This window comes from Xanthomonas sp. NCPPB 3442, from assembly GCF_056725145.1.
Window position 1 is genome coordinate 172,544 of record NZ_CM161514.1, and the last position, 57,671, is coordinate 230,214.

Genomic DNA, 57,671 nt, shown 5'->3' on the forward strand with positions numbered 1-57,671 from the left:
CCACCGCTGCGGTGTTCGGCTGGTTGCTGGCCTATCTGCAGGTGCCTGCGGCAGCGGTGAAGTTCCTGCAGGCCATTGCCGACAGCAAGAACATGGTGCTGTTGATGATCGTGGTGATGCTGCTGTTGCTGGGCATGTTCATGGACTTGGCGCCGAAGATCCTGATCTGCACGCCGATCTTCCTGCCGGTGGTGAAGGCCTACGGCATCGACCCGATTCACTTCGGCCTGGTGATGGTGCTGGCCGGCGGTATCGGCCTGATCACGCCGCCGATCGGCTCGGTGTTGTTCATCGGTACTTCCATCGGGCAGATCACCATCGCGCAAAGCATGCGCACCATCTGGCCGTTCTGGCTGGCGGCGTTGTGCGTGCTGTTGATCGTGGCGTTTTTCCCTGAGTTGTCGCTGTGGCTGCCGCGCGCCCTGCGCGCCTGAGCCGGGGCGATTGCGTGATTGCGTAACGGCAGACGGGCGGTCGGTACGGCTTGTTCGCGTGGTAACGAGCGCCTGCCATCCACATGCAGGCGCGTCAGGCGTCGCTGCCGGCGGGAGGCTGTGCCGCATCTGGTTAACCGGTGGCATTGCGCGCCATCGTGGTAAAGCCCGGCATCCGGGACTAGGAGAGAGCATGCGTGTGCGTCCCATTTCATCCCGATGGCGTTGGCTGATGGCCGGCGGCTTGCTGCTGTGCGCCGGCCTGAGCACTGCGGCGGACTGGAAGCGCGGTATCGAGCACCAGCGCATCGCCGACCAGGGCGATGGCAGCTTTCTCAATCCGGTGCTGGCCGGCGACCATCCCGACCCGTCGGTGCTCAAGGATGGCGATGATTACTACCTCACGCTGTCGTCGTTCGATGCCTACCCGGGCCTGCCGATCTGGCACTCGCGCGATCTGGTCAACTGGCAGCCGCTGGGCCACGCCATCACCCAGAACGTGGGCGCGATCTGGGCGCCGGATCTGATCAAGCACGGCAAGCGCTACTACATCTACTTCCCGGCGCGGCGCGGCGACCAGGGCGAGCGCAGCAATTTTGTGGTCTGGGCCGACGACATCAAAGGCCCGTGGAGCGCGCCGATCGACATCGGCCTGGGCAAATACATCGACCCCGGCCATGCAGTGGGCGAGGACGGCAAGCGTTACCTGTTCCTGAGCGGCGGCGATTACGTGCAGCTGTCCGATGACGGCCTGAAGGTGGTCGGCACCCCCAAGCACGTCTACGACGGCTGGAAATATCCGGAAAGCTGGGACGTGGAAGGCTACGCCCAGGAAGGCCCCAAGATCACCCGCCACAACGGCTGGTACTACATGACCACCGCCGTGGGCGGAACCGCCGGCCCGCCGACCGGGCACATGGTGATCACTGCGCGTTCGCGCTCGATCCACGGCCCCTGGCAGAACGCGCCCAACAACCCGATCACCCGCACCAGGAGCGCGCAGGAGCCGTGGTGGTCGCGCGGCCATGCCACCCTGGTGGAGGGCACCGACAAGCGCTGGTGGATGCTCTACCACGGCTACGAAAACGGCTACTGGACGCTAGGCCGGCAGGCGCTGCTGGACCCGATCGAATGGACGCCCGATGGCTGGTTCGTCGCCAAGGGTGGGGACCTGGGCACGCCGCTGAAAAAGCCCAGTGGGCAGGCCCTGCCGCACGGGTTGGCGTTGTCGGACGATTTCCGCGCCAGCACGCTCGGCCCGCAGTGGGCGTTCTTCAATCCGGCCGCCGACGAGGCCAAGCGCCTGCAGGTGGGCAATGGCGTGTTGCGGCTGCAGGGCAAGGGCAGCGCGCCGCGCGACGCTTCGCCGCTGACGGTGATCGCCACCGACCCGGCCTACCAGTTCGAAGTGCAGATGACCGTGTCACCGGGCGGACAGGGCGGGGCGTTGCTGTTCTACAGCGACAAGCTCTATGCCGGCGTCGGCAGCAATGGGCAACAGTTCGTCATGCATCGCTACGGCGAGGAACGCCCGGCCACGCTGGCGCCCAGCACCAACGGCGGCACGCTATGGCTGCGCGTCACCAACAACCGCCACATCGTCACCATTCACAGCAGCACCGATGGCAAGGCCTGGACCAAGTACCCGGTGCAGATGGAAGTGTCCGGTTACCACCACAACGTGGCCGGCAAGTTCCTGGCCCTGAAGCCGGCGCTGTATGCCGCAGGCCCCGGCCAGGTGGAATTCCGCAATTTCCGCTACCGCGCCCTGGACTGACCGTTCTGCATCGGCGGGCATGTCGTGGCGCTGCCTGCTGTGGCGGGCCCGTCACGGCGGACCCGGTGCAGCGGCAGGCTTCGCTCAGGTCTGCCGGCCGTCGGGCCGGTAGAATCCAATCAACTTTACTGGTTGACCGCTATGCCCGCCCGCAAGATGCCTGAAGAGGGAATGCCTGGCCTGCCGAAGGGTCGGGTCGCAACGATCAACGATATCGCGCGGATGTCGGGCGTGTCCAAGAAGACCGTCTCGCGGATCATCAACAATTCGCCGCTGGTACGGCAGGACACGCGCGAGAAGGTCGAGGCGCTGATGCGCGAGGTCGGCTATGCGCCGGACCCGCTCGCGCGCGGGCTGGCGTTCCGCCGTTCGTTCCTGATCGGCATGGTCTACGACAACCCCACCGCGCAATACATCGTGGACATGCAGTACGGCGCGCTGGACGCGCTGCGCGGTTCCAGCTTCGAACTGGTGGTGCACCCCTGCGACAGCCGCAGTCCCGGCTATATCGAAGGCGTGCGCCGCTTTGCGCAGGCGCAGAAGCTGCACGGCGTGATCCTGGTGCCACGCGCTTCCGAAGACCAGGCGCTGGCCGACATGCTGGCCGAGATCGGTTGCCGCTACACCCGCATCGCCTCGATCGCGCTGGACACCACCTCGCAGACGGTGGTCACCCACGACCGCGACGGGGCAGCGGAGGCGGCCGATTACCTGCTTTCGCTGGGCCACCGCGACATCGCCCTGGTCACCGGCCCCAGCGCCTACCGCTCCTCGATCGAGCGCACCTCCGGCTTTGCCGACGCGCTGACCCGGCGCGGCATCGAACTGCCGCCCGAGCGCATCGTCGAAGCCGGTTACACCTTCGAATCGGGCGTGGCGGCGGCCGAAAAGCTGCTGCTGGGCAAGAAGCGCCCCACCGCCATCTTCACCGGTAACGACGAAATGGCCGCCGGTATCTACAAGGTCGCCCTGCGCGCCGGCATCAGTATCCCGCGCCAGCTCTCGGTGATCGGCTACGACGACAGCTCGCTGGCCTCGCGGCTGTGGCCGCCGTTGACCTCGGTGCGCCGCCACACCCGCGACACCGGCCGCACCGCCGCGGCGATGCTGATCCAGCCCGACAACGCGCCGCAGCTGCCCATCGCCAGCGTGCGGCCGCACCTGATCGTGCGCGACTCCTGCCAGCCGCCGGAAGATTGAGCTACTTGGTCCTGGCGGAAGAGGAACAAAGCCCCTCTCCCGCCTGCGGGAGAGGGGTTGGGGTGAGGGTAAGGCGGCAGGCAGCCAATTTAGAAAGCTCAGGCTTGCGCCGGAAGGCAATAGGCCACCACCCACAAAGCAAGCTGTGCTCTTCAACACAGCGCGCAGCCTCGTACCCTCATCCGCCCCTGCGGGGCACCTTCTCACGATGGGAGAAGGGAGTTGGTAGTCCGTGCGTCCACCGACACCGTCTTTCGTGCACTGCGCAATGACACCGGTTAACCAGAGTCGGTAGACTAGCCCCGTGCAAGCCCACGTTCCCCCTTGCTTGCCTTGGAGAAGTGCCATGTCCCTGTACTGCAAAACGCACTACGCCACCCATCCCGACGCCATCAAGGGCGCCAGCAACGACGCGCTGCGCGAGCTGTATCTGCTTGATGGGCTGTTCGTGGACGACGCGGTGACGCTCAAGTACACCCACTACGAGCGCTTCGTGCTCGGTGGCGCCGCGCCGCTGGGCAAGACGCTGGAACTGCCCAGGCAGACCGAGCCCGCCTCGGCCGCGGGGCATCCGTTCCTGGAGCGTCGCGAGCTGGGCGTTCTCAATGTCGGCGCAGGCACCGGCACGGTGACCGTGGACGGCACCGCCTACACGCTGGGGCCCAAGGACGGCCTGTACGTGGCGATGGGCAGCACCGATGTCAGTTTTGCCTCCGCAGACGCGGCCAACCCGGCCAAGTTCTATCTCGCCTCCACGCCGGCGCATGCGCGCTTTGAGACCAAGCAGCTCTCGATCAAGGATGCGGTGGCACTGGAGCGCGGTGCGCTGGAAACCAGCAACGAGCGCACCATCTACCAGTACATCGTGCCGGCCACCTGCCAGTCCTCGCAGCTGTTGCTCGGCCTGACCGTGCTCAAGCCCGGCAGCGTCTGGAACACCATGCCGCCGCATCTGCACGACCGCCGCAGCGAGGTGTATTTCTATTTCGACCTGGGCGCCAACGACCGCGTCTACCACTTCATGGGCGAACCCGATGCGCAGCGCCACATCGTGATCCAGAACAACGAAGCGGTGGTGTCGCCGCCGTGGTCCATCCACATGGGTGCCGGCACCAGCAATTACGCCTTCATCTGGGCAATGGGCGGCGAAAACCTGGATTACACCGACATGCACGTGCTGGACATCTGCCAGCTCAAGTAAGGCCTGCATCGACGTGCCGGCACCCACCAGGCCAGACATGACGCCGCCTTGTGCGAGGCGAGCGCCAACAACGCTGGCGCGACCCAGTTGGGCGCCGGCGTTGCAGCAGTTCGTACAACCCGGCCGCGCGCTACGCGGCTTACTCATCACACCACGGCACATCCAGCAGGAGCGATAAGGTAATGAGCAATCCGTTCAGTCTCGAAGGCAAGGTCGCACTGGTCACCGGTGCCAATACCGGCCTGGGCCAGGGCATCGCATTGGCCTTGGCCGAGGCAGGTGCCGACATCGCTGCCGCCGGCATCCAGGCGCCCACCGAGACCGAAGCCAAGGTCAAGGCGTTGGGCCGCCGCTTCATCGCCATCGAAGCCAACCTGATCAGCATCGAGCCGGTGCAGCGCATCATCGAGGAGACCATCGCCGGCCTCGGCGGGCTGGATATTCTGGTCAACAACGCCGGCCTGATCCGTCGCACCGATGCGGTGGATTTCAGCGAGCAGGACTGGGACGACGTGCTCAACGTCAACCTGAAATCGGCCTTCTTCATGGCGCAGGCCGCAGGCCGTCACTTCATCGCGCAGGGCCGCGGCAAGATCATCAACATCGCCTCGATGCTGTCGTTCCAGGGCGGTATCCGCGTGCCGTCCTACACTGCCAGCAAGTCCGGCATCGCCGGCATCACCCGCCTGCTTGCCAACGAATGGGCCAGCAAGGGCGTGACCACCAATGCCATCGCACCGGGCTATATGGCCACCGACAACACCGCGCAGCTGCGTGCCGACGAAGACCGCAACAAGGCCATCCTGGACCGCATTCCGGCCGCGCGCTGGGGCGTGCCGGCCGACCTGGGCGGCACCGCGGTGTTCCTGGCCAGCAGCGCGTCGGACTACGTCAACGGCGCCATCATTCCGGTCGACGGTGGTTGGCTGGCGCGCTAAGCGCTCGCCTCTGTACGGCTCTCCTTCTCCCATTGGGAGAAGGTGCCCGAAGGGCGGATGAGGGTCGGGGTGCATGCACATGACCAGACGCGTCCCGCAGCTCCGACACGTTCTTCAGAACCTGATCGCTCACCGACAATGCACCTGAAAGCGAATCAAGACCGCACCCAGGCGCGCACACCAACCGACTCCACAGTCGACACAACTTCCCCAAACCAATCGGAACATCCCCATGAAAATCGCACTCATGAATGAGTTTAGCCAGGCCGCCAAGAACCCGGTGATCCTGCAGCAGCTCAACGAGGTCGCCAGCGAGCAGGGCCACAGCGTGTTCAACGTCGGCATGGACGGCGACAACGACCACCGCCTGACCTACATCCACCTGGGCATCGTCGCCAGCCTGCTGCTGAACTCCAAGGCGGTGGACTTCGTGGTTGCCGGTTGCGGCACCGGCCAGGGCGCGATGATGTCGCTCAACGCGCATCCGGGCGTGTTCTGCGGCTACTGCATCGAGCCGACCGACGCCTACCTGTTTGCCCAGGTCAACAACGGCAACGCGCTGTCGCTGGCGTTTGCCAAGGGCTACGGCTGGGGCGCGGAAATCAACGTGCGCTACATCTTCGAAAAGGCCTTCAGCGGCGAGCGTGGCATGGGTTACCCGGCCGAGCGTCGCGAATCGCAGCAGGCCAACGCCGGCATCCTGACCCAGCTCAAGCAGGCCACCGCCAAGTCGTACCTGGACGGCCTGCGCGCCATCGACCCGGAACTGATCAAGCAGGCCATCGGCGGCGAGCGCTTCCAGCAGTGCTTCTTCGACAACGCCCAGGATGCTGAAATCCGCAACTTCGTTGCCGGCCTGCTGGGCAAGACCGAAGCTGCTGCAGCAGCTGCGTAATTAGTCGGTGCGTTTTAGCCCCTCTCCCGCCGGGAGAGGGGTTGGGGTGAGGATAAGGCGGAAGACAGCTGGCTTGAACGGGGGAGGCTTGAAGGGCTTGAGAAGACAGGACGGCCGTCCTGCATTTCCTTGCCGCCGCATCCTCATCCGCCCTTCGGGCACCTTCTCCCGATGGGAGAAGGAAACAGCGTCGCGTCCTTAGCATTGTTCCCGGAGCCCATCATGCGTCTGCTGCTGTTCGCATTGCTGCTGCTCTTTGCATGCATCGCCCACGCCGCACCACAGCGCATTTTTATCGCTGGCGATTCCACTGCTGCCCAATACGGCGCCGAGCGCGCGCCGCAAGCCGGTTGGGGCCAGCTGCTGCAGGACTGGTTCGACCCGGCGCAATGGCAGGTGCGCAATCACGCCAAGGGCGGCCGCAGCACGCGCAGTTTCATCGCCGAAGGGCGGCTGGATGCCATCGCAAAAGAACTGCAGCGCGGCGATGTCTTGCTGATCCAGTTCGGCCATAACGATGCCAAACGCGAAGACCCCACGCGCTACACCGATCCCACGACCGACTACGTGCAGTTCCTGCGCCGCTATGTCGCCACTGCGCGCGACAAAGGCGCGACGCCCATCCTGATTACGCCGGCCGCCCGGCTGTTGTACGACTTCGGCGCGTTGCTCGACACCCACGGTCGCTACACCTTGGCGATGCAGCAACTCGCCGCGCAGGAACACGTTGGCTTGATCGATCTCAACGCCAGTTCCAGCGACTGGATTCGCGCACTCGGCGAGCAGGCGGCCAAACCGTATTTCCTGTTCGTGCCCGAACAGGGCAAGGCCGACGGTACCCACTTCAGCCGCGCCGGCGCGACCGCCATCGCCTGCCTGGTGGTGCACGGTTGGTTGCAGCTGCAGCCGGCGCTCAAGGCGCAGCTGCAGCGCGACGCCGATTGCGGTGCTGCGCCCGACACCAGCGCGCAACGCGCCGCGCAGGCGCATCCCTCGCTGGTGGTGCACGAGCGCGATCTCGCCCGCGAACAGCCCGGCCCGCATGGCGGCGCCGGCCCGACCACGGCGTATCCGTTCTTCGCAGATGCACCGGCGCTGAAATTCGTGCTGCGCAAACGCGTGCTGCACAAGGGCGCCGGCATCGGCCTGCATCTGCACGACAAGGATGAGATTTATTACATCGTCAGTGGGCGCGGTTTATATGCGCTGGACGGAAAGCAATACAACGTCGCCGCTGGCGATGCGTTGTTGACGCGGCCGGGCAGCACGCACGCCTTGCAGCAAACCGGCGAAGAACCGCTGGTGCTGTTGCTGGCGTACACCGCATCCAAGTAGCCCTCGCGCCCCAGACAGCGCAGCTGCAACGAAGCGCTGCGTTTTTCAAATGGGCTGAGTTGTCATCAGGCACGGCCAGCCTGCGAGTCGCCTGCTTCCACGTGCAGATGGCTGCAGCGGATCAGCGGCAGGAGCCAGCGACGGCAGACAGCCGATCACGCCGGCGCACAAACCATGTCAGGGGTGGTCGCGGCCGACATCCAGCGATGCAAGCTTTCCAGCACCGTCAGGCCTTATCCACCCCGTAGTGCGTCAGCCCCAGGCGCGCCAGTTCGGCCGAGCGGCGGTAGTAGACCTCTTCCCACCCGTCCACGCGTTGGCGGTCGGTGTCGCTCATGGCATCGAGAATGTCTTCGATGCTGAGCAGATTCGGATCTTCTTCCAGGCGCTCGAACACCGCGCCCAGGCCCTCGATGGCTTGACGCGCTTGCGCCGCGCCCATGGCGGCCAGCCCCCGCAAAGCATCGCTGCGGGTCGCCGCATCCCAGCGGTCGAAATAGCGGGCGTAGCCGCTCTCGTTCATGTCCGCATCCAGCCGCGCCAGCGCGATCAGTTGGCGTTCGCCCGGCGACAGCGCATCCATGCGCCCGCGCAACTGGGCGAGCTTGGCCTGGGCGCGGGCAGCGCGGCGGCGCCACAGCAACTCGGGCATGTTGAGCAGGCCCTCCGCGGTGGGAGGCGCCACCGCGGGCCAGTTCACCCCGAAGCCGTCCTCGGTGATCTGCCATTGCGCGCGTTGCGGCGGCGATGCCTTGAGCAGGAGCCGATGCGCCTGGATGGGCTCGTCGATGCGGATGCCGTTGGCCAGGGTGAACAGCAGGCGGGTGTCGTCCAGCTCCAAGCGCCGGATGCGCAGATGCGTCAGGTCCATTGAGCGAAGGCGATGTAGGGAGGTTTGACCTTAGTGCGCGTCGGCGGTGGTGTCGAGTCGATGCAGGTCACATCGCGGCATCGTGACCGCGCCGCACCGCCGCGCAGCGGTTGGTCGGCGTGACCTCGGCAGCGACCTCACACGTCGCCGTCGCGGCTCCAACCCTCACCGCTGCCGCGTTGGATCACCCGATCGCCCGGCAGCACATCACCCGCCGGCACCTGCGGTTGCTGGGCAAGCTCGGCATAGATCGGGGTGAAGTCCGGCGCGGTGGCCTCCATCAGCTGCGCAAAGCTGTCGATGACGAAATAGGTCTTCTGGAAGCTGTCGATGCGGTAGCGCGTGCGCATGATGCGCTGCAGGTCGAACCCGATGCGGTTGGGTGCGGGCGAGTCCAGCGAATACAGCGATTCGCCCTTGGACGACACGATGCCGGCACCGTAGATGCGCAGGCCCTGTGGCGTGTCGATCAGACCGAATTCCACCGTGTACCAGTACAGCCGGGTGAGGTTCTGCAGCGCGTCCGGGCCGATGCCGTGCGCCTTGACCCCGCCGCGGCCATAGGCCTGCATGAAGTCGGCAAACAGCGGGTTCATCAACAACGGCACGTGGCCGAACAGGTCATGGAACAGATCGGGTTCGGCGATGTAATCGATCTGATCGGGCCGGCGGATCCACCACGTCACCGGAAAGCGTTTGTCGGCCAGATGATCGAAAAAGTCCAGTTCCGGCAGCAGGCCCTGCACGCCGACCAGGGTCCAGCCGGTGGCCGCCTGCAGCACGCGATTGAGCGCATCGAAGCGCGGGATGTGCGTTTCGCCCATGCCCATCGCGTCCTGCGCCTGCAGGAACTCGTCGCAGGCGCGGCCCACCAGCAGCTCGCGCTGGCGCCGATACAAGGTGCCCCAGGTGGCGTGGTCGTCGGCGCTGTAGCTGTCCCACGGCTGCTCCACCACCGCGGTGGTGTAGACCGGCACATAGCCTTTGTCGGTGAGCTGGTTTTCGACGCGTTGCGGGGCGGTATTCATGCAGCGGCTCTTCCCGGTGATCAGCCGTCACCTTAGCCGGATGTGCGCGCAACGGGATTGCGAATCTTGCGCGGTGCAAGCGGATCGGCGCAAGATTCGTGCGTCATCGTCTGCTGCTGCGCAACATATGGATCAACCCATCGCCCTGGACCGCACCGATTTGCGTCTGCTCGCCCTGCTGCAGACGCAGGGGCGCAGCAGTAATGCGGAGCTGGCCGTGCAGGTCAATCTGTCGGCGTCGGCGTGCCTGCGCCGCACCCAGCGGCTGGAGGCGGCCGGCATCATCGCCGGCTATGGCGCGCGCCTGGACGCGCGCGCGCTGGGGCTGGGCTTGCAGGCGTTCGTGCGCGTGCAGCTGGAGCAGCACGGGCAGGCCGACATCGAACATTTCGCCGAGGGCGTGCGCGGCTGGGACGAGGTGGTGGCGTGCTGGGCGCTGACCGGCGACATGGATTACCTGCTGCAGGTACAGGTCCGCGACCTGGAACACTTCTCGCGGTTTCTGCTCGATCGCCTGCTCAATGCCACCGGCGTGTCGGATGTGAATTCCAGCTTCGTGCTGCGCACGGTGAAGGCGCCGGAAGGTCTGCCGCTGTCGCATCTGGCCTGAGGTGCAAACCAGCCGCGTGCCAGTAGGGCAGGGCGCCGCCCGCATGCCGCAGCCGGCAAGACGCACCGGCGTCGCGCCGGTTTCCAGGCGGACGCAAGAAACGTGCTGCTTGCCACATAAACGATAACGATTTACATTTACCTCACATCCTGGCCGCGTCCGGCCATGTCGTTCGTGTCGCATCGCCAGCCCACGCAGGGTCAGCCAGCCGGTTCGAGTGGACGCCTGCGTGTGCCTGTGCCTTTCCCTGTTGCGTGACGCGCTGCGTCCGCAGCGATCGACGAGAACGCCCCATGTCTGCTGCCATCGCTCCCCTTGGCTTGTTGCCTGCCGCGCTGCTGTGCGCGCTGTCGACCTTGGCTCCCGCCACCCATGCCGCCGAATCCGCCGACGCGACCAACGCCACGACGCTCGACCAGGTCAGCGTCAACGGCACGGTGAGCCGCGCGCAGCCGGCCACCACCACACGCCTGCCGCTGACCTTGCAGGAAACGCCGCAATCGGTGAGCGTGATCGGGCTGCAGCGGCTGGAAGAGCAATCGCTGTTCAGCATCGACGATGTGATGCGCAACGTCACCGGCGTCAACGTGTCGTTCTACGACACCCAGCGCCCGCTGTATTTCGCGCGCGGTTTCCAGATCACCGACTTCCAGGTCGATGGCCTGCCCACCTACAGCGGTGCGACCAACCAGGAATACGACACGGTCTTCTACGACCGCATCGAGGTGATCCGCGGTGCCAATGGCCTGCTCACCGGTGCGGGCATTCCCTCGGCCACGGTCAACCTGTTGCGCAAGCGCCCGGGCAAGGACTTCGATGCCGCGTTTGCAGTCAGTGCCGGCACCTGGGATTTCCGCCGCATGCAGGCCGACGTCAACGCGCCGCTGACCGAAGACGGACGCTTTCGCAGCCGCGTGGTGGCCGCCTGGCAGGATCGCGATTACTACTACGACCGCTACCACGACAGCAAGATGTCGGGCATGGCGGTGCTGGAAGGCGATTTGACCGACAGCAGCACGCTTACCGTGGGCTACCAGCGCCAGGACAACACCCCGGTCGGTTCGACCTGGGGCACGGTGCCGTTCTTCGCGGCCGACGGCTCCTTCGCCAACCTGTCGCGCTCGACCAACATGGCGCCGGAATGGACCCGCTGGCAGCGCGAAACCAGCACCGCGTTTGCCAACCTGGAACAACGCTTCGGGCAGGACTGGTTGCTGCGCGTCAACGCCGCCCACACCAAGGGCACCGTGGAGAGCCTGCGCGTCTACGGCACCGGCTACCCGGCCGCCGATGGCAGCAGCGTGTTTCTGCGCGCCAACGCTGGCGAAACGCAGGACACGCGCGATAGCGTGGACGTGTATCTGTCCGGCGGATTCGCCCTGTTCGGCCGCCAGCACGATGTGGTGATCGGCGGCAGCTGGCAGGACCTGCAATCGACCACCTATACCCTGGCGCAGACCTATCCCGACGACTGGGCCACCTGCGGCAGCGAACGTTGCTATTTCATTCCCAACATCCGCCACTGGAATGGCGACGCTTCGGAAGTGACCTATACGCGCACCGGTGCGCGTCGCCAGGCACGCACCACCCAGCGCGGCGTGTATGCCTCCACGCGCTTGCGGCTGGCCGACCCGCTGTCGTTGATTGCCGGCGCGCGATTGAGTTCGTGGGAGACCCGCACCCAGGCGTTCAATGCCAGCGGCAGCTACACCGGCACCAGCGGCCGTTATGACGTCAGCGACGAAGTCACCCCGTACGTGGGTCTGGTCTACGACATCGTGCCGGATGTGTCGGTGTACGCCAGCTACACCGAAATCTTCAATCCGCAGAACTACCGCGACAAGGACAACAACCTGCTCGCACCGGTGGAAGGCTCCAACCTGGAGGCCGGTATCAAGGCGCAGTTGTTCGATGGTCATGCGATGGCCACTGCTGCCGTCTTCGAGGCCAAGCAGGACAACTACGCGGTGCGCGACATGACCCAGCCGGAAGCCTCGCTGCCGGATGGCAGCTCGGCGTACATCGGCGTGGACGGCACCAAGAGCCGCGGATGGGAAGTGGACTTCAATGGCGAAGTGCTACCCGGTTGGACCATCAACGCTGGCTATACCCACGTCAAGGTGACGCGCGCGCCGACCGATGCGATCTACGCCAACCTGCCCGAAGATTATCTGCAGCTCTCCACCCAGTGGCGCCTGCCGGGGACGTGGGACCGCTTGAGCATCGGCGGCGGCGTGAGCTGGCAGAGCGCGGTGCGCGGCTTCAATATCGCACGCCCCACCGGCGACGGCACTGGCGCCACCACCCCCGTCACCGTGGTGCAGAACCCGTACGCGCTGGTGCATTTCAACGCCAACTACCGCATCAGCGACCAATGGACCGCCACGCTGGCGGTGCGCAATGCGTTCGACAAGACCTATTGGGCGAATCTGGATTATCAGAACTACGGCGAACCGCGCTTTGTCAGCGTGTCGCTGCGTTGGCGGTATTGAGGCATTGCCGATGACGTCTGGGCTTGAGACATTGCCCATCAAGTCCAGGCGTTGCTACCGATAAGGCCTCGCGGCCAGGGCCGCTCCTACAAGCGCGGTGCCGGCCCTGCCGACGTCGCCGATACACCCAAAGACCCCCGCCCCGGTCGGAGCGGCCCCGGCCGCGCGCCCACCCGACACGTCTCAGCGCACCCGAAAGAACCGCCACGCCGTCGTCGAAGCGGCCCCGGCCGCGACCTTGTCCGGCCACCCTCAGGACATCAGCACAAGCATCAATAACGCAGTTGCCCTACGCATCTGGTTTAAATGCGCGCGTCTCGAACCAGGCGCCCACGCCCGCTCAGTTCCGCATGAGCTCGCGCGGCACCGGCATCAACTGCGGATCGCCTCGCACCGCAGCCGCATCACGGTGCCACGCAGGCCTGGTCCTTGCCACGCAGTTTTTCCCAACGCGAGCGTTGTTCCAGGCAGCGCTCGTACGCCTGTTGCTTGGCCGCTTTGGCCTGGTCGGCGGCGGTCCGGACTGCGCTGCTGCGCGCGGCCTGCAGTTGCGCAATCTTGGCGCGAATCTGCGGCATCACCGCCATTGCGGCGCGCTCGCCTTCGAGGATCGCCGCACCACGTTGGTTGAAATCGGCCGAGCCGATCTCGTTGACCTTCGGGCGAATGACCACGTCGGCACGTTTGAGTTCGGCCTCGCCCAGGCGCTGGCCCATGATCGAGATCGACTGGTTCACCGTGCCCAGCAGGTCCCCCGGATTCTTGCCGCTGGCCTTGCTGGAGATATCCACCGCCACCACGAATTCGGCACCCAACTGGCGCGCCGCATCCACCGGCACCGGGCTGACCACGCCACCATCGACGAAGTGGTATTTGCCGATGGTCACCGGTTCGAATACACCCGGAATGCTGCTGGACGCGCGTACCGCCTGGCCGGCATTACCGCGCACGAACACGGTACGCTCGCCATCTTCCAGCCGCGTGGCGACCGCCGCGAACGGCTTGCGCAGTTTTTCGATCGGCTTGCCGCCGAGCTGTTCGTTGACGTAGTCCTGCAGTTTCTGGCCCTGCACCAGCCCACCGGAAAACAGCCGCACATCGCGGATGCTGGTCTGGTCGAGCGCGACGGCCTTTTCCTGCATTTGGAACGCATCCATGCCGCTGGCATACAACGCGCCCACCACGCTGCCGGCGCTGGTGCCGGACACCACCACCGGTGCGAAACCGTTGGCCTCGAGCATCTTGATCACCCCGATATGCGCAAAGCCCTTGGCCGCACCGCCACCGAGCGCGACGCCGATCTTGATGGGCTTGGAGGCTGCGGCCGAAGGTGCCTGCACCACCGGCGCCGGTGTCGCCGGGCGTGGCTCGCCCCCGCAGGCGCTGAGAAGCCCGGCCAGTGACAGGGACAGGGACAACAGGAGGCACTTGCTAGGAAAGGCGGTCATGGCGAGCGTGCACTGGGCGCGATGTGGACAGCGGCGCAGCATACACGCCGCAGCCCTGGCCGCCGGTCTGCATTGGCGGGCGGCAGGGCGTCATGCGCAGATATTGCGCGCTGCGCGCACACCTCGCCTGCCCTGATGGTATCGGGCGTCCTTGCGTTGGTACCGTAGGGCATGGACTCGGCCAAACGCACAGTCTGCAGCAGCAGCATCTTCGATCACGCGTCTGCGCGGTGTCCGCTGCGTGGACTGGCACTGTCACTGCTGCTAGCCGCATTGCCCTGTCATGCGCTGGACGCGGTAGCGGTCAAGCGGCAGGTCGATGGCATTCTGGATCGGGACTATCCACGTTGGGAGGCGCTATACCGGACCGTGCACCAGCACCCCGAACTGGGCTTCGAGGAAACCGCGACTGCGCAACGGCTGGCCAAGGAAATGCGCGCGCTGGGGTTTCAGGTCAGCGCGGGCATTGGCCGGACCGGGCTGGTGGCGATGTATCACAATGGCCCCGGCCCAATGATCATGGTGCGCACCGAACTGGATGCGTTGCCGATGCGGGAAACCACGGGGCTGGCGTACGCCAGCGACGTCCATCTGCAGTCCAGCGACCGCGATACCTATGTGGCGCATACCTGCGGTCACGACATTCACATGGCGGCCTGGGTCGGCACGGCCGCAACCTTGGTGCAGCTGCGCGCCCAATGGCGCGGCACGCTGATGTTCATCGCCCAACCAGCGGAGGAAAAGGGTCGCGGTGCGCAGGCGATGCTTGACGATGGCCTGTTCGCCCGGTTCGGCAAGCCGGACTACGGCTTTGCCCTGCATGTCGGCCCGGATGCCTACGGCCATGTGTTCTACAAGGCCGGGGCGGTGACCTCCAACTCCGATGCGCTGGAGGTGGTGTTCCAAGGCAAGGGCGGGCACGGTGCGATGCCCGCCGCGACGATCGATCCGATCCTGATCGCGGCACGCTTCGTTGTCGATGTGCAGAGCGTGATCAGTCGCGAAAAAGACCCGGCTGCGTTTGGCGTGGTCAGCATTGGAGCGTTCAACGCCGGCACGGCCGGCAACGTCATCCCCGACCGCGCGCAGCTGCGCGGCACCATCCGCAGCCACGACCCTCAGGTGCGCGACAAGCTGCTCGACGGCGTGCGACGTACCGCGCTGGCCAGTGCGCAGATGGCCGGCGCGCCGGTACCGCAGATCGCCCTGGGCGAGCGCGGGTCCAGGGCGGTGATCAACGATGCAGCGCTGGCCGAGCGTACCGGGGCGGTTTTCGCGCAGGCGTTCGGGGTCGATGCCGAGCGCCAGCGCGAACCGAGTGCCGCCAGCGAAGACTATTCGGCCTTCGTCGCTGCCGGCGTGCCGTCGTTCTACTTCGGCATCGGTGGACTCGATCCACAGTGGCTGCAGCAGGCCCGGCAAACGGGCGAGCGCATTCCGGTGAACCATTCGCCGGACTTCGCGCCGGTGCCGCAGCCAAGCATCCGGACCGGCGTGGAAGCGATGACACTGGCGGTGATGAACGTGATGCCGCCGCCCTCCTGAGATGGGCGCGGCCGCGCCGGGATGTAGGTCAGAAGCGGTTATCGCCATCCAGCAACCGCCCCAGGCCGCCCAGCACCGAGCCTTCGCCGCGCTGTTGGCCGCCGGCTTGCGGGGCGGCCTGCAGCATGCGGCCGGCCATGCGCGAGAACGGCAGCGATTGCAGCCAGACCTTGCCCGGGCCGGTGAGGGTGGCCAGGAACACGCCTTCGCCGCTGAAGAACATGCTCTTCAGGCCCGCAACGCGGCGCACGTCCATGTCCACGCCGGCGTGGTAGGCCACCACGCAGCCGGTGTCCACGTCGATACGCTCGCCCGGGCCCAGCTCGCGTTCGACGACCGTGCCGCCGGCATGCACGAACACCCAGCCGTCGCCTTCGAGCTTCTGCATGATGAAGCCCTCGCCGCCGAACAGGCCGGTGAGGATCTTGCGCTGGAAGGCGATGCCCAGCGACACCCCGCGCGCGCCGGCCAAGAAGCTGTCCTTCTGGCAGATCAGCTGGCCGCCATGCTCGGACAGGCGTAGCGCCAGCACCGTGCCCGGGTAGGGTGCGGCGAAGGCGACCTTGGCCTTGCCGCTGCCGGCGTGGGTGAACACGGTGGTGAACATGCTTTCGCCGGTGACCACGCGTTTGCCGGCCGACAGCAGCTTGCCCATCAGCCCGCCGCCACTTTGACCGGCATGCGAGCCGTCACCGAACACGGTGTCCATCTGCACCGCCGCGTCCTTGTACATCAGCGCACCGGCCTCGGCGATGGCGCTTTCGCCGGGGTCCAGCTCGACTTCGACGAACTGCATGTCGTTGCCGACGATGCGGTAGTCGATCTCATCTGCGCGCCCGCTCATGCCGGTCAACGGCGGCGGCGCGCTACCGCCGCCCTGCAGCTCGGCCAGCTGACGGGCCGGCGTCCAGCCATCGAGCCCGTCGCGCCAGGCCAGCGCATCGGGTTGGCGCTGCGCATGCGCGCGAGCGCTGGCATCGTCGAGGGGGCCGATACGGTCGGCCTGTCCGGGGTTATGGAAATACCACTGGGCCATCGGACGACTCCTGTCTGTGTGTGCGGCGAGTCTAAGCGCAAGCGCCGCGGCGGCGTCCCGTGTCCAAGGTCATGTCTGCAGAGCGTGGTTGTGACGCGGTTGTGCGCCCGTCCGGAGCGCTTCGCCATCGCGATGCGGAGCATCGCCGGCAGCTCGTGCAAGGACACGGCCTGCGCGAGCTGCGGGATGGGTGGCCCTTACTCGCCCACCGTTGCCCAACAGCGCGCGCCATCACGCTGCACCCGCACCGGGCCATCGAACACGGCCGACAGGCTGGCATCGGTGAGTAGCGCCTCACGCGTGCCGTCGGCCACCACCTTGCCGGCGCGCAGCAGGATCACCCGTTCGATCTCCGGCACGATTTCTTCGATGTGATGGGTCACCAGCACCAGCGTGATGCCTTGCCGGGCGAGGTGCCGCATCGTCTCGAGCAGGTGCTGGCGTGCCACCAGATCCAGCCCGGTGGACGGCTCGTCCAGCAGCAACGCCTGCGGGCGATTGACCAGCGCACGCGCAATCAGCACACGGCGCGTTTCGCCGGCCGACAATTGCGCAAATTGCCGGTCCACCAACGGCAATGCGCGCGCCAGCGCCAGCGCTTCGCGCGCGCGTGCACGCATGTCGTCGCTGATCTCGCGATGCGGCGGCACCACGTAGCTGGCGAAGAATCCGGAGAGCACCGCGCTTTCCACATCCAGCCCGGGCATGTCGGCCAGATTGACGCTCAGATCGCCGGTGACGATGCCCAATTGCGAGCGCAGGCGATCCACCTGCCAGCGCGTTTGTCCCATCACCTTCACTGCGGGCAGACCGTCGGCGCGCGCCAGCGGGTACAACTCGCGCGTGATCAATTTGATGAAGGACGATTTGCCGCAGCCATTGGGCCCCAGGATCGCGGTGTGCTGCCCCAGCGCGATGCGCAGGCTCAGCGCATGCAGGACCCGGACCTGGCCGCGCATCACGCTGGCCTGGTCGAGTTCGATCAGCTGGGCGGCGTTAGTAACGACAGTGGAATCGGCAGCATGTTCGGTGGCAACAGTCATACGGGTGACAGCAGACGGAAGTGGGGAAGGGGGGTCTGAACCGCTTTAGAAATGTAGGTGCAACCCTACGCATCCGAAGGGTGAAGTTTGCCGCGATCGCCCCCATCATGTCTGCATCAAATGGAGAGCGCTGCTGTGGAGATGCCGATGTTGTCCGATCCGATCATCGACGTTCTGACTTCCGGCGTGGCAGGGCTGGGCGTGTGGGGCATGCTGGCGGTGCTGCTAGTCTTCACCCAGCTCACCATCTTTGCAGTGACCTTGTACCTGCATCGCAGCCAGGCGCATCGCGGTGTAGATTTCCATCCGGCCATCGCGCATTTCTTCCGCTTCTGGACCTGGTTGACCACCTCGATGATCACCCGCGAATGGGTGGCGATCCATCGCAAGCATCACGCCAAGGTCGAGACCGAGGAAGACCCGCACAGCCCGCAGACCAAGGGCATCGGCCAGGTGTTCTGGCGCGGTGTGGAGCTGTATCGGCAGGCGCGTGCCGAGCGTGCCGACATCGAGCAATACGGCAAGGGCGCGCCCAGCGACTGGATCGAACGGCATCTGTACACGCCGCATGCCAACGCCGGCCCGATGGCGTTGCTGGTGATCAACTCGGTGTTGTTCGGATTGCCGGGAATTGCGTTGTGGGCAATCCAGATGGCGTGGATTCCGTTCTGGGCCGCCGGTGTGGTCAACGGCCTGGGCCACTGGTGGGGCTATCGCAATTTCGAATCGGCCGACACCTCCACCAACCTCACGCCCTGGGCGCTGTGGATCGGTGGCGAAGAATTGCATAACAACCATCATGCCTTCCCGAGCTCGGCGCGGTTTTCGATGCGGCGTTGGGAGCTGGATATCGGTTGGGTCGCCATTCGCGGCTTGCAGGCACTGGGCCTTGCCAAGGTGTTGCGGGTGGCGCCGTCGCTGGATATCCGCCCCAATATCGCCGTGCCCGATGCCGACACGCTCAAGGCGCTGCTCTCGCACCGGTTCCAGGCCATGACCGACTACCAGCGCAATGTGCTCAAGCCGGCGTTGCGCGAAGAGGCGGCCGTCACCGGCGCCAAGCTGCGCGAGTTGCTGCCGCGTCGCCTGCGCAAGGGCCTGGTCGACGACGGGCGCTGGCTCAAGCCGGACGCGCGTGCACAGTTGCAGGCATGGGTGGCGCAGCGTCCGCGCATGCGCACGCTGGTCGAGTACCGTGCGCGGCTGACCGCGGTACTGGAAGCGCGCAGCCACGATGCGTCCGAACGGCTCCGGCAATTGCAGCAGTGGTGCCATGAGGCCGAGGCCAGCGGCAATGCCGCGTTGCAGGCGTATGCGGCGCGGCTCAAGGGGTATGCGCTGAGTGGTGCGTAACCCGGGCGGCAGGCGCGCTGTGGTGCGTGTACACCGGGCGCGTGGCGTGATCGTGCGTGCCTTGCTGGTCGTGTGGTGTGCCTGTGTGCCGGCGATTGCCGCGCAGGCCCAGGTCCAGGACAGCCAGCAATATCTGCAGCGCATGGATACCGATGGCGATGGGCGGGTGAGCCTGGACGAATATCTGGCCTGGATGAGCTACGCCTTCGATCAACGCGATACCGATCACGATGGCGTGCTGCAAGGCGATGAACTGCCGGGCCGTCGCGGCAAGCCGATCACCCGTGCGGCGCATCGTGCCACCTTGATCGCGCGCTTCGCGCGGCAGGATGCCGATGGCGACGGCTACCTGAGTGCACGCGAACTGCTGGCGCCGCCCCGCTGATGCGCACCTTCGCGCGTGGCTGACGCTGCGTTCGGCAAGCTCGGCCGCATGTTCACTCTCGACCGGGTCAGCCGCCGCTACGGCCAGGCCATCGCACTCGATGCTGTCTCGCTGACGTTTGCCAGCGGCATCACGACCGCATTGATCGGCCCGAGCGGCGCCGGCAAATCCACCGTGCTGCGCATGCTGGTCGGGCTGGAGTGGCCGGACAGCGGCACGGTCGCTTTCGACGGCACCCCGTTGCAGCACGCCAACCTGCAGGCGCAACGGCAACGCATCGGCTACGTCATCCAGGAAGGCGGCCTGTTTCCGCATCTGGATGCACGCAGCAACGTGACCTTGCTGGCACAGACGCTGGGCTGGACGCGGGAACGCATCGAGGCGCGTCTGGATGTCTTGTGCGCCCTGTGCCAATTGCCAACGCAGTTGCTGGCGCGCTACCCGGCCGAACTCTCCGGTGGTCAACGCCAGCGGGTAGGGCTGATTCGTGCATTGATGCTGGACCCGCCGGCCTTGTTGCTGGACGAACCACTCGGCGCGCTCGATCCCATCGTGCGCTACGACCTGCAGGCGCAGATGCGCGAACTGTTCGCGCAGCTGGGCAAGACCGTGGTGCTGGTGACGCATGACGTGGCCGAAGCCGCCTATCTGGCCGACAACCTGGTGCTGATGCGCGCCGGCCGCATCGTGCAGCAAGGCCGTGCGCGCGATCTGCTGGAGCAGCCGGCCGATGCGTTCGTGCAGCGCTTTCTCACCGCCCAGCGCAGCATTGGCGATGCCGCATGATGGCGCGTGCGCTCATCGCCGTGGTGTGGCTGATCTGCAGTGTTAGCGCGCAGGCCGCGCAGGTCACCATTGGGTCGAAGAACTTCACCGAAGCGGTGATTCTTGGCGAAATCGCCACCGCCGCCGGCAAACGTGATGGTGTAGACGTGCAGCACCGCGCACAACTCGGTGGCACGCGCATCCTGTGGCGGGCGCTGGAGACCGGGCAGATCGACGCGTATGCCGAATACACCGGCACGCTGGCACAGGAGCTGCTGCAACTGCCCAACGCCAGCCAGGCCGAGCTGCGTGCCGCACTCGACGCACGCGGGCTGGCGATGACCGATTCGCTGGGTTTCCAGAACACCTATGCCTTCGGTATGAAGCGCGAACGTGCGCAGGCATTGGGCATCGCCTCGTTGTCGGATCTTGCACGACATCCCACCCTCAAGATCGGTCTGAGCAATGAGTTCATGCAGCGCGCCGATGGCTGGCCGGGCGTGCGCGCGGCGTACGCGCTGCCGCAGGCCGCGACCGGGCTGGATCACGACCTGGCCTATCGCGCGTTGCAGAGCGGCGCCATCGAGGTCACCGATCTGTACAGCACCGATGCGGAAATTCCGTATTACCAGCTGCAGGTGCTACGCGACGACCGCCATTATTTCCCGGACTACCAGGCGATTTTTGTGTATCGCAAGGATCTGGCGCACCGCTCGCCGGCGATGCTGCAGGCCTTGCGGGGGGTGCAAGGACGCATCGATGAAGCGACCATGCAACGGCTCAATGCACAGGTCAAACTGGAGCGGCAGTCCGAAGCGGCGGTTGCCGCGCGTTGGCTGGGCGTCACGCCGGCCTCTGAAACGGACTCGCGTTTGACGCGGCTGCTGCGGCATACGCGCGAGCATCTGGCGTTGGTGGGTATTTCTTTGGGTCTGGCGTTGCTGCTTGCGCTGCCGTTGGGCGTGCTGGCGGCGCGGCGTCCACGTCTGGGGCAGGTGGTGTTGTCGTTGACCGGTGTGCTGCAGACGCTGCCGTCGTTGGCGGTATTCGTCTTCATGATTCCGCTGTTCGGCATCGGCGCCAAGCCGGCGATTGCCGCGCTGTTCTTGTATAGCCTGCTGCCGATCGTGCGCAACACCCATGCAGGGCTGACCTCGATCCCACGCGAACTGCGCCAGACTGCGCACGCCATCGGATTGCCCGCGTGGACACGCCTGTGGCGGGTGGAACTGCCGCTGGCCCGCCGCACGATCGTGGCCGGCATCCAGACCGCGGCGGTGATCAATGTGGGCACCGCCACGCTGGGTGCGCTGATCGGTGCGGGCGGCTATGGCCAACCGATTCTCACCGGCATCCGCCTGGACGATATCGGCCTGATTTTGGAAGGCGCCATTCCCGCTGCCGTGCTTGCGCTGCTGGTGCAGGCGGTGTTCGAAGGCGCCGAGCGATGGGTAACGCCGCGTGGGTTGCGGATCAGCCAGCGGCAGTGACGCGGCGTTCAATCGCTGAAAACCGAGCGCGCCGCTTCGCTGCCGCTGATCCTTGCGCCAATTGTCGTTCGTAGAGCGCGCTGGCCTGCGATGGAGCCTTGCCGGTGCTGCCTGACGACGCGTTGGCCTGCGTACATGTATTGCAACCAGTACCGCTGCAGATGCCTGGCCCGCGATGCCTGCGCACCGCCTCACCCATCCGGCAGCGCTGCAATGACCTGTGACAACGTGTGGTCGGTCACGCTCAAATGTGGCGCGATGCGCAGACGTCCATGCCGACGCGTGCAGATCACGCCACTCGCGCCGAGCGCCGTTGCCACCGCATCCAATGCCGCTGCCGGCGGCTGCAGTGCGGTGAGATGCGGCGCATGTCCGGGCGTGCACCAGCTGCCCACGCCGCGCGCCTGCAGGGCGGCGTCCCAATGCGCAGTCAACTCGCCCAACGCCGCTGCGATGCGCGCCGGCTGCCACGCGGTGAGTTGTTGCAGGGCCACCGTGGCCATTGCGACCCGCAACGGGTCGGCAACCCCGCCCGCATCGAATCGGCGTGCACCGCTGCGATACCGCGGCGCGCTGGCCACCGGAAATTCCCAACTGCTGCCCGCATCGCGGCCGATCCAGTGTTCTTCGATCGGCAGCCCGTCCGTGCGCCACTGCGGCGCGACCCACAGCCATGCCAATCCCATCGGCCCGAGCAACCATTTGTGCCCGACGCTGACCACGAAATCCGGTTGCCAGCGCGGCAGATCCGGTGGCAACACCCCAAGGCTCTGGCTCAAGTCCAGCACCAGGGCAGCGCCGCGTGCCTGCATGGCGGCACTGATGCGGTCCAGATCCAGCATTCGCCCGTCCAGCCAGTACGCATGCGGCAAGCTGGCAATCCGCAGCGCAGGCGTGTCGGCAATGGCCTGCAGCACTGCACCGGTCAAGCTGCCGCCAGCGGTGGTGGGCACCGCCACCAGATGCGCGCCGGTCTCTGCGCAGCGGCGCTGCCAGATCAACAGATTAGACGGAAATTGCCCTTCCAGCACCAGCACTGCGTCGCCGGCTTGCACAGGCAGATTGCGCGCGGCCGTGGCCAGGCCGTGCGCGGCCGACGGCACCATGGCCACCGCATCGGCATCGCCGTCCAATAGCGCGGCCGCAAGTCCGCGCACCTGCTCGATCTGCTGTAACCAGGTATCGAACGGCAACCGCCATGGTGTGGCCATTGCATCGACCGCCTGGTGCGCAACGGTCTGCATGGCGCGCAACAACGGACCACGCGACGCCGCATCCAGATGGATGACCCCGGAAGGCAGCGCGAACGCCTGCTGACGCTGGGCCCACGCGAGGGGCCCAGCAAGCGTACTGGACAGAGATGGCGATGACATGCCCACAGCTTACCGCTGGCTGCCACGCTGCCCACACGGCACGTTCACGGGCGCTCCCCAAGCATAGGGCGATGTCTGCACTCTCACCTCTGCTGGGCCACCTCCAGCAACAGCAGTTGACGCTGCTGGAACGCTACGCGCAGACCCGCGCGCTGAGCGACCGTCTCGCCGCACCCTTGAGCGCCGAAGACGCGATGGTGCAGAGCATGCCGGACGCGAGCCCGAGCAAATGGCATCTGGCCCACACCACCTGGTTTTTCGAACGCTTCGTGCTGCAGGCCGATCCGGCGTACCGCGTGTTCGACCCGGCCTGGGATTTCCTGTTCAACAGCTACTACCAGAGCGTGGGGCCGATGCATGCGCGGGCCCGCCGCGGCGTGCTTTCGCGCCCCTCGTTGCAGCAGGTACGCGACTACCGTGCTGCGGTCGATAGGCAGATGCAGCAGCGCTTGCGCGAGGGCCTGCTCGATGCCCAGGCTTGCACCGTCGTGCAGCTCGGCATCCAGCACGAGCAGCAACACCAGGAGTTGCTGCTGACCGATATCAAGCATGCGCTGTGGAGCAACCCGTTGCAGCCGGCCTACCGTGACCTGCGCGCACCGCCTGCGGCCGTTGCCAGCCCGCTGCGCTGGCATGCGCGCGACGAGCAGATCGTCCAGATCGGCGCCGCTGCATGGCCACAGGCCGACAGCTTCGCCTACGACAACGAATCGCCACGCCATCGCGTGCTGGTCGGTGCGCATGCGCTGGCCAGCCGTGTGGTCACCAACGCCGAGTTCCAGCAATTCATCGATGACGGCGGCTACCGCAGTGCCGGTGCCTGGCTCAGCGATGGCTGGGCGATGGTGCAGGCGCAGGGTTGGCAACATCCCTTGTATTGGGATGCCGATGGCCGCGAGTTCACGCTGGACGGCTGGCGCACGCGCGATCCACACGCGCCGGTCTGTCATCTGAGCCTGTTCGAAGCCGATGCGTTCGCGCGCTGGGCCGGTGCGCGCCTTCCCACCGAAGCCGAGTGGGAGCAGGCCGCGACCGGCGTGCCGGTACAGGGCAATTTCGTCGACACCGATGCGTTGCATCCGCGTGGCGCCGAAGCAGTGGACACCGGTATCCAGCAGCTGTTCGGCGATGTCTGGGAGTGGACCGGTAGTGCGTACCTGCCGTATCCAGGCTTTACCCCGTGGCCCGGGTCGCTGGGCGAATACAACGGCAAATTCATGAATGCGCAATGGGTCTTGCGTGGTGGCAGTTGCGCCAGCCCGGCCAGCCATCTGCGTGCCAGTTACCGCAACTTTTTCCCCTCCGATGCGCGTTGGCAGTTTGCCGGCGTGCGCCTTGCCAAGGATCTGCCTTGAACGCCGCCGCCCATGCCCTGCAACGCGCGCACGCCGCGCTGACCGACCTGCGCCCGCAGCCGGACGACATCACCGCCGATGCACTGGCGGGGTTGTCGCAAACGCCCAAGACGCTGCCGTCGAAATATTTCTACGATGCGCGCGGCTCGCAACTGTTCGAAGCCATTACGCAGCAGCCGGAGTATTACCTCACCAGGACCGAGCTGGGTTTGCTGGAAGCCAGCATGGGCTCGATCGCACAGGCGATCGGCGCCGGCGTGCATGTGGTCGAATACGGCAGCGGCAGCGGCCGCAAGACCGAATTGCTGCTGCAGGGCCTGCGCGATGTGGTGGCCTACACGCCGCTGGAAATCTCGCGCACCGCGCTGCTGGAAAGCACTGCGCGGCTGGCCCAGCAATTTCCGCAGATCCAGATGTTGCCGGTGTGCACCGACTTCACCAAGCCGCTGCGCCTGCCCGATGCGCAGCGCCCGGCGCGGCGGCACGTGGTGTTCTTCCCCGGCTCCACGCTCGGCAATTTCGCCGATGCGGCGGCGATCGAACTGCTGGACGCGATGCGCCAGACCATGGGCAGCGACGGTTGCGCCCTGATCGGCATCGATCTGGACAAGGACGCCGGGCTGATCGAAGCGGCCTACAACGACGCAGCCGGTATCACCGCCGAGTTCACCTTGAACCTGCTGGCGCGGCTCAATCGCGAGATCGGGAGCGATTTCGATCTGGACGGTTTCCGTCACCACGCGGTGTATGTCCGTGAGCGCGGCCGCATCGAAACCTTCCTGATCAGCCAACGCGCGCAGCGCGTGCAGGTTGGCGGCAAGGACATCGCGTTTGCCGAAGGCGAAGCGATGCAGGTCGAATACAGCTGCAAATACACCGACGCGCGCTTTGCCGAACTGGCTGCCGCAGCCGGGCTCAAGGTCACCCACGGCTGGAACGATGCCAAGGATTGGTTCGGCCTGCGCCTGCTGCGCCCATTGTGATCCCGCGGGGCGGGCGTGCAGTCGCCCGATGATGCGCAGGTGGCCGCGTTGATCCGGCACCTGCTTGCGCAACGTCGGCCCGAGCAATCGATCTGTCCCTCGGAAGTCGCGCGTGCCTTGAGCGATGACGCGGCGGTGTGGCGAAGCCTGATGCCCCAGGTGCGTGCGGTGGCCGCAGCTGCCGCAGGCAGAGGCCTGGTACGGATCACCCAGCAGGGTCGAACTGTGGACCCTGCCACCGCACGCGGACCGATTCGACTGATGCGTGGGCCGCATTTCGACTGAAGCCCCATTGAGTGGATGCGCCAGCTGCCGTATGTAGCGGGATTAAACCGAATGTCGCCGAGCGACTACATCAAAAGGATGTAATCGTTCGGTGACATCAGGCCGCCTGCACCACGTGCAACGCCTTGGGATTACGCCACTGCGCCAGCAGCGCGGCTTCGCGCGCCCTGGCTTCCTGCAGATGCGCATGCTTGACGTGGCCATAGCCGCGAATGTGTTCCGGAATGCTGGCGATCTGCGCGGCCAAGCCCACGTTATCGGCATCCAGCCGTTCCAGCAGCATGTCCACGGTTGCGCTGTAATCGGCAATCAGCCGACGCTCGCCACGCCGTTCTTCGCTGTAGCCGAAGACGTCGAACTTGCCGCCACGCAGGAACTTCAACCGCGCCAGCAGCTTGAAGGCGGTGAACATCCACGGCCCGTACTCGCGTTTGATCAGGTTGCCGTGTGCGTCTTTCTTTGCCAGCAACGGCGGCGCCAGGTGGAAGCGCAGCGTGTAGTCGCCCTCGAACTGTTGTTGCAACCGGCGCTGGAAATCGCCACGCGTATACAGCCGCGCCACCTCGTATTCGTCCTTGTAGGCCATCAGCTTGAAGGCGTACCGGGCCACCGCCTCGGTCAGTGCGCTGCTGCCGGGCACGCGCTGCAGCTCGTGCGTGCGTACGCGCTCGACCAGGCTGCGATAACGCTGCGCGTAGGCCGCATCCTGGTAGTCGGTCAGGAACGCGACGCGACGCGCGATGGCCTCGTCCAGCGAATGCGCCAACTGCTCGTCGTCGAGCGGCGCGGCCGGTGCAGCGACCTCGCCATGCAACGTGCTGCCGTCGGTCTGTGCCAGCGCACGCGGTGCGCTCTGGCCGCTGAGATCGTGCTCTTCCCAGCTGCCTGGTCCGCGTGCATGCGGTGTATCGCCATGCAGATGTGCAGGCGCGTCGGCACCGGCCAGACCCGCAGCGCGTTGCACCGCCGGCAGATCGATCGCCGCCAGGCGCCCCCAGGCGAACGCCTGCTGATTCATCGCAACGGCTGCACCATTGAGTTCGATCGCGCGCATCAGCGCCGCATGCGATAGCGGCACCAACCCGTGCTGCCACGCGTAGCCAAGCACGAACAGATTGCTGGCGATGGCGTCGCCCAGCAACGCCGTTGCCAGCTGCGTGGCATCCAGCAACAACGGCTCCTGGCCACCGAGCGCAGTGCGCACACCGGCGATGATCTCGGCAGCGGGAAACTGCAGGTCCGGTTGCGTGGTGAACGTGCCCGGCATTGCTTCGTAGGTGTTGAGCACCACCTGGGTGCGGCCATCGCGCACCTTGGAGAGCGCCCAATAATCGTTGACCACCACCATGTCGCAGCCCAGCACCAGGTCTGCTTCGCCGGCAGCGATGCGCACGGCGTGGATGTCGGCGGGCTGGCGTGCGATGCGGATATGCGTGGTCACCGCGCCGCCTTTCTGCGCCAGGCCGGTCTGGTCCAGCACCGTGGCGCCCTTGCCTTCCAGGTGCCCGGCCATGCCGAGCAGCGCGCCGATGGTCACCACGCCGGTGCCGCCGACGCCGGTGATCAGGATGTTCCAGGGCCGTTCCAGCGCGGTGCGCTTGGGCGGTGAGGGAAGCGTGTCCAGCAGCGTGCTGGCGTCGCGCCGCTTGCCCTTGCGCGGGGCACCGCCATGCACGGTGACAAAGCTCGGGCAAAAGCCCGCGACGCACGAATAATCCTTGTTGCAGTTGGACTGGTCGATCTGGCGCTTGCGCCCGAATTCGGTTTCCTTCGGCAACACCGACACGCAAAAGCTTTTCTCGCCGCAATCGCCGCAGCCTTCGCACACCAGCGAATTGATCATCACCCGCTTTGGCGGATCGACCAGCTTGCCGCGCTTGCGACGGCGGCGTTTCTCGGTGGCGCAGGTCTGGTCGAAGATCAGGATCGACACGCCCTTGACGGTGCGCAGATGCTGCTGCACCGCATCCAGTTCGCCACGATCGTGAAACGCGACCTCAGGCGGAAACAGCTCGCGCCGCCGCGTCCACTTGCCGATGTCGTCGCTGACCACCGCAATCTCATGGATGCCTTCGGCGCGCAGCTGGTGGGCGATGTCCGGCACGGTGAGCGTGCCGTCCACCGGCTGCCCGCCGGTCATCGCCACCGCATCGTTGTAGAGAATCTTGTAGGTGATGTTGACGCCGGTGGCGACCGACTGCCGGATCGCCAGCGAGCCGCTATGGAAATACGTGCCATCGCCCAGGTTCTGGAACACGTGCGGGGTGTCGGTAAACGGCGCCTGCCCGGACCACGTGACACCTTCGCCGCCCATGTGGGTGAAAGTGTCGGTGGCTCGGTTCATCCAGGTCACCATGTAGTGGCAACCGATACCGCCCAGCGCGCGCGAGCCTTCCGGCACGGCGGTGGAGGTGTTGTGCGGGCAGCCGGAGCAGTAATGCGGCACGCGCGGGAATTGCGCGCGCGGCAAAGCCATTTCCGCTTCCTTGGCGTCCATCCAGCGCAGCCGCTGCTGGATCGAATCGGTATTGATCGTGCTCGATTGCAGCAGGCGCAGGATGCGCCTGCCGATCACCGCCGCGATGGTGGCCGGCGTCAGTTCGCCGGTGGACGGCAGGATCCACGCGCCCTGCTCATCGTACTTGCCGACAATGCTCGGCCGCGCGCCGGCGCTGGCCGGCCAGTTGTAGAACAGTTCCTTCATCTGGCGCTCGATGAAGGCCTTTTTCTCTTCCACCACCACGATGTCTTCAAGCCCCTGCGCAAACGCGCTGATCCCTACCGGCTCCAGCGGCCAGGTCATGCCGACCTTGTAGACGCGGATGCCGATCTGCGCGCAGGCCTGCGCGTCCAGGCCCAGGTATTCCAGCGCCTGCAGCACGTCCAGGTAGCTCTTGCCGGTGGTGACGATGCCCAGTCGCGCATTTGGTGAATCCAGCACCACCTTGTCGATGTGGTTTGCGCGCGCAAAGGCTTGCGCGGCGGCGATCGCATACCGGTGCAGGCGCATCTCCTGGTCCACCGGCGGGTCTGGCCAGCGGATGCTCAAGCCGCCCGGCGGCAGTGCGAAATCCTCCGGCAGCACGATGGTGCGCGCGAACGGGTCCGCGTCCACCGAGGCGGACGATTCCACCGTTTCGGCAATCGTCTTGAAGCCGATCCAGCGCCCGGTGTAGCGGCTCATCGCCCAGCCGAGCAGGCCCATGTCCAGGATGTCCTGTACTCCGGCCGGATTGAGGATGGGCATCATCGCGCTGACGAATTCGTCTTCGGACCCGTGCGGCAGGGTCGAGCTGCGGCAGGCATGGTCGTCGGCGGCCAGCGCCAGCACGCCGCCAAACGGCGAGGTGCCGGCGGCATTGCCGTGCTTGAAGACGTCGCCGCTGCGGTCCACGCCCGGCCCTTTGCCGTACCACATGCCGTAGACGCCCTGCACGTTCGCGCCGGGGAACAGGTTGGTTTGCTGGGTGCCCCACACCATGGTGGCGGCAAGGTCCTCGTTCAGACCTGGAGTGAAGGTGACCTTGGCCGCGTCCAGGTGTTTGCGCGCCCGCCACAGTTCCAGGTCCAGCCCGCCCAGCGGGCTGCCGCGGTAGCCGCTGATGAAGCCGGCGGTCTCCAGCCCGGCAGCGTCATCGCGCAGGCGCTGCAGCAGCGGCAGCCGCACCAGCGCCTGCACACCGGACAGGTAGATGCGCCCATCGGTGCGCGTGTACTTGTGGTCCAGCGTGTAGTCCGCATCCACCCGGCCGAGCTCCGGCGTGTTGGCAGAGTCGGGAGAAGAAAGCGCAGCGGTACTGGTCATGGCGTGCCCGGAAAGGGTGGCTGGGCCCCGGTGCATGTCATCTGAAACTATCTGACGCACCCGACGGATTCCAAAACGGCGGTGCAAAGTGTAACAGTCAGCTTTTCCGCGCCCGTCCCTGTGCGGATGCGCAGCCGACGCGCTGCGGGTAGGATGGGGACGGGAAGGGGTCGTTTGCTGTCAGGGGAAAACACAGTGAAAAGGAAATACGCGTGGGCCGCTCTGGCCCTGCTCGGAGGGGTGTGGTCGTTGGCGCAGGCGCAGAGCTTGCCCAAGCCCAAGGAGTTCTATTTCGACGAAGACCGCGGTACCACCAAGGCCGTGGTGGCCGTACAGGGCCAGGGCGATGCAGTCGTCGACCGGCTGGCGGCGATGGTGCAACGTGACGCCCGCGCGGCCGACCCGCGCGCGCAGTTGGCGGCGCTGGCCTACGCCGGTGGGCGCACCCAGTTGGGCGATGAGTTGTATCAGGGCGCGCTGGCGCTGGTCTCCAACGGCAGCCAGCAGTACCGGGCCATCACCTGGAACTATGGATGGGACCTGCTGCGTGCCGACCAGCCCGACAAGGCGCTGCAGCAATGGGCCAACCTGGCCAATGGCCGTCCGGCCACGCCGGAATGGCTGCCGACCACGGCTGCACTGGCGCTCTGGCGCGCCGGACGCAAGCAGGAGGCGGTCGAGTGGTATGCCGCAGCCGTGCGCACCTGGCCGGACCGTTGGAGCAGTACCGCCAACTACGCCAGCCTGTTGCCGGAATGGCGCGAGGCAGAGCGCGCCAGCCTGGCCGAGGTCTTTGCGGCCTGGCAGGCCAACCCGCCAGCGTTTCCGTAAGCGCTTCGCCGCGCTGCGGGAGTTCCTGCAGCGCGGCTTGTGCAGTGAATCGACCGGTTGCCGCCATTGGCCGATACGCCAGGCGCCATCTGGCGCGTCGGCCTGCCGCCTACTTGAAACGAAGACGTCTAACGTTGATTCCGCGAGTTCGGTGAAAGGCTGAGCAGGTCTGCCCTGATCGCAATCACGGCTCAAAACTTCGGCGTACCGACGTTGCGAGGTCGATGCGGGAGAGCAACGCGTTGGTCTGTGGCGTGGCTGCGGGGCCCTTGTCCGCCCACCATCGCAGGACACGCTGCAAGTACGTCTTTGTAGGCGCTTGCGCGGCAGCCGTGCCGCGTAAGGTCCCGCGACGGCGGGCGCAAGGACCAGTTGAGATGGTCGATGCGCAGAGCTAAGACAGCAGCAGGTCGCCTGGCTGGCGCGGCGTCCTCGCTCCTTCAATCGAGTCACCAACGAACTGTCTGATGCGCTGTGCTTGCCGATCGCGGGACCGTTGGCGGCATGGATCCCGCCATCGAGCCTCCACGGACGGGTTCACGGCGTGTCGCGCACTCGGCGCTGCAAGCTTGCTCCACGGCCTGGTCCGCCCACCATCGCGGAACACGGTGCAAGGACGTGTTTGACCAACGCATTGTCCGGAGCGGCGAGGGCGCCGCGTGTTCGATACGCTGGCTTCCGCATAGGCAAACGATGCGGTCGTGGCAGCTCCGCGGTGACCGGAGCTCGGGTGGCGTGCACCTTGCACCCCAGCCAGGCCAACGCATCCACCGATGCGCGCACCGCGCGCTATGCGATCCTGTGCATCGCTTTCCAACGGACACGATCGCGCATGGCGGTAGATGCATTTGCCTTGATTCTGGCCATGTTGGGGCTGGGCCTGCTGTTCGCCCGCCTGCGGGTGTTGCCGGACAACAGCGCCGATGTGCTCAACCGCATCGTGCTGTACATCTGCCTGCCGGCGTCGGTGCTGACCTATGTCCCGCGCCTGCATCTGGATGCTTCGCTCGGTGGGGTGATTGCCACGCCATGGCTGCTGACCGCCATCATCGTGCCGTTGCTGTGGGGTTGCAGCCGCCTGTTGCGCTTGGGCCGCGCCGAATACGCCGCGCTGCTGATGTGTGTGGTGTTTACCAATTCAAGCTTCATCGGCTTTCCGATGGTGCGCGCGCTGATCGGCGATCACGCGCTGCCGTATGCAGTGGTCTACGACCAGTTCGGCACCTTCGTGTTGCTGTCCACGTTCGGGCTGTATGTGCTGGCCCGGTACAGCGGCGACACCCCGCCGACCGCACGGCTGATCGCGATGCGCGTGCTGCAGTTCCCGCCGTTGTGGGCGCTGCTGTTCGCCTTGACCCTGATGCCCGAGCAACCGCCGGCCTGGATTGGCTCGGGCCTGAAGAACCTGGCCGATGCGATGTTGCCGCTGGTGATGCTGTCGGTGGGCTTTTCGCTGCAGCTGCGCCTGCCTGCCGACGAACTCAAGCCCTTGGCGGTGGGCCTGGTGTTCAAGCTGCTGCTGATGCCGGTCCTGGCCTTGCCGTTGTCCTGGGGGCTGGGCCTGCATGGGCAGATGCTGCAGACCAACGTGCTCGAATCGGCCATGCCCACCATGATCACCGCCGCCGCGCTGGCCATTTCGCACCGGCTGGCCCCGCGCCTGGCTGCAGCGATGGTCGGCTACAGCATCCTGCTGTCGTTGCTGACGCTGCCTGCGTGGGCCTGGCTGCTGGCGCGGCTGGTGGCGTGAAACCGTAACGCTCGCAGCAGCCAGAGCGCGCTGGCGCCGCAGGCACACGCTTGCGCTTGTTCGGGCTGTGGTACGCCAACACCTGCAACATCGGCGCCATGCTGCATTGCGACGCCGCGGCTGAGCGATACGCGTGGACGATCTTGCGCCGTGCCAGGCTTCCATCGTTGCCACGCACAGCTGCGGCGCAAGGCCTTGCGCGCATCGGCTGAAGGTCTGCGCTGTCGTTGCCTGTCCCGCAGCAGTGCGTTTAACGCGTTTCGACTACTTCCTCACCTTGCCGCGGTGTACGCTGCCGGCTTGCTCCCGGAAGCGAGGCGTGCATGAAGACAGTCCTGGTGGCCGCCTCCAAAGGCGGCGTCGGCAAGACCACGATCGCCACCAATCTGGCCGCACATGCGGCGTTGCAAGGCCAGCGCACCGTGCTGGCAGATGCCGATCCGCAAGGCTCGTCCACCCGCTGGGCAGAGCGCCGCGCCAGCCTGGAAAGTGCGGTCTTGCCGATCGACGCCACCAAGCGCCGCAGCTGGCAGAGCGCCGTGCCGGACGGCACCGATACCCTGATCGTCGATGCGCCGGCCGGTGCCATGGCCGACGAGCTGAGCGGATTTCTCGACCACGTCGATGCCATCGTGGTACCGGTGTTGTCCTCGGCGCTGGATATCGAAGCGGTGGTCGGCTTTCTCAACACGCTGGCCAAGGTGCCGCGCGTGCATCAGCGCAAACTGCCGGTGGGCCTGGTGCTCAATCGTGCCCGTCCCTGGACCCAGACCTCGCAACAGGCCGCCGACATGATCGGCAACTGGCCGTATCCGCTGGTGACCCAACTGCGCGACACCCAGGCCTATGTGGTGATGGCCGGGCTGGGACGCAGCTTGTTCGACTACCGCTCGGCGCAGGTGCGCGACCATCAACAGGACTGGGAGCCGCTGTTCAAGTGGCTCAAGAAGTCCTAGAACCGGAAAGTTCCTATGCGCGAATTGATCTTGTTGCGACATGCCCACGCCGAACCGGCCGATACCGGCCAGGCCGATTTCGATCGCCCGCTGTCGCCGCACGGCATCGCCGAGGCCGAGGCGGCCGGGCGTTGGCTGCGCGAGCAGCGGCTGGTGCCCGACCGGGTGCTGTGCTCCCCGGCCCGCCGCGCCCGCGAAACCCTGGAGGCGGTGCTCGAGCTCACCGGCTACATCGAACAACGGCTGGACGAACGCATCTATGAGGCCACGCCCGGCACCCTGGCCAGCCTGGTGGACGAACATCGCGAGGCCGAGCGCCTGCTGCTGGTGGGCCACAACCCTGGCCTGGAACGGCTGGCAGCGCTGATGCACAGCGGCCAGACCGGCGATTACCGCGGCATGCCCACCGCCTCGATCGCGTTGCTGGCCTTGCCGCTGGACGCCACCATCGAGCCGGGCATCGCCCGCCTGACCGCCTTCTGGTGGCCCTGATCCGTGTCATCGTCGCTGCGCTGGTACGCCTGGCTCGCGCTCTGGGTCGTGTTCCCCTGCATGGCGCAGCAGAAGGTGCAGTCCATCGACCCGGCGCAATCGCGCTTCGGGTTCGAGATCAAGACGCGCTTCGGAATGAAGATCGAGGGGTTTTTCCCGCGTTTTCGCGGTGACGTGGTGACCTTGGCCGACGGGCGTCAGCAGGTGCGCTTCCGGCTGGACGCCACTCAGGTGGAGATCCCCGGCAAGGACCGCTACACCAGCTGGATGCGCGGGGAAGATTTTTTCGACGTTGCGCAGTACCCGGTCGTCGAATTCGAGTCGCTGCCGTATGTCGACGAAGTGGTGAAGCAGGGGGGCGACATCGTCGGCAACCTGACCATCCGCGGAATCACCCATCTGGAAACGCTGCATGTGGTGCCGGCCGAATGCACGCGGCCGGGCTATGATTGCGACGTGATCAGTCGAGGGACGGTCCTGCGTGGACGTTACGGAATGAATGCGTGGCAGATGGCCCTGGGCGACAGGGTGACGTTCATTCTGCGTGGGCGCCTGCAGGAGGCGCGGCGCCCGTGAAGTACCTGTTGAGGGTGTGCGTGCTGGCAACGTTGTTGCTCGGCACCGGATGCGCCAGCCTGTCACAAACCGAACGCAACCGTGCCGCCGGTGTCGCTGCCGCGGCACGCAGCACTGTAGTCAACTGCAGCCAGGCCGATCGCTGTGCGCAACCCTCGCCATTGCGCGCGCTGGGCGGGGAGGCGATGACCGCCTCCACACCGGCGGCGCCGCGGCATTACGCCACCATCGTCGACCACGGCGAAGAATCGCTGGTGGCCCGGCTCAACCTGATCCGCAGCGCCACCCGCAGCATCGATCTGCAGACCTACATCTTCGACAAGGACGACAGCGCGCGCATGGTGCTGGACGCACTGGTGGACGCCGCCCAACGCGGGGTCAAGGTGCGCATCCTGATCGATCAGTTGTCGGCGATCGCCGATCTGCAGATTCTCGGTGCGCTGGCCAGCAGTCATGAAAACCTGCAGCTGCGCATCTACAACCCCACCTTCGGCAAGGTCAAACTCAATTACTTCGACTATGCCGGCAGCGTGCTGTGTTGCTTCCGCCGCTTCAACCAGCGCATGCACAACAAGCTGCTGGTGGTGGACGACGTGCTGGGCGTGGTCGGTGGGCGCAATTACCAGGACGACTATTACGACTGGGACAGCGAGTACAACTTCCGCGACCGCGACGTGATTCTGGCCGGGCCGGAAGTGCGCGCCATGGCCGCCAATTTCGATGCGTTCTGGCGCGCCCGGCGCAGCGTCCCGGCCGAGCGTCTGAACGATGTCGGGCGCCTGCTGCTGGAGCAGGGCGTGCCGACGATGCCGCCGGCCGAGTTCCGCCGGCCCGACCGGGTGGCACGGGTGGACCGCGAAGCGCGCGACCCGCAATTCGTGCGCGACGCCTTCGTGACTCCGGCCATGCCGGTGCAACGTGTGCTGTACGTGGCCGATCTGCCGCAAAAGCACCGCCGGGAACATGCGGCCAAGGCGGTGTCCACGGCGCCGGAACTGGATGGCCTGATTGCCGGCGCGCAGCAGGAAGTGCTGCTGCAGACCCCGTACCTGGTGTTGTCCGACCAGGCGCAGGCGATCTTCCGCACGTTGCGCAAACACCCGCAGCCGCCGCGCATCGTGGTGTCGACCAATAGCCTGGCCGCCACCGACAACCCCATCGTGTATGCGCTCTCGTACAAGTTCAAACGCCGCAACATGCGCGAGCTGGGCTTCAACGTGTACGAGTTCAAGCCGTTTCCGCTCGACGCCCCGGTGGATTACGCCAACCTGGTGCCGGACCCGCTCAACCCCGCTTCCGAGGTCAATCAGGACAGCCGCAACAATCGCCTGATCGGCGGCAGCGCTGCGGGCAATGCGATGCGCGGCAGCAGCGGCCCGGAAGGCAACGCCAGCGCGAGCGCCGGCAGCGTGCTGCGTGGCAGTGGCGGCGGCCGTGCGCCGGGCGGGAGCGAGGTCGATCGGCGCGTGTTGCGTACCGAAACGCGGCCCTCGTTCCTGGGCACGCGCGCGGTCAACAAGCCGCTGCCGGTGACCCGCGCCGGTGCGCGCATGGGCTTGCACGCCAAGTCGTTGGTGGTGGATCGCCGCATCGGCGTGATCGGTACGCACAACTTCGACCCGCGCAGCGAGAACTACAACACCGAAGCGGCCGTGGTGATCGACGATGCGCGCTTTGCGCAGGCGTTGGCTGCCAGCATCGAACGCGACATCGCCCCGGAAAATGCCTGGACGGTGGCGCCGCGCGAAAAGCCGCCGGTGCTGAGCGGGTTGAACTACAGCGTGGGCAAGGTCTCCGAAGCCTTGCCGGTGCTGGACTTCTGGCCATGGCGCTACGCCACCAACTACGAGTTCCAGCCCGGCCCGGATTGCCCGTTCCCGCTCAAGCGGCAGGACCCTCAGTTCCGCCAGTGCTATGTGGCGGTGGGCGATTTTCCGGAGGTCAATGTCGGCCCGAAGTGGCTGCTGGTGCGCATGCTGACCGCCTTCGGCGCCGGGCTGGTACCGATTCTCTGATCGGCTGGCGTGCCGCGCGGGTCGCAGCAGCCGGTGCCCGCGGCGCAGCGCGTTGTGGTTGGATGCACGCAGTTGGCTGCGGATCGGCCCCTGGACGCCGGAAATCGCCGAAGCGGCTGCAGTTGTCACGGGCGAAGGTCGCGTAGTGCATTGGTGCCACCGACGAATGCGGTCAGGTGACGGCAGCACTGCCCAGTTGCATCGCGTCCCAGGCGCCGGGATGCTCTAGCGCTTCCCGCTTCCCGCTTCCCGCTTCCCGCTTCCCGCTTCCCGCTTCCCATTCCCCATTCCCCATTCCCCATTCCCCATTCCCCATTCCCCATTCCCCATTCCCCATTCCCAGCCCATGACCTTCCGCGAACCCGTCGATTTAGCCGCCCTCAATGCCGCCAGCCGCGATACCTTGATCGAGCATCTGGGCATCGTCTTTACCGAAGCCGGTGACGATTGGCTGCGCGCCACCATGCCGGTGGATGCGCGCACCAGGCAGCCCTACGGCCTGCTGCACGGTGGCGCCTCGGTGGTGCTGGCCGAAACGCTGGGCAGCAGCGCCGGCAACCTGTGCGTGGATATGTCGACCCAGATCTGCGTGGGGCTGGAGATCAATGCCAATCACCTGCGCGCCGCCACCCAGGGGCTGGTGACCGGCACTGCACGGGCGGTACATGTGGGGCGTAGCACGCATGTTTGGGACATCACCATCGAAAACCCGGCCGGCAAACGCGTCTGTGTGTCGCGATTGACCCTGGCGGTGGTCGCGCGCAGCAATGGCTGAGCTCGCCCGGCAGCGGCATGCATGGAACAGCGTCATCCGCTGCCGGCACTGCGCGGCGGCCACGCTGCTGTCACAATGGTTGCGCCTCCTTCCCCCGTTACCGGTTCCGTTCGTCGAATGAGCGAGTCATCCCTGGACGCCACGCGCGACGCTGGCGGCGCGTTGCGTTGGTTCCGGTACCTCTACCGGGTGCCACTGTTGTTGCTGCATCTGTGTCTCGGCCTGCCGGTCACCATGCTGTGCGTGGTGGTGCCGGCGCTGGCGCGGATCCGGATCGGGCACGACGACACCCTGGAGGAGCGGATGATCCGCTGGTGGCAGGGCACCTTGATGCGCGTGTTCGGCTTCCGCCTGCGCCGCTTCGGAACGCCGCTACCGGGCGCGACCCTGTTCGTGGCCAACCACGTCAGCTGGGTGGATATCTCCATCCTGCACAGCCAGCGCGTGATGGGGTTTGTGGCCAAGCGCGAAATCGCCGGCTGGCCGCTGGTGGGCTGGCTGGCAACCAAGGGCCAGACCATCTTCCACCAGCGCGGCAATACCGAATCGCTGGGCGGGGTGCTGCAGGAAATGCTGCTGCGCCTGCAAAGCGGCAAGCCGGTGGGGGTGTTCCCGGAAGGCCGTACCCGTGGCGGTACCGAAGTGGGCCCGTTCCATGCGCGCATCTTCCAGGCGGCGGTGGAAGCCGGGGTGCCGGTACAGCCGGTGGCGCTGCGGTACGGGCTGCGCGGCAACGCGCAGGCGGTGGTGGCCTTCGGTGAGCGCGAGAGTTTCTTCGCCAATATCGTGCGCCTTCTGGGCGAACCGTCGCGGCTGGCCGAAGTGCATTTTCTCGAGCCGATTCGCGCGCTGGACATCGAAGGCCGCCGTCGCATGGCCGAGACCTCGCGCCAACGGATCGTCGCAGCGATGGAATCCTAGCCGACGATGCGCACGCGCCTCTCCCCTGCGGCCAGCCGCAACGCCGGTGCGATGCGCGCATGAACGCCTCCGATTACTTGCCGCCGCGCTGGCTGCGCAATCCGCACGTGCAATCGGTGCTGGGCAGCAGCGCCTTGCGGCGCATCCGCAGTCGCCAGTTGCTGGCCGCCAGCGGTGCGGTCACCAGCGAACATATCCTCGATGGCGGCGACGGTGTGCGCCTGCAGGGTTGGATGAGCATCCCGCCCGGCGATGCGCCACCGCGCGGCACCGTGCTGTTGCTGCATGGCTGGGAGGGCAGCGCCGATTCCAACTACATGCGCCTGACCGCCGCGCGCCTGCTCGGTCTGGGCTACCAGGTGTTCCGGCTGAACTTCCGCGACCACGGCGGTACCCATCATCTCAATGTGGACCTGTTCCACTCCGACCGCATCGAAGAAGTGGTCAATGCCGCAGGCGATCTGTGGCGGCGTTTTCCTGCGCCGCAGTTGCTGGCTGCAGGGTATTCGCTGGGCGGAAACTTCGCGCTGCGGCTGGCGCTGCGTGCGCCCGCCGCCGGCCTGCCGCTGGCGCGCGTGGCGGCGGTGTGCCCGTTGCTGGACCCGGCCGCCACCATGACCCAGCTGGAGAAGGGCCCGCAGTTCTACGACTGGTACTTCCGCCGTAAATGGCGCGAATCGCTGCTGCGCAAGCGCAAGCTGTTCCCCGAGCAGCACGGGTACGACGACGCCACCCTGGCGCTGGACATGCGCGGGCTGATGGCCTGGCTGGCGGTGAAACACACCGGACACGGCTCGCTGGAAGCGTATTTCGACAGCTACTCGATTGCCGGCCAACGCCTGGCCAACCTGCAGGTGCCGGTCGACATCCTGATGGCCGAAGACGACCCGGTGATTCCGTTCGCCGATTTCGCCGCCTGGCAGTTGCCGGCGCATGCAAAGCTGGAAATCGCACGCTGGGGCGGGCATTGCGGCTTTCTGGAAAACGCCCGCGGCGACGGCTTTGCCGAACGCTGGGTGGCCGAGCGGCTGACCACCGCGCGCGAATGACGCTGAGACGACATCCGTCCATGGATGCAGTGATCGCCGTTTTGCCAGTGATCGTCGGTTGCGTGAGGGTCTACTTCAGCGCGATCAGCCTCTACACCCGGCCGCAGACCGGGCAGATCCTGTTCCGCTCCCGCGCAGGATCGGTTTCCGTCGGCGCCCATGCTGCGCTCTGGCATCTGGGCCAGTTGATGTTTGGGGCGCTCTGCGTGGCCTGCGGCGCGAGCGTGCTGCGTCGGACGTCGGCAAGCGTTTGAACCTCTGGCCGGCGCGAACGATCGATGTGGGTTCGCACCGCCGATAACGCCCACCCTGCACACGGCGGCAGGCAGCAGCGTGCGTCGCCCATGCAAGCCGCCGCAGCGCGCATCGTTACAATAGCGGTTTGTCCGGGACCCGCCACCGCCATGCAAGACGCCATCCTTCAAGCCCTGCGCCGCAATGCGGCCGACGATGCGGTGGCGCTGGCCCGCGAGTGGGTCGCCAACGCGCCCGATCACGCCGGTGCCCACCGCTGGCTGGCGCTTGCGCTGCAGCAGCAAGGGCAGCCGGTGCTGGCACTGGACAGCATCGATACCGCGCTGACGCTGACGCCCGAAGATGCCGACCTGCACCTGCTGCGCGCCGGCGCATTGCTGGCCACGCGCGATCTGTCCGCCGCCGATGCCGCGCTGTCGCGCAGTACCGCGCTGGATCCCAACCAGTTCAATGCCTACGTGATGCAGGCGCATCTGGCGGTGGCACGCGGCGATCTGGATGAGGCCGAGCGGCTGAGCCGCACCGCTGCGCGCCTGGCGCCGGAACACCCGCAATTGCTGGCGGTCGATGGCGTGGTGGAAATGCGCCGCGGCCACAGCGACCGCGCGCTGGCGCTGTTGACCCGCGCTGCCGAGCAGCTGCCCGACGATGCCCGCGTGCTGTTTTCGCTGGGTTTTGCGTATCTGCAGAAGGAGCATTTTGCGTTCGCCGAGCGCGCCTTCGAGCGCGTGATCGAGCTCAATCCGCCGGGCACCGCACTGCGCGCCTTCATTGCGCAACTGGCCCAACGCCAGGGCCGCCTGGACGATGCACTGGCGGCGATGCAGGGCGTGCTCGAGCAGCCCGGCGGCGATCTGCCGGCCATGCGCCGGCTGGCCGGCGAGATGGAGCTGCAGGCCGGTCGTCCCGATCAGGCCGCCGCGCACCTGCGCCTGGCACTGGCGCACTGGCCGGCCGATCGCCGCACGTTGCACGCGCTGCTCACCGCCTGGGAGCGGCTGGGCGCGGTGGACGATGCGCGCGACACCCTGGATGCGGCACTGGCCACCTCGGCCACGGCGCACGACCTGTGGCTGGCGCGCCTGGCCGTGGAGCCGGTCGGTGGGCCGCAGGCGCAGGCGGTGATCGAGCGCTGGCTGCTGGCCATGCCCGAACACCTGCCGGCGCTGGAAGCGCTGATGCGCGTGCACGACATGCAGGGCCAGGCCGACGAGGCGGAAATGGTGGCGCGCCAGATCGTGGCGGTGGAGCCGGGCCGCATCAGCGGCGAGCAGCGCATCGTCGAAGCCTTGCTGCAACGCGACCCGCCGGCGGCGATCGCCTGCGTCGAATCGTTGATCGAGTCGCTGCCTGCACCGCAGCAGACCGTGCTGCGGCCATGGTTGGGCAATGTGCAGGACCGCGCCGGCCAGCCCGATGCCGCCGTGGGTACCTGGATGCAGTTCCACCGCGAACAGGCCCAGCATCGGTTGCCGCTGCCGCCGCAGGCAGCCAGGCAGCCGACGCAATGGCCTGCGCTGGGCAGCATTCCCGACACGGTCACCGCACGCCCGCTGTTCGTGTGGGGCACGCCCGGCTCGCATGTCGAACGCCTTGTCGCGGTGATGGGCGCGGCCACCCCACTGGTGCGTGGCGACCGCTATGGCACCACGCCGCCATCGGATGCGCTGCAGAGCTACCGCACCCTCGAACAGTTGGCCTCTGGCGAATTGGCACCGACGGCGCTGGTGGAAGGCTGGAAGGCGCAACTGCCGCGCCGCGGCATCGACGATGGCAATGTCATCGACTGGTTGCTGTGGTGGGACAACACCTTGCTGACCGCGCTGCGCCCGCATCTGCCCGAGGGCCGGCTGGCGATCGCGTTGCGCGACCCGCGCGACATGTTGCTGGACTGGCTCTCGGCCGGGGCGTCGGCGCCGCTGGCACTGCAATCGCCGCAGCAGGCCACCGACTGGTTGCTGATCGCGCTGGAACAGCTGGCCACGCTGCACGAGCGCGACCTGTACCCCCACCGCATCATCCGGCTGGACGGGATCGAAAACGACCCGCAGGGTATTTCGACGGCCCTGGAGCAGGCGTTCGGGCTGAGCTTCCCGCTGGTCGAACCGCGTGGCCCGGCACGGTTGGCCTCCGGCCGCTGGCGCGATTACCGCGGCGTGCTCGGCGCGCAGTTCGATCTGCTCACGCTGATCGCGGTGCGCTTCGGCTACCCGCAGGACTGAGGCGACATCAACGCGGTCGCGCCTACGGCAGTTGGGCGTGGCCGCAGTCGCTTCGTCGCATCGTGTGCAGGCGCGGTACGTACGCGGCGGTAAACCCGGCCGAGCGCATCAGAAGGTTCCATCGCAACGTCTTCCGCTGTGGCGCGGACCCAGGCACCCTGATCCGTATCGCTTCCCTCGGAGACCCGCCATGCGTCTGACCAGCAACAGCATCGAAAACGGCAAGCCCATCGCGGTGGAATTTGCCGCCGGCACGCCGGAGGGCTTTGCGCCCAACCGCAATCCGCACCTGGTCTGGAGCGAGGTGCCGGCCGGTACACAGTCGTTTGCGCTGCTGTGCCTGGACCCGGACGTGCCGACCGTGCCCGACACCGTCGGCCGTGACGACCTGCAGATTCCCGTCGAGCAGCCACGCACCGATTTCGTGCATTGGGCCATGGCCGATATCCCCGCCGATGTGCATGAGATTGCGGCGGGCAGCTGCAGCGACGGCTTCGTGGTCAAGGGCAAGCAGCAGCCAGCCGGCCCGGCCGGTGCCCGGCAGGGCCTGAATTCCTACACCCAGTGGTTCGCCGGCAATGCCGACATGGCCGGCCACTACCGTGGCTACGACGGCCCGTACCCGCCGTTCAACGACCTGCGCGTGCACCGGTATTTCTTCCGCGTGTTCGCGCTGGACGTGGCCGAACTCAGCCTGCCCGACAGCTTTACCGCCGCCGATGTGCTGTCGGCGATGCAGGGGCATGTGCTGGCCGAAGCGGCGTTGCACGGCACCTACACGTTGAACCCGTCGCTGCGCTGAGTGATCGCGCCGATGGCGTCGATCGCCCATCCCTTGACGCCAGCCACGTCCGGCCGGCGTCGCAGCACAGGTAATCCCCTTGAAAGCATTCCAGATTGGCAATCAAACCGGCCTTGACAGCCTGGTCGCGGTCCAGATGCCTGAGCCGGTCGCAGGGCCAGGTGAGGTCATCGTCGCTCCGCGGCTGGTCGGCCTGATCAACCGCGACCTGCAGATCCTGAAGGGCACCTACGGCGGCAAGCTTGCGCCTACGCGCGTTCCGGTTGCCGAGGGCGTGGGCATCGTGACCTCCGTCGGTGCCGGTGTCGGCCAGGTCGCGCCAGGCGACCGTGTCGTCAGCGGGCACTTTCCCACCTGGCTGGAGGGCAGGTTCGATGCCGAGATGTTCGCCCACGACCTGGGCGTGACCCACGACGGCTGGCTGGCCGAAAAGGTGTCGCTGCCTGCCAGTGCCCTGATCAAGGTGCCTGCGTCGCTGGAGGACGAGGATGTCGCGGCGCTGGCATCGGCCGCGGTGACCGCCTGGAACGCGCTGGTGGACGTGGCCAGGATCAAGGCCGGCGACCTGGTGCTGTGTCTGGGAACCGGTGGCGTCTCGATGGCCGCGCTCCAGCTGGCCAAGCTGCACGGGGCCCGCGTCGCCATCACCTCGTCCAGCGACGACAAGCTCGAGCTCGCACGCCGCCTGGGCGCCGACATCACCGTCAACTACCGCACCCACCCCGACTGGGCCGAGGCAGTCGTACAGCTGTCCGGCGGCGGCGCGGACGTCATCATCGAGACCGGCGGGCAGGACACCTTGGGGCAGTCGATCAAGGCGGCGGCCGCGAACGCGACCATCGTGGTGATCGGCGTCACCCCCGGGGCGTCTTCGCCCATTCCCGATTACGTGGCGTTGATCCGCAAGAACGTGACCATTCGCGGGATCGCCAACGGCAGCCGGGCGATGTTCGTGGACCTGCTACGGGCGATCGAGCAGCACCGCATCAAGACCCTGCACAGCAAGACGTTCCGGTTCGATGAGGCGCCCCAGGCCTTGGACTATTTCGCCAAGGCGCAACACGTGGGCAAGGTGCTCATCCGGCTGTGATGCGGGGCGGCGTCGCAGCGTGCGATGCCGTTGCCGGCTCCCTACTGCGGCTGCGCTAGCTGCCGGCTTCGATCATCTGGTCGAGCACGTAGACCGGTTTGGCGTCAGGCGCGCTGACGGCCGGGTAGCGGGTCACGCGCAGCAGCGTGCGGATGCCCTCTTCATGGTCGAAACCCTCGATCGTGCCGTCGTAGGGCTGCCATGACGTGGCGGCCTCTGTCGCGGCGGCCGCGCCCGGCTCGTGCTCGCGCACTTGGAGGCAGCGGCGCGCAGGGTCCAAAACGCAGGGCACGGTCTCTGCGGCCACCTCGATCAGCAGCGTCTGCCCCGGCCCACCATACCGGGTGTCCGCGGTGGGCGTACCGCCGAAGATCAGCACGGTGCCGTCGCTGCGGGTCAGGGTCAGGCCAGGCACGGCTGCCGCGTTGTCCATGACCACTGCAAAGCGCCCGGACAACAGGTCGCTGGCCGCGCGTTCCTGCGCCATCCGGCGTGCATCGGCGCACATCCGCTTGCTCGAGACCACCCGGCCAATCTGCACGTGCGCCTGGGCCACGCTGTAGTTGGCGCCAAGCGCGTTGCAGGTCTGGCTGACTTGGATGCGCTGATCGTCGAAGTCCAGTTGCACTGGCGACACGCCGTCGACGAACAGACTGCGCAAGGCCGTGCCATGCGCATCGCTGGCCTGCTGCAAGTGCCAGTGCTGCGCACGCAGGGCAGCGCGCAATGGGACATTGTCCGTGTCGGGGGGAGCGGTGACCGGTGCCCGCGCAGCAGCGTGGCCGGAGCCGGGTGGGTCCGGCGATGCACCCGACCCGCAGGCCGTCACGCCCGCCGCCAGCAATGCAGGGGCGAAGAACACGGCACGCATGCGCAGCTCCCGGTGGTCGATGCGTCAGTGATACCGCCAGCGTGCGCCCGGGGCAATGACCGGCGTCACGACGTGGACGCATCAGAGCCGCCAACCAAGCGACTGCGTCCGATATCCGGCGGGGCGGCGGTTGCCCGCAATCGGCTGGCAGCGCGCGGACGCGGCAGTGCCCAGCGCGTTTGTGTGCGCCCGGCCTGCACGTCGCAGCCATCACGACGTGCAGGCCGGGGCGGTGGAAGGTCAGCCCGCCGCCGCCGGCAGCCACAGCAGCAGGGCGGCGCCCAGCAGCATGCGATACACCGCAAACACCGTGAAACGGTGCTTCTTGATATAGCCCAGCAGCCACTTCACCACCACAAAGCCGGTGATGGTCGCCGCCACGAAGGCCACCGCCACGTCGGTCCAGTTTTCGGTGCCGAAACCGCCTTCCTTGTACATCTCCAGCAGCGCGTAGCCGCTGGCCGCAAACATGGTCGGAATGCCCACCATGAACACGAAATCCGCCGCTGCCGAGCGCTTGCTCAGGCCCAGCAGCATCGCGATGAAGATCGTCGAGGCCGAGCGCGACGTACCGGGAAAAACACCGGCCACGACCTGCGCCAGGCCTACGGCGATGGCCACCTTCCAGGTCACCACATCGCGCTCGGGCAGCTTGCCGGCGAAGTGTTCGGCCACCAGCATCCATACCCCGCCGATCAGCAACGCCCAGGCGACCGGTTGGAGCGTTTCGGGCAATTGCCAGCCGGCCTTGCGCACGATCAGCCCGACCACCGCGGTGACCAGGAAGGCGACGCCGACCTTGAGCACGTAGTCGCGGTTGGCGCGCTCGCCCAGGCCGGTGGCCAGGCTCCACAGGCGCTGCCGCAGCGCCAGGCAGATGGCCAGGATCGCGCCGGCCTGGATGACGATATTGAAGAAGTCAGAACGGCGTCCGAGCCATTGTTCGGCGATCAACAGGTGGCCGGTGCTGGAGATCGGCAGGAATTCGGTGAGGCCTTCGAGAATGCCCAACAACAGGGCGGAAATCAGATCGGACATCGGACTGGGCAGGGGTGAGGGAAGCGCCAGGATAGTGCATTGCGGCATGCACCATATCGGTGCGTTCTAGTTTGCGCTTTGCACTTTTACGGTGCGATGCTGGCGGTACAGTCGCGAGCGATGTAAGCAAAATCAAGGGCTTGTGAAGCGCACAGGCTTGGCACGGTCCCTGCTGTAGTACCGCCCACGAGCCACTTAACTCCTGCCTGAGGTTTCTTCCGATGTCCGTGGAAAATGTTGAAAAGCTGATCAAGGACAACAAGGTCGAGTTCGTCGACCTGCGCTTCGTCGATATGCGTGGTGTACAGCAGCACATCACCTTTCCGGTCAATATCATCGAGCCGGCGCTGTTTGAAGAAGGCAAGATGTTCGACGGCAGTTCGATCGCGGGCTGGAAGGGCATCAACGAGTCGGACATGGTGTTGCTGCCGGACGCGGGCACCGCGTATCTGGATCCGTTCTTCGCCGATCCGACCATCGTGCTGACCTGCGACATCCTCGACCCGGCCACCATGCAGAGCTATGAGCGCGACCCGCGCGGCATCGCCAAGCGCGCCGAGGCCTACCTGAAGTCCTCCGGCACCGCAGACCAGGCGTTCTTCGGCCCGGAGCCGGAATTCTTCATCTTCGATTCGGTGCGCTTTGCCAACGATATGGGCCACACCTTCTTCCAGGTGGGTTCGGAAGAGGCGGCCTGGAACACCGGCGAAAAGTACGACGGCGGCAACAGTGGTTACCGCCCGGGCGTGAAGGGCGGCTACTTCCCGGTTCCGCCGACCGACAGCCTGCACGACCTGCGCGCGGAAATGATCAAGACGCTGGAACAGGTCGGCATCGAAACCGAGGTGCACCACCACGAAGTGGCCACCGCCGGCCAGTGCGAGATCGGCACCAAGTTCAGCTCGCTGGTGCAGAAGGCCGACGAACTGCTGACGATGAAGTACATCATCAAGAACGTCGCCTACCGCAACGGCAAGACCGCCACCTTCATGCCCAAGCCCATCGTGGGCGACAACGGCTCGGGCATGCACGTGCACCAGTCGCTGGCCAAGGGCGGCGTCAACCTGTTCACCGGCGACGGCTACGGCGGCCTGTCGCAGCTGGCGCTGTGGTACATCGGCGGCATCTTCAAGCATGCCCGCGCGATCAACGCCTTCGCCAACTCCGGCACCAACAGCTACAAGCGCCTGGTTCCGGGCTTCGAGGCGCCGGTGATGCTGGCCTATTCGGCGCGTAACCGTTCGGCCTCGTGCCGCATTCCGTGGGTCACCAACCCGAAGGCGCGCCGCATCGAAATGCGCTTCCCCGATCCGTTGCAGTCCGGCTACCTGACCTTCACCGCGCTGATGATGGCCGGCCTGGACGGCATCAAGAACCAGATCGACCCGGGCGCCCCGAGCGACAAGGACCTGTACGACCTGCCGCCGGAAGAAGAGAAGCTGATCCCGCAGGTGTGCTCCAGCCTGGACCAGGCCCTGGAAGCGCTGGACAAGGACCGCGAGTTCCTCAAGGCCGGCGGCGTGATGAGCGACGACTTCATCGACGGCTATATCGCGCTGAAGATGCAGGAAGTCACCAAGTTCCGTGCTGCGACCCACCCGTTGGAGTACCAGCTGTACTACGGCAACTGAGTTCCACCGCGGTGATGGCGGAGGCCCCCCTCCCACCTCCGCCATCGCCGCACATGTTCGATCGATCCAGGGCTCCGGCCGTGGATCGCAGGGGTAACGAGAGAGCACATCGTTCGCGGCGCGCGGGCCTGACCTCTCCCACGAGGCGGATGCATGGCATCTGCTGGGGTCCGCGCAATCGCGAACGATCGGATGCCGGGGTGGCATCCAGGTGACTGACACCGCCGGGCGGCGCAATGCCGGCCGGTTCTTTCCTCCATTCGGGGTATGCGCATGAAATTGATCACCGCCATCATCCGGCCGTTCAAGCTCGACGAGGTCCGCGAGGCCTTGTCTGCAGCAGGCGTGTCGGGCATCACCGTGACCGAGGTCAAGGGCTTCGGGCGCCAGAAAGGCCACACCGAGCTGTACCGCGGCGCCGAGTACGTCGTCGACTTCCTGCCCAAGATCAAGATCGAAACGGTGGTCACCGACGACCGTCTGGACGCGGTGGTCGAAGCGATCCAGAACGCCGCCGGCACCGGCAAGATCGGCGACGGCAAGATCTTCGTGACCGCGATCGAGCAGGTGGTGCGCATCCGCACCGGCGAGATCGGCGCCGATGCGCTCTGACCCCACCAGCCCCGGAGTTCGTATGAAGACAGCTCTTTTTGCCGGGTGGAAAGCCCGGTTCTACAGCGTGTGCATGCTGATGCTGTTCAGCGCGCTGATGGTGGGCGGCATGGGCAGCGCGCAGGCGCAGTCCGGTGCGCAGGTCACCCCGTTGCCGACCGAGCCGGTCACCACCGAACCGCTGCCGTCGGCGCAGCCGGCCGCCCCGCCGGCCGCCGCCGCCGAAGCCGCACCGGTGGTGGAAAAGGGCGATGTCGCCTGGATGCTGACCTCCACCTTGTTGGTGCTGCTGATGGTGGTGCCGGGCCTGGCGCTGTTCTACGGCGGCATGGTGCGCGCCAAGAACGTGCTGTCGGTGCTGATCCAGGTGGCGGTGGTGTTCTCGCTGCTGACCGTCCTGTGGGTGCTGTACGGCTATAGCCTGGCGTTCTCCGGCGAAGGCGCGTGGATCGGCAATCTGGACAAGGCGCTACTCAAGGGCGTCACCATCGAAACCCTGGCGGCGACCTTCACCAAGGGCGTGAGCCTGCCGGAATACGTGTTCGTCGCGTTCCAGGCGACCTTTGCCGGCATCACCGGTGCGCTGATCGTCGGCGCCTTCGCCGAACGCGCCAAGTTCGCTGCGGTGCTGCTGTTCTCGGTGATCTGGTTCACCTTCGGCTACCTGCCGCTGGCGCACATGGTCTGGGCCACCGGCGGGTACCTGTTCGGGTTGGGCGCGCTGGATTTCGCCGGTGGCACGGTCGTGCATATCAATGCCGGTGTTGCCGGCCTGGTCGGCGCCTACTTCGTCGGCAAGCGTGCCGGGCTGGGGCGTGAGGCGATTAAGCCGCACAACGTGACCCTGACCTTCGTCGGCGCCTCGCTGCTGTGGGTGGGGTGGTTCGGCTTCAATGCCGGTTCCAACCTGGAAGCCAATGCCGGTGCGGCGCTGGCCTTCCTCAACACCTTGCTGGCTACCGCCGCCGCCATCCTGGGCTGGTCGCTGACCGAGAAGATCATCAAGGGCAAGTCGTCCGCCCTGGGCGTGGCCTCGGGCATGGTGGCCGGCCTGGTCGGCATCACTCCGGCTTGCGGCACCGTGGGTCCGTTCGGCGCGATCGTCATTGGTCTTGCCGCCGGCGTGCTGTGCGTCTGGGGCGTCACCGGCCTGAAGCGCCTCCTGGGCGCCGACGACAGCCTGGACGTGTTCGGCGTGCATGGCCTGGGCGGCATCATCGGTGCCATCCTCACCGGCGTGTTCTCGGCGGCCTCGCTTGGCGGCCAGAAGGGTGGCGATTACGACATCGTGCACCAGGTCGGTATCCAGGCCCTGGGCGTAGGCATCACCGTGGGCTGGATCGGCGTGGTGTCGGTGGTCGGGTTCCTGGTGGCCAAGCTGGTGTTCGGCCTGCGCGTCAGCGAAGAAGCCGAGCGCGAGGGCCTGGACATCACCTCCCACGGTGAAGCTGCGTACGAGTCCTGAGCATGCACACCCGCGGCCGCGCTGCCGCGGGTGGCGCCCTGACCCGGCCGGGACCGCCCAGCCGGGTCCGTTTTCCCCGCCGCCCATTGGGCGCGGAACCACTGCCGAGGTGCCTGCATGACCAGCCCCACGCCCGTGACTGCCGGCGCGGATGCACGCTGGATCGGTGCGACCCGCCGCCGTCCGGCCTCCATGGTGTCTCCGTGCGCTTCGCTTTGCGCGACATCGATGCATGGCGCTGCGCTTTGCACTAAATTGGTGCAATGGTGACGTCCTCTTCCATGCCATCACTGGACAGCCTGGGCACACCGGTCGCCTGGGCCGACCGCGAGGGCCGCGTGCTGGGCGTCAACCCGGCGTTCGCGCGCTGGCTCGGGGTCAGTGCACGGCGGTTGGTCGAACAGCCCCTGGCCGCGCTGGAAGTGCAGGGCGACGCGTTGGCGCGCTTTCTGCTCAACGACGAACGTGACGTCTTGCGCCTGCACCGGCTGGCGCTGGGCCTGCCCAACGATGCGCCGCGTTTTGCCGAAGGCTGGCTGTCGCGGCTGGACGATGGCGGCTGGCTGCTGGAAACCCACCCGGTCGACGAATTTCCCGCGCTCGATCCCACCCACGCCCTGCCCAATGCCTTGAGCGCTGCGCTGAAAGGGTTGGCGCACGAGCTGCGTAACCCGCTGGCCGGGCTCAAGGGCGCCGCGCAGCTGCTGGCGCGCCGCGCGGCCGGGCGCGACGAAGACGAGCGCGAGCTGATCGAGCTGATCGGCACCGAGATCGAGCGCCTCAACACCCTGCTCGAACGGCTGCTCTCGCCCACCCCGGCGCGCCCGCACGACCGCCTCAACATCCATGTCGTGCTCGAACGCGTGCTACGCCTGGCCGAAGCTGAAGGCGGCTGGTCGGTGCAGGTGCAGCGCGACTACGACCCCAGCATTCCCGACATTCTGGGCGATGGCGACCGCCTGACCCAGGCGGTGTGGAACCTGGTGCGCAACGCCTTCCAGGCCGGCGCCACACGCGTGACGCTGCGCACCCGCGTGGAGCATGGCCAGCGCATCCGCGACCGCGTGCATGCGATGTCGCTGCGGCTGGAAATCATCGACGACGGCGGCGGCGTGCCGGAAGAACTGGCCGAGCACCTGTTTCTGCCACTGGTCAGTGGCCGTGCCGAAGGCAGCGGTCTGGGCCTGGCGCTGGCCCAGCAGGTTTCGCGCGAGCACCACGGCACGCTGACCTATCGCTCGCGTCCGGGCCATACCGTTTTCACCCTGCTGCTGCCCGAGCTGGCCGGCGATCACGACAAGGAGCAACCGCATGGCTGAGGCCGCCGCCGTATCCCATATCTGGGTGGTCGACGACGACCGGTCGGTCCGTTTCGTGCTGTCCACCGCCTTGCGCGATGCCGGCTATGCCGTAGACGGCTTCGACAGCGCCGCCGCCGCGCTGCAGGCGCTCGCCATGCGGCCCACGCCGGATTTGCTGTTCACCGACGTGCGCATGCCCGGCGAAGACGGCCTGACCCTGCTCGACAAACTCAAATCCAAACACCCGCACTTGCCGGTGATCGTGATGTCGGCCTATACCGACGTTGCCAGCACCGCCGGCGCCTTCCGCGGCGGCGCGCACGAGTTCCTGTCCAAGCCGTTCGACCTGGACGACGCGGTGGCACTGGCCGCACGCGCGCTGCCGGACGCCGATGCCGGCGTCGAAGAAATCGTCGCCACGCGGCTGGCCGAGGGCTCGGCTTCGCTGATCGGCGACACGCCCGCGATGCAGGCCTTGTTCCGCGCGATCGGGCGCCTGGCGCAGGCGCCGCTGTCGGTGCTGATCAATGGCGAAACCGGTACCGGCAAGGAGCTGGTCGCGCGCGCGCTGCACAACGAATCGCCGCGCGCGCGCAAACCCTTCGTCGCGCTCAACACCGCCGCCATCCCGGCCGAACTGCTGGAAAGCGAATTGTTCGGCCACGAAACCGGCGCCTTTACCGGGGCGACCAAACGGCATATCGGCCGCTTCGAACAGGCCGATGGCGGCACGCTGTTTCTGGACGAAATCGGCGACATGCCGTTGCCGCTGCAGACCCGCCTGCTGCGCGTGTTGGCAGAGAACGAATTCTTCCGCGTCGGTGGGCGCGAATTGATCCGCGTCGATGTACGCGTGATTGCCGCCACCCACCAGGACCTGGAAGCGCTGGTCGAACAAGGCCGCTTCCGCGCCGATCTGCTGCACCGCCTGGATGTGGTGCGCCTGCAGTTGCCGCCACTGCGCGAACGGCGCGGCGACATCGCGCAACTGGCCGAAAATTTCCTGGCCATGGCCGGGCGCAAACTCGACATGCTGCCCAAGCGGCTCTCGTCGGCCGCGCTGGAAGACCTGCGCCAGTACGACTGGCCCGGCAACGTGCGCGAACTGGAAAACGTGTGCTGGCGCCTGGCGGCGCTGGCGACCTCGGACATCATCGACGTGGTCGACGTGGACGCCGCATTGGCGCGCGGCGGCCGGCGTCACCGCAGCGGCCGCAGCGACGGGCAGTGGGACGACATGCTTTCCAGCTGGGCCGCGCAACGCCTGAGCGAAGGTGCCCAGGGCCTGCACGCCGAAGCGCGCGAGCGCCTGGACAGGACCTTGCTCGAAGCGGCCCTGCAACTCACCCAGGGCCGCCGCGCCGAAGCTGCTGCCCGCCTGGGACTGGGCCGCAACACGGTCACCCGCAAACTCGGCCCGGGGCGCAAACGCCGCTGATCTGGGTCCAACGCCCCTCGCCAATGGGGACGGGGTTGGGGCGAGGGTGCCTGCCGATGAAAGCGCGAGTGCCCGCGCACCTATCCAGCGATGCCTTGATCGAGCCGAGGCCGCCCGACAGTGCCCGCGGCAAGCATTGATCAGTGGTACGCCGCCGCATGCGGCGCTGTCGATGACGCCACCGCAACCCTGCCGTGCCGACGCCGTCGTCCGGGCAGTCACGCAGCGTGCCTGGCGCCTCGCACACCATCCGACAAGCCGACCCGGCACACCGACCCCGTACACTCCTGTGCCGCCAGCAGGCCCATTTCATGACACGTGAACATGCGCCCGCATAGGTTTCCAGCCTGATCAGGAGAACTGCTCGATGCGTTACCGGTCGCCCACGATCGTTGCCCTCACCGCGCTGGCGCTGGCCGCCTGCAGCAGCACGCCGCCGCCGCCCAAGGCGCCTCCGCCGCCAGCGGCGCGGATCGTGCCTGCGCGCCCGGTGCAGCAAGCCGAGGCCGCGCTGGCTTCGGCCTCGGGCAGCCTGGTCAGCGGCCGGGTGGTGCTGGTGCCGGCGCTGCAGGGCATCCGCCTCACCGGCACCATCGGCGGCCTGCGTCCGGGCGGTGTGTCCGGATTCCATGTGCACGAACGCGGCGATTGCAGCGCGGCCGATGCCAGCAGCGCGGGCGCGCATTTCAACCCGGGTGGCGCACCGCACGGGCGTGCCGGTGGCGGCGCGCATCATCTGGGCGACATGGACAATCTGCGTGCAGACGCCGAAGGCGTGGCGCATCTGGACATGATTTTGTCCGGCATCAGTCTGGGCGATGGCGCCCCGACCGACGTGGTCGGCAAGTCGCTGATCGTGCATGCCGACCCCGACGACTATCGCAGCCAGCCCAGCGGCAATGCCGGTGCGCGCCTGGCCTGCGGCGTCATTCGCGTCACCCAATGGGGCACGCCCCCTTCGCAGCCCTGAGTCGGGGCGTCAACGGCTGCAGTTGCGGCCTTTCTTCAGGAGTACTCCATGCGCATTGTTCCGACCACCTTGTTTCTGGCCACCGCCCTGGTGCTGACCGCGTGCAAGCGCGAGGAACCAGCGCCCGCCGAGCCGGCACCCGCACCGCAGGCCAGCACCCCGGCCGAAGCGGCGCACGGTGGCGAACACGCCGCCTCCATGGTCACCGAGGCGGCGGCCACCACCACCGCAACCGCCGAGCTCAAGCCGACCAAGGGCAATGACGTCAAAGGCACGGTGACGTTCAAGACCGTCGACGGTGCGCTGCGCGTCACCGGCCAGCTCAGCGGCCTCAAGCCCAATACCGAGCACGGCTTCCACATCCACGAAAAGGGCGATTGCAGCGCACCGGACGGCAGCAGCGCCGGCGGTCACTTCAACCCGTCCCAGTCCGATCACGGCAACGTCAGCACCGAGCCGCACCATGGTGGCGACATGCCCAACATCACCGCCGACGCGCAGGGTAACGCCAGCATCGACGGCCCGGTCTCCAGCAACGTCAACCTCGGCAAGGCCGACCAGTTCGATATCGCCGGCCACGCGGTGATCGTGCATGCCGACGCAGACGACTACAAAACCCAGCCCACCGGCAACGCGGGCGGCCGCCTGGCCTGCGGCGTGATCACCACCGATAACGCGCAGGCGGCGACCAAGTAAGTGCTCCGCGACCGTTGTCGATGCACGGCAACGGTTGAATACGACGACGCTGCGGGCGATGTCGGCCGACCGGCCGGTGGACATGCAGGCAGCGCTGCAGCTCACACACCAACGCCGCGGCGACAGCGCCGCGGCGTTTGCGTAGGCGCGAGGTGCAGCGTCCAACCTTCGCTCCGATCGCGATATGGCGCACACATGGGTGGATGCGCCTGGATGCGGCAGCTTGCCGATGCCATAAGCGCGAGCCGTGCGCATCCAGCGCAGCGATTGTCGAACGAACGCCGCAAACGCCGTCTTCCACTGCCCCTGGCGATCACCCGGTGATCCGCTTGCCAGCGGTCATTGTGCGTAGGCAGACGCGGTGTCTGTCCAAGGCCGATCGGGCCAGAGCCAATCGGGCACGCGAACAGTTCGCTTGAAGGCAGTGCACGCTGTTCGAGGAGATCGAACCGGTGGCATCCAGCCCGCCAATCGCGCGACAACCTCAGGTGTTGATCGATCACGGCAAATGCGGCTCACCGCGCAGCGATCACTCAATAATTCGCCCACAACCCCGGTGTCGCCAATTCCAGCAAATGCGCATCGGGATCGCGGAAGTAAATGCTTTGCCCGCCGCCCGGCCATTGCGTACGGCCTTCGATGGCGACCCCGCAGGCATGCAGGTGATTTTCCCAGCCGGGCAGGGCATCGCTTGCGACCGCCAGTGCGAAATGCTGGCGCCCGTTGCCTTCATGCGGCGGAATCGTGCCGCCTGGCAGCGTGACCGTCGCCGAGGTGCTGCCTTGCAGGAACAGCAACAAGACCTGCCCAGGCGCGATGGCGTAGGCGGCCATGCGCGTATCGCGGTGCATCGGTTGCAACCCCAGCACGCGCGCGTAGAAGGCGCATGCGCGCTCCAGGTCCGCAACATACACGCCGGTCTCCAGCACGCCCTGCAGCGCAGGGGGCAAGGCCGCCGGCGTCTGGCTCACGCCGCCAGCGCCTGCCGCGGATCCTGGCCCGGCTCGATATGCACGTACAGCACGGGCAGCCCATGCGCTTCCAGCACGGCGGCCATCTGCCGCTGGCGTGCCAGATAGTGCTCATAGACGCCGCGCAGGCGTTCGCAATCTTCGCGGTCGTGCGCGTAGTAATCGCACCAGCCTGCGGGATCGAACAAGGCGATACGCACTTCGCCATCGATGTAGCGCAACACCGGCTCGGGGGGCTGCTCCAGCCACTCTTCGGTGTGCGGCGCCAGCAGTGCGGCTTCGATCAGCGGCCACAGCGGCGCCAGGCCCTGATTGTCGTACTGCATCGACATCATCGCCGCCAGATCGTTGGCGGTGAGATACCGCGCATGCTCGATGCGGGCGCCGAAGCTTTCCTGCGCCAGCAACGCGGTATCGGCCTGCGCCATTCCCTGGGCCAGCAGCACTTCCTCCATGGCGTCGGCCACGCCGGCAACCGTGTGCGGGTCGCCCGACAGCAGGAACGGCAACACGCGCAACCCACCGCCGGCCAGTTGCGCATCGGCCTGGAACGGCAGCGGGATCTCGCCTTGCGCGTCGGCACCGAAGGCCAGCACCCGCGGGCCCTGGTCGCGCCCGGGTGCACGCGCCTGCAGCTCTTCCAGGCGCCGATGCAGCGGCCAGCCGGGCCGCAACACTTCGGACGGATCGAAATGCGCCAACGCCACGCTCAATTCCAGATCGCGGACTTCCGGGATCCATTGCGCCAGGTCGCGGCCGATGCGTTCGGCCAGCATGCCGGCCTGCGCCGGCGCCAAGGCGCCGCGCTCGGGGGCGCTTCCGCCGGTCAATTCCAGCGCCAGCACACCCATGGCGGTTACGCCGTGTTCGGTCTTGCTCATGATTCGCGGTTGGCCCATCACGGGGTCGAAGCTACACTGCGGCCATTATGCCTGCCGGCCCTGTGCAGGCCATGTCCCCGAGTCCTCCATGCCAGGTCAACCGATGCCCGCAGCCCGTCCCGTCGCCATTTTGGGCGGCGTTCGTATCCCGTTCTGTCGTCAGAACACCGCGTACGCGGATGTGGGCAACCTGGGCATGTCGGTGCGCACGCTGGGCGCGTTGGTCGAGCGCTTCGGGTTGCATGGGCAGCAATTGGGCGAAGTGGCGATGGGCGCGGTGATCAAGCATTCCGCGGACTGGAACCTGGCGCGCGAGGCGGCGCTGTCGTCGGGTCTGTCGCCGCTGACGCCGGGCATCACCCTGCAGCGCGCCTGCGGCACCAGCCTGGATTCGGTGATCACCATCGCCAACAAGATCGCGCTGGGGCAGATCGACTCGGGCATCGGCGGCGGCTCTGACACCACCTCCGAAGTGCCGATCGTGTACGGCAAGAAGTTGCGCGCACGGCTGCTGGCCGCCAACCGTGCCAAGGCCACCGGCGACAAGCTCAGGGCGCTGCTGCGCGGCTTCAAGCTGGCCGAGCTCAAGCCCGAGTTCCCCGGCGTGGCCGAGCCGCGCACCGGCAAGAGCATGGGCGACCACTGCGAGGACATGGCCAAGGAATGGAACATCTCGCGCGATTCGCAGGACGAATGGGCGGTGGCTTCGCACCACAAGCTGGCCGCTGCCTATGAGCGCGGTTTCTTCGACTCGCTGATTGCGCCGTTCCGCGGCGTCTCGCGCGACAACATCCTGCGCGCGGACACCTCGCTGGAAAAACTCGCCACGCTACGCCCGGCCTTCGACAAGACCTCCGGCCGCGGCACGTTGACCGCCGCCAATTCCACCCCGCTCACCGATGGCGCCGCCGCGGTGCTGCTCTCCAGCGAAGCCTGGGCGCTGGCGCATGGCCACACGCCGATGGCCTACCTGCGCGATGCACAGGTGGCGGCAGTCGACTTCGTGCATGGCGAAGGCCTGCTGATGGCGCCCACCATCGCGGTGCCGCAGATGCTGGCGCGTCAGGGCCTGACCCTGCAGGATTTCGACATCTACGAAATCCATGAGGCCTTCGCCGCGCAGGTGCTGTGCACGCTGCGTGCCTGGGAGAGCGAGGACTACTGCCGCAACCGGCTGGGCCTGGACGCGCCGCTGGGCCGCATCGACCCGGACAAGATCAATCCGCTGGGCTCGTCGCTGGCCACCGGCCATCCGTTCGCCGCCACTGGCGCACGCGTGGTGGCCACGGCCGCCAAACAGCTGGAAGAGCGCGGCGGCGGCCGTGCATTGATTTCGATCTGCACCGCTGGCGGCATGGGCGTGGTGGCGATCGTCGAGCGCTGATGCCGTGGTGCGGTACGGGATTGGGCATTCGGGATTGGGGATTTGCAGAAGCGGCAGTTGAATTCTGCCGTTGCGGGTCCGCCATCCTTAATTCCATCGCTGTATGGCTAACAATGCGACGTCAGCTTCTTCGATGAAGCAGATGGCCGCTTGGCGCGCATTGGCCCCGTTCGCGGGAGTGCAATGCGGCGGTAAGCACATCGCATACCGCCGCTGTCCCGACTACAGAATGCGATCGTCCGCTGCGTGCGGATCGACTGGCGCCGGGTCGTACGTGGTGACGATTGGCCCGCGCAACGACTGCTGTGGCATGACGTCGCGTACCGGTTCGCCGCGTGCGGCGCGCAAGGCGTTGGCGTAGCAATGCTGTGCCGACAGCAGGTCGCCGGAGGCGGCAAACCCGTGTCCCAGCTCTTCCCAGGCCTCGCTGCCGGCGCCGCTTGCGATGGCGCGATGCAGGAATTCCTCGGCCTGCGACCACTGCTGTTGATGACGCGCGAGCCGCGCCAGTGTCAGCAACAGCCCTGGGCTGTCGGGATATTGGGTCAGCCAGCGTTGCGCGCTGGCGCGGCGCGAATCGTATTTTTCCAGCGGCAGCACGCCGTACAGGCGTACCAGCGATTCGTCCCATTGCGCGTCCAGCGCCTGCTCCAGGCTGTGCACGGCGGCATCGTCCCAATGCAGCACGGCCGCACGTTGCGCGTAGGCGCCAACCACTGCCGGAGTGGTGCGTAATGTCTTGGGCAATGCTTCCCAGCGCTCGGCCAGTGCATTGGCGTCGCTGGCCTGCAACAGGGTCTGCTCGGCCAGCGTCGCTTCCAGCGTGCTGTAGGCATCGGGCGCCAAGACCGCCTGCTGACGCAGGGCACCGAGCTGGCCATAGGCTTCGTCGGCGCGACCGATCTGCGCCAGGGCGTGGGTGCGCAACAGCAGGCCGCGTGCCGGCAACGGCTGCGCGTTGGCGCTATCCAGTGCATTGATCGCATCGACCGGGCGCTGGCGCGCCAGGTGCCGCTCGCCCTGCAACAGCGC

Annotated in this window: 50 protein-coding genes (2 of these 50 running past the window's edge); 38 read left to right on the top strand and 12 right to left on the bottom strand. The window is 66.7% G+C overall.

Going from position 1 to position 57,671, the window contains the following annotated elements; translation table 11 throughout:
• The 7 genes from AC1POX_RS00720 to AC1POX_RS00750 all read left to right on the top strand — a co-directional run.
• Positions 1-434: the 3' portion of a TRAP transporter large permease gene (locus tag AC1POX_RS00720; RefSeq protein ID WP_008574485.1), read on the top strand. Its footprint begins 850 nt before the window's first position; 434 of the gene's 1,284 nt are visible here — the last part of the coding sequence; the start codon falls outside the window, past its left edge; it ends in the stop codon at positions 432-434.
• A gap of 193 nt (positions 435-627) precedes the next feature.
• A complete protein-coding gene (locus AC1POX_RS00725) occupies positions 628-2,211 on the top strand; it encodes a family 43 glycosylhydrolase (protein ID WP_029818203.1) in 1,584 nt (527 codons plus the stop codon).
• A 141-nt stretch (positions 2,212-2,352) separates the two neighbouring features.
• Positions 2,353-3,411 carry a LacI family DNA-binding transcriptional regulator gene (locus AC1POX_RS00730; protein ID WP_372356629.1) on the top strand — a complete coding sequence of 353 codons (1,059 nt, stop codon included), beginning with the start codon at positions 2,353-2,355 and terminating at the stop codon, positions 3,409-3,411.
• Between the two features lie 346 nt (positions 3,412-3,757).
• Complete coding sequence (gene kduI, locus AC1POX_RS00735; protein ID WP_011345891.1) at positions 3,758-4,612, top strand: 5-dehydro-4-deoxy-D-glucuronate isomerase; 855 nt, start codon at positions 3,758-3,760, stop codon at positions 4,610-4,612.
• A gap of 182 nt (positions 4,613-4,794) precedes the next feature.
• Complete coding sequence (gene kduD, locus AC1POX_RS00740) at positions 4,795-5,550, top strand: 2-dehydro-3-deoxy-D-gluconate 5-dehydrogenase KduD (RefSeq protein ID WP_008575030.1); 756 nt, start codon at positions 4,795-4,797, stop codon at positions 5,548-5,550.
• Positions 5,551-5,782: 232 nt separating this feature from the next.
• Complete coding sequence (locus AC1POX_RS00745; protein ID WP_008575029.1) at positions 5,783-6,445, top strand: RpiB/LacA/LacB family sugar-phosphate isomerase; 663 nt, start codon at positions 5,783-5,785, stop codon at positions 6,443-6,445.
• Between the two features lie 222 nt (positions 6,446-6,667).
• Positions 6,668-7,780 (top strand): GDSL-type esterase/lipase family protein, encoded by a 1,113-nt coding sequence (locus AC1POX_RS00750; protein ID WP_372191483.1) that lies wholly within the window; start codon positions 6,668-6,670, stop codon positions 7,778-7,780.
• A gap of 226 nt (positions 7,781-8,006) precedes the next feature.
• Here AC1POX_RS00750 and AC1POX_RS00755 read toward each other — a convergent pair whose 3' ends face one another.
• Both AC1POX_RS00755 and phhA read right to left on the bottom strand, forming a co-directional pair.
• On the bottom strand, positions 8,007-8,651 hold the full coding sequence (locus AC1POX_RS00755; RefSeq protein WP_372356630.1) for a DMP19 family protein: 645 nt from the start codon (positions 8,649-8,651) through the stop codon (positions 8,007-8,009).
• A gap of 137 nt (positions 8,652-8,788) precedes the next feature.
• Positions 8,789-9,679 carry a phenylalanine 4-monooxygenase gene (gene phhA / locus AC1POX_RS00760; RefSeq protein WP_372356631.1) on the bottom strand — a complete coding sequence of 297 codons (891 nt, stop codon included), beginning with the start codon at positions 9,677-9,679 and terminating at the stop codon, positions 8,789-8,791.
• Between the two features lie 127 nt (positions 9,680-9,806).
• On the opposite strand from phhA, the gene AC1POX_RS00765 reads away from it, so the two are divergent.
• Positions 9,807-10,289: an Lrp/AsnC family transcriptional regulator gene (locus AC1POX_RS00765; protein ID WP_003490476.1), complete on the top strand. Its 483-nt coding sequence runs from the start codon at positions 9,807-9,809 to the stop codon at positions 10,287-10,289.
• 293 nt (positions 10,290-10,582) lie between these two features.
• A complete protein-coding gene (locus tag AC1POX_RS00770; protein ID WP_372356632.1) occupies positions 10,583-12,781 on the top strand; it encodes a TonB-dependent siderophore receptor in 2,199 nt (732 codons plus the stop codon).
• A gap of 404 nt (positions 12,782-13,185) precedes the next feature.
• Here AC1POX_RS00770 and AC1POX_RS00775 read toward each other — a convergent pair whose 3' ends face one another.
• The gene (locus tag AC1POX_RS00775; protein ID WP_372356633.1) at positions 13,186-14,229 is read right to left on the bottom strand and encodes a patatin-like phospholipase family protein; all 1,044 of its coding nucleotides are present in this window, start codon (positions 14,227-14,229) and stop codon (positions 13,186-13,188) included.
• Positions 14,230-14,502: 273 nt separating this feature from the next.
• Between AC1POX_RS00775 and AC1POX_RS00780 the strand changes: the two genes are divergently transcribed.
• The gene (locus AC1POX_RS00780) at positions 14,503-15,774 is read left to right on the top strand and encodes an amidohydrolase (RefSeq protein ID WP_449364108.1); all 1,272 of its coding nucleotides are present in this window, start codon (positions 14,503-14,505) and stop codon (positions 15,772-15,774) included.
• Between the two features lie 28 nt (positions 15,775-15,802).
• On the opposite strand, the gene AC1POX_RS00785 is transcribed toward AC1POX_RS00780, so the two are convergent.
• Together AC1POX_RS00785 and AC1POX_RS00790 are read right to left on the bottom strand one after the other, a co-directional pair.
• Positions 15,803-16,810 carry a TIGR00266 family protein gene (locus AC1POX_RS00785; RefSeq protein ID WP_218554475.1) on the bottom strand — a complete coding sequence of 336 codons (1,008 nt, stop codon included), beginning with the start codon at positions 16,808-16,810 and terminating at the stop codon, positions 15,803-15,805.
• A gap of 197 nt (positions 16,811-17,007) precedes the next feature.
• Positions 17,008-17,853 (bottom strand): ABC transporter ATP-binding protein, encoded by an 846-nt coding sequence (locus AC1POX_RS00790; RefSeq protein WP_372356634.1) that lies wholly within the window; start codon positions 17,851-17,853, stop codon positions 17,008-17,010.
• A gap of 147 nt (positions 17,854-18,000) precedes the next feature.
• On the opposite strand from AC1POX_RS00790, the gene AC1POX_RS00795 reads away from it, so the two are divergent.
• The 4 genes from AC1POX_RS00795 to AC1POX_RS00810 are packed head-to-tail and all read left to right on the top strand — an operon-like array spanning position 18,001 to position 21,846.
• Positions 18,001-19,206: a DesA family fatty acid desaturase gene (locus AC1POX_RS00795; RefSeq protein ID WP_011345898.1), complete on the top strand. Its 1,206-nt coding sequence runs from the start codon at positions 18,001-18,003 to the stop codon at positions 19,204-19,206.
• Positions 19,196-19,591, top strand: a complete 396-nt coding sequence (locus AC1POX_RS00800) for an EF-hand domain-containing protein (RefSeq protein WP_011345899.1) — start codon at positions 19,196-19,198, stop codon at positions 19,589-19,591. The genes AC1POX_RS00795 and AC1POX_RS00800 overlap by 11 nt, the downstream gene beginning before the upstream one ends.
• Positions 19,592-19,639: 48 nt before the next feature.
• Entirely contained in the window at positions 19,640-20,377 is a 738-nt protein-coding gene (locus AC1POX_RS00805) for an ATP-binding cassette domain-containing protein (RefSeq protein WP_372357128.1), read from the top strand.
• Positions 20,374-21,846: an ABC transporter permease/substrate-binding protein gene (locus tag AC1POX_RS00810; protein WP_014088983.1), complete on the top strand. Its 1,473-nt coding sequence runs from the start codon at positions 20,374-20,376 to the stop codon at positions 21,844-21,846. Before AC1POX_RS00805 ends, AC1POX_RS00810 begins: the two co-directional genes overlap by 4 nt.
• Before the next feature lie 191 nt (positions 21,847-22,037).
• On the opposite strand, the gene AC1POX_RS00815 is transcribed toward AC1POX_RS00810, so the two are convergent.
• The gene (locus AC1POX_RS00815) at positions 22,038-23,219 is read right to left on the bottom strand and encodes an aminotransferase class V-fold PLP-dependent enzyme (RefSeq protein ID WP_372356635.1); all 1,182 of its coding nucleotides are present in this window, start codon (positions 23,217-23,219) and stop codon (positions 22,038-22,040) included.
• 71 nt (positions 23,220-23,290) lie between these two features.
• Here AC1POX_RS00815 and egtB point away from each other — a divergent pair, with 71 nt between their 5' ends.
• The 3 genes from egtB to AC1POX_RS00830 are packed head-to-tail and all read left to right on the top strand — an operon-like array spanning position 23,291 to position 25,842.
• Positions 23,291-24,574, top strand: a complete 1,284-nt coding sequence (egtB, locus tag AC1POX_RS00820) for an ergothioneine biosynthesis protein EgtB (RefSeq protein WP_372356636.1) — start codon at positions 23,291-23,293, stop codon at positions 24,572-24,574.
• Positions 24,571-25,557 (top strand): L-histidine N(alpha)-methyltransferase, encoded by a 987-nt coding sequence (gene egtD / locus AC1POX_RS00825; protein ID WP_014088986.1) that lies wholly within the window; start codon positions 24,571-24,573, stop codon positions 25,555-25,557. The genes egtB and egtD overlap by 4 nt, the downstream gene beginning before the upstream one ends.
• Before the next feature lie 15 nt (positions 25,558-25,572).
• The gene (locus AC1POX_RS00830) at positions 25,573-25,842 is read left to right on the top strand and encodes a DUF3253 domain-containing protein (protein WP_031420622.1); all 270 of its coding nucleotides are present in this window, start codon (positions 25,573-25,575) and stop codon (positions 25,840-25,842) included.
• 97 nt (positions 25,843-25,939) lie between these two features.
• On the opposite strand, the gene AC1POX_RS00835 is transcribed toward AC1POX_RS00830, so the two are convergent.
• The gene (locus tag AC1POX_RS00835; RefSeq protein ID WP_372356637.1) at positions 25,940-29,683 is read right to left on the bottom strand and encodes an indolepyruvate ferredoxin oxidoreductase family protein; all 3,744 of its coding nucleotides are present in this window, start codon (positions 29,681-29,683) and stop codon (positions 25,940-25,942) included.
• A 159-nt stretch (positions 29,684-29,842) separates the two neighbouring features.
• On the opposite strand from AC1POX_RS00835, the gene AC1POX_RS00840 reads away from it, so the two are divergent.
• The 13 genes from AC1POX_RS00840 to AC1POX_RS00900 all read left to right on the top strand — a co-directional run bounded on the left by AC1POX_RS00840 (position 29,843) and on the right by AC1POX_RS00900 (position 43,381).
• The gene (locus AC1POX_RS00840; protein WP_008571529.1) at positions 29,843-30,478 is read left to right on the top strand and encodes a hypothetical protein; all 636 of its coding nucleotides are present in this window, start codon (positions 29,843-29,845) and stop codon (positions 30,476-30,478) included.
• Between the two features lie 832 nt (positions 30,479-31,310).
• Positions 31,311-32,228: an AEC family transporter gene (locus tag AC1POX_RS00845; RefSeq protein WP_008571532.1), complete on the top strand. Its 918-nt coding sequence runs from the start codon at positions 31,311-31,313 to the stop codon at positions 32,226-32,228.
• A gap of 323 nt (positions 32,229-32,551) precedes the next feature.
• On the top strand, positions 32,552-33,184 hold the full coding sequence (locus tag AC1POX_RS00850; protein ID WP_109290535.1) for a ParA family protein: 633 nt from the start codon (positions 32,552-32,554) through the stop codon (positions 33,182-33,184).
• Positions 33,185-33,199: 15 nt separating this feature from the next.
• Positions 33,200-33,676 carry a SixA phosphatase family protein gene (locus tag AC1POX_RS00855; RefSeq protein WP_003488452.1) on the top strand — a complete coding sequence of 159 codons (477 nt, stop codon included), beginning with the start codon at positions 33,200-33,202 and terminating at the stop codon, positions 33,674-33,676.
• A gap of 3 nt (positions 33,677-33,679) precedes the next feature.
• Positions 33,680-34,252 (top strand): YceI family protein, encoded by a 573-nt coding sequence (locus AC1POX_RS00860; RefSeq protein WP_008571534.1) that lies wholly within the window; start codon positions 33,680-33,682, stop codon positions 34,250-34,252.
• Complete coding sequence (locus tag AC1POX_RS00865) at positions 34,249-36,267, top strand: phospholipase D family protein (RefSeq protein ID WP_029818223.1); 2,019 nt, start codon at positions 34,249-34,251, stop codon at positions 36,265-36,267. Before AC1POX_RS00860 ends, AC1POX_RS00865 begins: the two co-directional genes overlap by 4 nt.
• 346 nt (positions 36,268-36,613) lie before the next feature.
• Positions 36,614-37,042, top strand: coding sequence for a hotdog fold thioesterase (locus AC1POX_RS00870; RefSeq protein WP_011345912.1), 429 nt, complete (start codon positions 36,614-36,616; stop codon positions 37,040-37,042).
• 21 nt (positions 37,043-37,063) lie between these two features.
• The gene (locus tag AC1POX_RS00875) at positions 37,064-37,963 is read left to right on the top strand and encodes a lysophospholipid acyltransferase family protein (RefSeq protein WP_007968095.1); all 900 of its coding nucleotides are present in this window, start codon (positions 37,064-37,066) and stop codon (positions 37,961-37,963) included.
• A 59-nt stretch (positions 37,964-38,022) separates the two neighbouring features.
• A complete protein-coding gene (locus tag AC1POX_RS00880) occupies positions 38,023-39,012 on the top strand; it encodes a YheT family hydrolase (RefSeq protein ID WP_011345914.1) in 990 nt (329 codons plus the stop codon).
• 20 nt (positions 39,013-39,032) lie between these two features.
• Positions 39,033-39,266: a hypothetical protein gene (locus AC1POX_RS00885; RefSeq protein ID WP_039417469.1), complete on the top strand. Its 234-nt coding sequence runs from the start codon at positions 39,033-39,035 to the stop codon at positions 39,264-39,266.
• A 150-nt stretch (positions 39,267-39,416) separates the two neighbouring features.
• Positions 39,417-41,489 (top strand): tetratricopeptide repeat protein, encoded by a 2,073-nt coding sequence (locus AC1POX_RS00890; protein WP_218557661.1) that lies wholly within the window; start codon positions 39,417-39,419, stop codon positions 41,487-41,489.
• Between the two features lie 190 nt (positions 41,490-41,679).
• Positions 41,680-42,291 (top strand): YbhB/YbcL family Raf kinase inhibitor-like protein, encoded by a 612-nt coding sequence (locus tag AC1POX_RS00895; RefSeq protein WP_372356638.1) that lies wholly within the window; start codon positions 41,680-41,682, stop codon positions 42,289-42,291.
• Between the two features lie 79 nt (positions 42,292-42,370).
• Complete coding sequence (locus AC1POX_RS00900) at positions 42,371-43,381, top strand: zinc-dependent alcohol dehydrogenase family protein (protein WP_071117618.1); 1,011 nt, start codon at positions 42,371-42,373, stop codon at positions 43,379-43,381.
• A gap of 55 nt (positions 43,382-43,436) precedes the next feature.
• On the opposite strand, the gene AC1POX_RS00905 is transcribed toward AC1POX_RS00900, so the two are convergent.
• Together AC1POX_RS00905 and AC1POX_RS00910 are read right to left on the bottom strand one after the other, a co-directional pair.
• Positions 43,437-44,252, bottom strand: a complete 816-nt coding sequence (locus tag AC1POX_RS00905) for an META domain-containing protein (RefSeq protein ID WP_372356639.1) — start codon at positions 44,250-44,252, stop codon at positions 43,437-43,439.
• 240 nt (positions 44,253-44,492) lie between these two features.
• On the bottom strand, positions 44,493-45,290 hold the full coding sequence (locus AC1POX_RS00910; protein ID WP_007968085.1) for an undecaprenyl-diphosphate phosphatase: 798 nt from the start codon (positions 45,288-45,290) through the stop codon (positions 44,493-44,495).
• A 221-nt stretch (positions 45,291-45,511) separates the two neighbouring features.
• Between AC1POX_RS00910 and glnA the strand changes: the two genes are divergently transcribed.
• The 7 genes from glnA (at position 45,512) to AC1POX_RS00945 (ending at position 53,403) form a co-directional block, all read left to right on the top strand.
• Positions 45,512-46,921, top strand: coding sequence for a type I glutamate--ammonia ligase (glnA, locus tag AC1POX_RS00915; RefSeq protein ID WP_003488480.1), 1,410 nt, complete (start codon positions 45,512-45,514; stop codon positions 46,919-46,921).
• Positions 46,922-47,194: 273 nt separating this feature from the next.
• Positions 47,195-47,533, top strand: a complete 339-nt coding sequence (locus AC1POX_RS00920; protein WP_002808480.1) for a P-II family nitrogen regulator — start codon at positions 47,195-47,197, stop codon at positions 47,531-47,533.
• 22 nt (positions 47,534-47,555) lie between these two features.
• Positions 47,556-48,998 (top strand): ammonium transporter, encoded by a 1,443-nt coding sequence (locus AC1POX_RS00925; protein ID WP_029818235.1) that lies wholly within the window; start codon positions 47,556-47,558, stop codon positions 48,996-48,998.
• 263 nt (positions 48,999-49,261) lie between these two features.
• The gene (locus tag AC1POX_RS00930; RefSeq protein ID WP_008571546.1) at positions 49,262-50,317 is read left to right on the top strand and encodes a two-component system sensor histidine kinase NtrB; all 1,056 of its coding nucleotides are present in this window, start codon (positions 49,262-49,264) and stop codon (positions 50,315-50,317) included.
• Positions 50,310-51,737, top strand: a complete 1,428-nt coding sequence (ntrC, locus tag AC1POX_RS00935; RefSeq protein ID WP_008571547.1) for a nitrogen regulation protein NR(I) — start codon at positions 50,310-50,312, stop codon at positions 51,735-51,737. Before AC1POX_RS00930 ends, ntrC begins: the two co-directional genes overlap by 8 nt.
• Before the next feature lie 367 nt (positions 51,738-52,104).
• On the top strand, positions 52,105-52,707 hold the full coding sequence (locus AC1POX_RS00940) for a superoxide dismutase family protein (protein WP_372356640.1): 603 nt from the start codon (positions 52,105-52,107) through the stop codon (positions 52,705-52,707).
• Between the two features lie 48 nt (positions 52,708-52,755).
• The gene (locus AC1POX_RS00945) at positions 52,756-53,403 is read left to right on the top strand and encodes a superoxide dismutase family protein (RefSeq protein WP_014088999.1); all 648 of its coding nucleotides are present in this window, start codon (positions 52,756-52,758) and stop codon (positions 53,401-53,403) included.
• A gap of 533 nt (positions 53,404-53,936) precedes the next feature.
• Here AC1POX_RS00945 and AC1POX_RS00950 read toward each other — a convergent pair.
• Positions 53,937-54,374, bottom strand: coding sequence for a VOC family protein (locus tag AC1POX_RS00950; RefSeq protein ID WP_031420653.1), 438 nt, complete (start codon positions 54,372-54,374; stop codon positions 53,937-53,939).
• Positions 54,371-55,255, bottom strand: coding sequence for a hypothetical protein (locus AC1POX_RS00955; protein WP_039417480.1), 885 nt, complete (start codon positions 55,253-55,255; stop codon positions 54,371-54,373). Before AC1POX_RS00955 ends, AC1POX_RS00950 begins: the two co-directional genes overlap by 4 nt.
• A gap of 88 nt (positions 55,256-55,343) precedes the next feature.
• On the opposite strand from AC1POX_RS00955, the gene AC1POX_RS00960 reads away from it, so the two are divergent.
• Complete coding sequence (locus AC1POX_RS00960) at positions 55,344-56,639, top strand: acetyl-CoA C-acetyltransferase (protein WP_011345927.1); 1,296 nt, start codon at positions 55,344-55,346, stop codon at positions 56,637-56,639.
• A gap of 222 nt (positions 56,640-56,861) precedes the next feature.
• Here AC1POX_RS00960 and AC1POX_RS00965 read toward each other — a convergent pair whose 3' ends face one another.
• Positions 56,862-57,671, bottom strand: the 3' portion of a protein-coding gene (locus AC1POX_RS00965; protein ID WP_372356641.1) for a heme biosynthesis protein HemY. It continues 456 nt past the right edge of the window; 810 of the gene's 1,266 nt are visible here — the last part of the coding sequence; its start codon lies beyond the right edge, outside the window — the gene reads right to left on this strand; it ends in the stop codon at positions 56,862-56,864.

Excerpts from the sequence above, each read along its gene's own strand:
- AC1POX_RS00790 (WP_372356634.1), bottom strand. The coding sequence starts at position 17,853 with ATGACTGTTGCCACCGAACATGCTGCCGATTCCACTGTCGTTACTAAC.
- AC1POX_RS00890 (WP_218557661.1), top strand. The coding sequence starts at position 39,417 with ATGCAAGACGCCATCCTTCAAGCCCTGCGCCGCAATGCGGCCGACGAT.
- AC1POX_RS00870 (WP_011345912.1), top strand. The coding sequence starts at position 36,614 with ATGACCTTCCGCGAACCCGTCGATTTAGCCGCCCTCAATGCCGCCAGC.
- AC1POX_RS00770 (WP_372356632.1), top strand. The coding sequence starts at position 10,583 with ATGTCTGCTGCCATCGCTCCCCTTGGCTTGTTGCCTGCCGCGCTGCTG.
- AC1POX_RS00920 (WP_002808480.1), top strand. The coding sequence starts at position 47,195 with ATGAAATTGATCACCGCCATCATCCGGCCGTTCAAGCTCGACGAGGTC.
- glnA (WP_003488480.1), top strand. The coding sequence starts at position 45,512 with ATGTCCGTGGAAAATGTTGAAAAGCTGATCAAGGACAACAAGGTCGAG.
- AC1POX_RS00905 (WP_372356639.1), bottom strand. The coding sequence starts at position 44,252 with ATGCGTGCCGTGTTCTTCGCCCCTGCATTGCTGGCGGCGGGCGTGACG.
- kduI (WP_011345891.1), top strand. The coding sequence starts at position 3,758 with ATGTCCCTGTACTGCAAAACGCACTACGCCACCCATCCCGACGCCATC.
- AC1POX_RS00815 (WP_372356635.1), bottom strand. The coding sequence starts at position 23,219 with ATGTCATCGCCATCTCTGTCCAGTACGCTTGCTGGGCCCCTCGCGTGG.
- AC1POX_RS00725 (WP_029818203.1), top strand. The coding sequence starts at position 628 with ATGCGTGTGCGTCCCATTTCATCCCGATGGCGTTGGCTGATGGCCGGC.
- AC1POX_RS00875 (WP_007968095.1), top strand. The coding sequence starts at position 37,064 with ATGGAACAGCGTCATCCGCTGCCGGCACTGCGCGGCGGCCACGCTGCT.
- AC1POX_RS00850 (WP_109290535.1), top strand. The coding sequence starts at position 32,552 with ATGAAGACAGTCCTGGTGGCCGCCTCCAAAGGCGGCGTCGGCAAGACC.
- AC1POX_RS00855 (WP_003488452.1), top strand. The coding sequence starts at position 33,200 with ATGCGCGAATTGATCTTGTTGCGACATGCCCACGCCGAACCGGCCGAT.
- AC1POX_RS00910 (WP_007968085.1), bottom strand. The coding sequence starts at position 45,290 with ATGTCCGATCTGATTTCCGCCCTGTTGTTGGGCATTCTCGAAGGCCTC.
- AC1POX_RS00750 (WP_372191483.1), top strand. The coding sequence starts at position 6,668 with ATGCGTCTGCTGCTGTTCGCATTGCTGCTGCTCTTTGCATGCATCGCC.
- AC1POX_RS00960 (WP_011345927.1), top strand. The coding sequence starts at position 55,344 with ATGCCAGGTCAACCGATGCCCGCAGCCCGTCCCGTCGCCATTTTGGGC.
- AC1POX_RS00895 (WP_372356638.1), top strand. The coding sequence starts at position 41,680 with ATGCGTCTGACCAGCAACAGCATCGAAAACGGCAAGCCCATCGCGGTG.
- AC1POX_RS00930 (WP_008571546.1), top strand. The coding sequence starts at position 49,262 with ATGGTGACGTCCTCTTCCATGCCATCACTGGACAGCCTGGGCACACCG.
- AC1POX_RS00880 (WP_011345914.1), top strand. The coding sequence starts at position 38,023 with ATGAACGCCTCCGATTACTTGCCGCCGCGCTGGCTGCGCAATCCGCAC.
- AC1POX_RS00845 (WP_008571532.1), top strand. The coding sequence starts at position 31,311 with ATGGCGGTAGATGCATTTGCCTTGATTCTGGCCATGTTGGGGCTGGGC.
- AC1POX_RS00805 (WP_372357128.1), top strand. The coding sequence starts at position 19,640 with ATGTTCACTCTCGACCGGGTCAGCCGCCGCTACGGCCAGGCCATCGCA.
- egtB (WP_372356636.1), top strand. The coding sequence starts at position 23,291 with ATGTCTGCACTCTCACCTCTGCTGGGCCACCTCCAGCAACAGCAGTTG.
- AC1POX_RS00945 (WP_014088999.1), top strand. The coding sequence starts at position 52,756 with ATGCGCATTGTTCCGACCACCTTGTTTCTGGCCACCGCCCTGGTGCTG.
- AC1POX_RS00785 (WP_218554475.1), bottom strand. The coding sequence starts at position 16,810 with ATGGCCCAGTGGTATTTCCATAACCCCGGACAGGCCGACCGTATCGGC.
- AC1POX_RS00765 (WP_003490476.1), top strand. The coding sequence starts at position 9,807 with ATGGATCAACCCATCGCCCTGGACCGCACCGATTTGCGTCTGCTCGCC.
- ntrC (WP_008571547.1), top strand. The coding sequence starts at position 50,310 with ATGGCTGAGGCCGCCGCCGTATCCCATATCTGGGTGGTCGACGACGAC.
- AC1POX_RS00795 (WP_011345898.1), top strand. The coding sequence starts at position 18,001 with ATGTTGTCCGATCCGATCATCGACGTTCTGACTTCCGGCGTGGCAGGG.
- AC1POX_RS00835 (WP_372356637.1), bottom strand. The coding sequence starts at position 29,683 with ATGCACCGGGGCCCAGCCACCCTTTCCGGGCACGCCATGACCAGTACC.
- AC1POX_RS00730 (WP_372356629.1), top strand. The coding sequence starts at position 2,353 with ATGCCCGCCCGCAAGATGCCTGAAGAGGGAATGCCTGGCCTGCCGAAG.
- AC1POX_RS00885 (WP_039417469.1), top strand. The coding sequence starts at position 39,033 with ATGGATGCAGTGATCGCCGTTTTGCCAGTGATCGTCGGTTGCGTGAGG.
- AC1POX_RS00810 (WP_014088983.1), top strand. The coding sequence starts at position 20,374 with ATGATGGCGCGTGCGCTCATCGCCGTGGTGTGGCTGATCTGCAGTGTT.
- AC1POX_RS00925 (WP_029818235.1), top strand. The coding sequence starts at position 47,556 with ATGAAGACAGCTCTTTTTGCCGGGTGGAAAGCCCGGTTCTACAGCGTG.
- AC1POX_RS00775 (WP_372356633.1), bottom strand. The coding sequence starts at position 14,229 with ATGACCGCCTTTCCTAGCAAGTGCCTCCTGTTGTCCCTGTCCCTGTCA.
- kduD (WP_008575030.1), top strand. The coding sequence starts at position 4,795 with ATGAGCAATCCGTTCAGTCTCGAAGGCAAGGTCGCACTGGTCACCGGT.
- AC1POX_RS00745 (WP_008575029.1), top strand. The coding sequence starts at position 5,783 with ATGAAAATCGCACTCATGAATGAGTTTAGCCAGGCCGCCAAGAACCCG.
- AC1POX_RS00940 (WP_372356640.1), top strand. The coding sequence starts at position 52,105 with ATGCGTTACCGGTCGCCCACGATCGTTGCCCTCACCGCGCTGGCGCTG.
- AC1POX_RS00755 (WP_372356630.1), bottom strand. The coding sequence starts at position 8,651 with ATGGACCTGACGCATCTGCGCATCCGGCGCTTGGAGCTGGACGACACC.
- phhA (WP_372356631.1), bottom strand. The coding sequence starts at position 9,679 with ATGAATACCGCCCCGCAACGCGTCGAAAACCAGCTCACCGACAAAGGC.
- AC1POX_RS00955 (WP_039417480.1), bottom strand. The coding sequence starts at position 55,255 with ATGAGCAAGACCGAACACGGCGTAACCGCCATGGGTGTGCTGGCGCTG.